Genomic DNA, 56,549 nt, shown 5'->3' with positions numbered 1-56,549 from the left:
GCCGCCGCCACAGAAGCGGCGATGCGCGGCGAGGTCGACTTCGCGGAGAGCCTGCGCAGCCGGGTGTCGGCGCTGAAGGGTGTGCCGCTCGAGGCGTTCACGCGGGTACGGGCGCGCGTGGAGCCGACGACCGGCGCGGCCGAGTTCATCGGCGGAGTGCACGCCCGCGGCGGCGTCGTGGGCGTCGTCTCCGGCGGATTCCATGAAGTGCTGGACCACATCGCACCCCCGCTCGGAGTGGACCGCTGGCGCGCGAATCGCCTCGGCGCGTCAGACGGTGCGCTCACGGGCGTCGTCGACGGCGACATCGTGGACGCCGACGGCAAGGCCGCCACGCTCCAGGAATGGGCGCTGTCGCTCGACCTGCCGCTGTCGCGAACCATCGCCGTCGGAGACGGCGCCAACGACCTGCGCATGATGAGAGTGGCCGGGCTCGGCGTCGCGTTCAACGCGAAACCCGCCGTGCGCGACCAGGCCAATCTGGTCGTGGAGCCGGTGGATCTGCGAGAGATCCTTCCCCTTCTTCCTCGCTGATCCCCCGCGGCTGCGGGACTGCACTCCGCGGTCCAGGGCGACTCCCCACCTCGCCCTGTCGGTGACCTGAGCTAGCGTGACGCCATGAACATCATCCTGGTTCCCGGTCTGTGGCTCGACGCAGCGTCATGGGACGACGTCGCCGCCCGACTCCGCGCCGCGGGGCATGACACGCACGCCGTCACACTTCCCGGCCTCGGCGAACCCGCCGAGGCCTCGAGCGAGGTCGGCATCGCGGACTGGGTGGATGCCGTCGTTGCCGTCATCGACCGACTCGGCGAACCCGTCGTCGTCGTGGGCCACAGCGGCGGTGGCAACGTCGCGTGGGGCGCCGCGGATCAGCGCCCCGACCTCATCGCACGGGTGATTCTGGTGGATACCATTCCCCCTCTCCCGGGCGGAGTCATCTGGGAGTTCCCCGTCGTCGACGGCGTCGTACCGTTCCCGGGCTGGGACGCGTTCGAGGAGACCGAGATCCACGACCTTTCGGACGCGGTGCGCGCGACGGTTGCACAAAAGGCGCTGTCGGTCCCCGCACGCGTGCCCACCGACCCGATCGCCCTGAGCGACCCCCGGCGCCACCGCATCCCGACAACGATCCTCATGGGCACCGCCAGCGCCGATGAGATGAGCGGGTACCTCGAGAGCCAGCCGGCGTGGGCGGCGGAACTCGTCGCCATCGACCAGCTGTCGATCGTCGAGATCGCCTCGGGCCACTGGCCCCAGTTCTCGATCCCCCGCGAACTCGCTGACCGGATCGTGTCAGCGATTCGGGAGCACTGACAGGGGTCAGTGCCCCATGCCGAGTCCGCCGTCGACCGGGATCACGGCTCCCGAGATGTAGGCGGCATCGTCCGACGCCAGCCACGTGACCACTCCCGCGACCTCGTCGGGTGTGGCGAAACGCCCCGCGGGGATCGTCGCCTTGTACTGAGCCTGCGTCTCTTCCGGCAGTTCGGCCGTCATGTCTGTCTCAATGAACCCCGGAGCCACGACATTCGCCGTGATCGCGCGGCCGCCGAGCTCGCGAGTGAGCGACCGGGCGAACCCGACGAGCCCGCTCTTGGAAGACGCGTAGTTGATCTGACCGGGCGAGCCATACAGGCCGACGACGCTGGAGATCAGGATGACGCGACCCCACTTGGCGCGCAGCATGCCCTTGGCGGCGCGCTTGACGACGCGGAAGGCGCCACCGAGGTTTGTGGCCACCACGTCGTCGAAGTCGTCCTCGGTCATCCGCAGCAGCAGGGTGTCCTTCGTGATCCCGGCGTTCGCGACGACGATCGTCACGGGGCCGAGCTCACGTTCGACCTCCGTGAAGGCGGCGTCGACGGCCGCGGCATCCGTCACATCGGCCCGTACCGTCAGCGTGCCCTCCGGACCCTCCCCGGATCGCGCGGTCACGGCGACCCGGTATCCCGCAGCGACGAACCGCTCGGCAATGGCGCGGCCGATACCGCGGTTGCCTCCGGTGACGAGAACGACGTGATCGGTGGACATACGGCATCTCCTGTCGTCGGTGCGACCCGCGATCGGGCGGGACCGCCCCAGACTACCGTCCACGTTGACACACCATGGGGCTCCTGGAACGCTGGTGACAGCACGAAACATCGTGCGGATGCGTGTCAGAAAGGCCGAATCGTGAGCGACCCGAACACCCCCGCGAACCCCGACGAGCAGCCGGCACACGCGGCCCCGACACCGCCCGCCGCGGATCCGGGCGCACCCGCCTCCTACCCGCCGCCGGTCCCCCCGGCACCTCCCGCCTACGGCACTCCCGCCGCGCCGCCCGCCTACAGCGCAGCTCCCGCGTACGCTGCATACCCCCAGGGGCCGAAGACGAACACCCTCGCGATCGTGTCGCTGGTCTCCTCGCTCGTGGGCGTGTTCGTTATCCCGGTCATCGGTCAGATCGTCGGCATCATCACCGGCCACATGTCGCTCAGCCAGATCAAGCGCACGGGCGAGAACGGTCGCGGTCTCGGACTCGCGGGCGTCATCATCGGCTGGGTCACCCTCGGACTCGCGATCATCGGTGTCATCGCCCTGATCGCCTGGTTCGGCGTGATCTTCGCGAACGCCAGCGAGTTGACCGTCCGCACGTCCTGACACGCACGCCACAAAGGCCGCCCCGACGGATCCCGTCGGGGCGGTGCGGCGTACTCTGGAAGGACCGTGAAAACTCCCACCAGACCGCAGCCGGCGACGTCGCTACCGAGGGCGCCGAAGGAAGACGCGGGCAAGCGTTCGACGACGTACCTGATCATGATGGGCATCCGTCTCGTGTGCTTCGCCCTCGTCTTGTTCGTGACGCCCTACAGCTGGTACACCTGGGTCTTCGCCGCCATGGCGATCTTTCTGCCCTACCTTGCCGTCGTCGTCGCCAACGTCAGCGCGAACATGACCGCACCGACGGCCCTGGGGCCCGAGCGCATGATCGAGGCTCCCCGAGCGGAACCCGTCCCTCGTGCCGCTGCGCCCGCCACGCGGATCATTCGGATCGACGAGAGCCCGCAGGAGCCCTCACGTGACCGCTGAGGCGCCGTGCTCACGGGCCGGATGCCGGGAATCGGCGCGGTGGAGCATCCGATGGCGCAATCCCCGTATCCATACCGGTGACCGCAGCAAGACGTGGCTCGCGTGCGATGACCACGTCGACTACCTCCGCGAGTTCCTGGCGGCGCGCTCCTTCCCGCTCACGGTGGACGCCTTCGCGACGGAACCATCGTGAGTCGCCGACAGGCACCCGCCGCGGTGCGATGGACGGCGTATGTCGGCGTGGCAGTCCTGTTCGCGATCGCGTGTGGGTTTCTCGCGAACTGGCAGTTCGAACGCAACACCGAGCGGTCGAGGCAGCTTGCGTTGATCGCGGCGAACTACGACGCCGAACCGGCTCCGCTCAACGAGCTCGTGCCGATGACGGGTGATCTCCCGATCGACAGCGAGTGGCATCCGGTCGACCTGGTGGGCACCTATCTCACCGACGACACCGTCCTGGTGCGCAACCGCCCCCACGGCGGCACTGCAGCCTTCGAAGTTCTCGTGCCCTTCCAGACCCAGGATGGGCGCATTCTGCTCATCAATCGAGGGTGGGTCCCACCGGCGGAGAACAGCTCCCCCAGCGCCGTTCCCGCGCCGCCAGGCGGCACGGTGGAAGTCACCGCCCGTCTGCGCCCGGGCGAATCCCTCCCCCGTTCGGGACGCACTGATGCGCCCGAGGGCCAAGTGCCGACGATCCACCTTCCGCTGATCGCCGATGCTCTCGGGGGCGATCCCTCCGTCATCACGAGCGCGTACGGGATCATGGTCTCCGAGACACCCGCCCCGGCGTCGGTGCCCAATGCGCTGGCCTCCCCCTCCGAAGACCCCGGCCCGCACCTGTCGTATGCGATTCAGTGGATTCTGTTCGCTGTGATGGGGTTCTTGTTCATCGGGTACGTCATCCGCACCGAGCTCCACCACCGCCGCGAGGACGCGGAGGATTCTCCGCGACCGCTGCGCACGCAGCGTCGCGTCGACCGCGATATGGCCGAGGAGGACGAGATCCTCGACCGGCTCCCCAGCTGATCCTCTCGGAACCGGGTTCAGGCCAGCGTGATGAGGTCGATGTAGTCGCGACCCCAGATGTCTTCGACGCCATCCGGCAGGATGAGCACGCGCTCCGGATTGAGGGCTTCGACGGCTCCCTCATCGTGGGAGACGAGCACCACCGCCCCCTCGTAGTGCGCGAGCGCGCCGAGGATCTCGTCCCGTGATGCCGGATCGAGGTTGTTCGTCGGCTCGTCGAGCAGAAGCACGTTGGCGCTGGAGACGACGAGCGTGGCGAGCGAAAGACGGGTCTTCTCGCCACCCGAGAGCACGCCCGCGGGCTTGAGGACGTCATCGCCGGTGAACAGGAACGACCCGAGCACCTTGCGGGCCTCGGTCGCCGTGATGTCGGGTGCTGCCGACATCATGTTGTCCAGGACCGAGCGCGTGACGTCGAGGTTCTCGTGCTCCTGCGCGTAGTAGCCGATCTTCAGGCCGTGCCCCGGCTCGACCTGTCCGGTGTCGGGTCGGTCGACGCCCGCGAGGATCCGCAGCAGGGTCGTCTTGCCGGCGCCGTTGAGGCCGAGCACGACCACCTTCGATCCGCGGTCGATGGCGAGGTCGACATCCGTGAAGATCTCCAGCGACCCGTACGACTTCGACAGGTTGGATGCCATCAGCGGTGTCTTGCCGCATGCCGCCGGCTTCGGGAACCGGAGCTTGGCGACGCGGTCGTCTTGTCGGACCTCGTCGAGCCCCGACAGCAGCTTCTCGGCGCGAGCGAGCATCTGGTGCGCGGCAGCCGCCTTCGTTGCCTTCGCGCCGAACTTTGCCGCCTGCTGCTGCAGGGCGGTCGCCTTCTTCTCCGCGTTGGCGCGCTCCTTCTTGCGGCGCTCCTCATCGGCGACGCGCTGGCGGAGGTAGTTCTTCCACGTCATGTTGTAGATGTCGATGACCTGGCGGTTCGCATCGAGGTAGAAGACGCGGTTGACGGTTTCGCCGACCAGTTCGACATCGTGGGAGATGACGATGAGTCCGCCCTTGTAGGTACCCAGGAAGTCGCGGAGCCAGACGACACTGTCAGCATCCAAGTGGTTCGTCGGCTCGTCGAGGATCATCGTCTGCGCATCGGAGAACAGAATGCGGGCGAGCTCGATCCGTCGACGCTGACCGCCCGAAAGGGTGCTGAGCGGCTGGTCGAGGATGCGATCGGGCAGCGCCAGATTGTGGGCGATCGAGGCGGCCTCCGCCTCGGCGGCATATCCGCCGAGCGCTTCGAACCGCTCGGTCAGCGAGCCGTAGCGGCGCATGGCCCGTGCTGCCACGTCCGGGTCGTCGTCGGCCATCGCCAGGCTCGCCTCGTGCATCCCGATCGCAAGCTGCCCCAGCCCCCGGGCATCCAGGATGCGGGTGCGCGCGAGATCCTCGGGGTTTCCCGATCGCGGGTCCTGCGGGAGGTAGCCGAGCTCCCCGCTTCGATCCACGCGCCCCGCGGCCGGCAGCAGATCGCCCGCGAGCACCTTCGTCAGCGTCGTCTTACCGGCGCCGTTGCGTCCCACGAGACCGACCTTGTCGCCGGGACCGACCCGAAACGACACGTCCGACATGAGCACACGGGCGCCCACCCGGATTTCGAGGTCGTGCACGGCGAGCACAGCAATAGTCCGTTTCGTTGAGTGAGAAGGGTACAAGGGCGGCAGATAGCCAGCCCCCTAGTATAGGTCGCAATACGTTCGCCGCCTGGATCCGACGACCAAGGAGCACCATGACGACTGCTGCAGCGCCGACGCCGAGAATCCGAGTTCTCGCCGATGTCATTGCTCGTCCAACCTCGCGCACCCGCGCGCTGGCGATCGACACCGGACTGGTCCTGGCCGGCGTTGCCGTCGTGGCGCTGCTCGCCAAGGTCTCGTTCTTCATCGGCCCCATCCCGATCACGGGTCAGACCCTTGGCGTCATCCTCGTCGGGGCCGCTCTGGGCTCAGCCCGGGGCGCGGCCGCCATGACGACCTACATGTTCGTCGGCCTCTTGGGGCTCCCGGTCTTCGCCGGACCCATCGCCGGTCCCGCCTACCTGCTTGCGCCGTCCTTCGGCTTCATCCTGGGTTTCATTCCGGCGGCGTTCGTCGCGGGCTGGTTCGCCGAGCGCGCGTGGGACCGCAAGCCCCTCCTCGCGTTCGCGGGATTCGTGACCGCGAGCATCATCCCCTTCCTGATCGGCGTCCCGTACATGGCGTTCATCCTCTCGAGCGTCATGGGTCAGCAGATTTCGCCGGAAGGCGTTCTGGATGCCGGGCTGTGGCCCTTCATCGTCCCCGGCCTCATCAAGGCGGGCTTCGCCGCGCTGCTCATCCCCGGGGCTTGGGCGCTGGTGCGGCGGATCGACGCCGCCAAGAAGGGCTGAGCCTCAGCGCGCGATCGCGCCCATTCGCTCGACCGCGTCGCGGAGCACCTCGGGAGAGCATCCGAAGTTCAGTCGCACGAACCCTCGCCCCTGCTCACCGAACGCCGGCCCGTGGTGGAGGGCGACCCGCGCCTGAGCAAGGATCCGCTCGGCGGGGTCATCGCCCCATGCAAGCTCGGAGAGGTCGATCCACGCAAGGTACCCGGCATCCGGAATGGCGTAGCGCGCCCCCGGAAGGTGCTCCGCGAGGAGGTCGGCGAGCAGACGGCGGTTCTCGTCCAGCGCGGCGAGGAGGGCGTCCAGCCACGGATCGCTCTCGGGGGCGAACGCTGCGATACCCGCCAGCGAACCGAAGTGACCCGTGCGCCACTCGACCTCTTGGGGAAGACCCTGCACGACGCGGCGGGTCTGGTCGGCAGCGGTCAGCATCAGCGCGCACTTGAGGCCTGCGAGGTTGAACGCCTTGCTCGCGCTGGCGACGGCGTATCCGACGGATGCCGCGGTCGGCGAGGCAGTCAGGAACGGGGTGAACCGCGCCGGCGCATGAACGAGCGGAGCATGGATCTCGTCGCTGACGACGATCGCGCCGAAGCGCGCCGCGAGATCCGCAAGGTCCGCGAGCACGTCGCGGGAATGGACCGTACCGGTCGGGTTGTGCGGGTTGCACAGGAGCACGGCTCGCGCGCCGCGAGCGAGCGCGCCCTCGATGCCGGGGAGATCGAGCGTGTACCCGGCGTCCGCGATGAGCGGCACGGTCTCGACCACTCCCCCGACCTCGGGGATGAGGTCGTAGAACGGCGGGTACACCGGCGGCGTGATGACGACACGATCACCGGGCGTGATCGTCGCCCGCAGGATCTCGACGAGTCCCATGACCACGTCCCCGGTGGACCGGATGTGCGCGGGATCGACATCCCATCCGTAGCGTCGGCGAGCAAAGCTCGCGTACGCATCACGGATACCGGAGTCCGGCGGGGTGTAGCCCGTGTCGCCGATCTCGATCGCCTCGCCCAGCCGTCGGGTGATGGCCGGTGCAAGCGGGAAGTCCGTTTCCGCGACGAACAGCGGCAGCACATCCGCCGGATACGCACGCCACTTCGTGCTCGTCCGTTCACGCAGTCGTTCGATCGGCAACGCCTGGAGAGGGCTCACGCTCATCCTTCGAGCCTAGCGCCGCGCCTCCGTCACGCCCTGCACGTCGACAACTCCTCAAGATCGCCCGCGAGTTATCCGCATCCCACGAACGGAGCGGAGCGGTGGTGCCGGCCGCGGGGCTGGCACCGGGCCTGGCGGGAGCAGGCGGAGCCCGCGAGGGCATGTCCCCGCGGCCGGCACCACCGCGCAGCGTCACCCCGCGGCCGGAAGCCGAAGCTTCGTGTGCCGAGGCAGACCGCTGCGTCAGCGGACGTCAGATGGCGAAGCCAAGGGCGCGCATCATGTCCCGCCCGTCGTCGGTGATCCGCTCGGGACCCCACGGCGGCATCCAGACCCAGTTGATGCGGAACCGCTCCACGACGTCGTCGAGCGCCTGTGCGGTCTGCTCTTCGAGCACGTCGGTAAGCGGACAGCCGGCCGAGGTCAGCGTCATGTGGATGACGAGGGCGTCGTTTTCGTCATCCCAACTGAGGTCGTAGATCAGACCCAGGTCGACGACGTTGATCCCGAGTTCGGGATCCATGACGTCTTTGAGAGCCTCGGTGACCTCGTCGAACTTCTCAGGGCTGAGAGTCGCGGTCATGTCTCGATCCTATGCATCGGATCCGGCAGCGGGCTCGAGGTAGCGGTCATATCCTTCGGATTCGAGCCGGTCCGCAAGCTCGGGACCCCCCTCCTCGACGATGCGGCCGCCGACCACGACGTGCACGAAATCGGGGTGGATGTAGCGGAGGATGCGGGTGTAGTGCGTGATCAGCAGCACGCCCATGTCCGTCTCGGCCTTAGCGCGGTTGACACCTTCGGAGACGACCTTGAGAGCGTCGACGTCCAGGCCCGAATCGGTCTCGTCGAGCACGGCGATCTTCGGCTTCAGCAACTCGAGCTGCAGGATCTCGTGGCGCTTCTTCTCCCCGCCGGAGAAGCCTTCATTGACGTTGCGCTGCGCGAACTTCTCGTCCATGCGCAGATCCGCCATCGCTTTCTTGACGTCCTTGGTCCAGGTGCGGATCGAGGGCGCCTGCCCGTCGATCGCCGACTTGGCCGTGCGGAGGAAGTTCGTGACGGTGACACCCGGGATCTCGACCGGATACTGCATCGCAAGGAACAGGCCCGCGCGGGCACGTTCGTCCACCGACATCTCCAGGACGTCTTCGCCGTCGAGAGTGATCGAGCCGCTCGTGACGGTGTACTTGGGGTGACCGGCGATCGTGTACGCAAGGGTCGACTTGCCGGAGCCGTTGGGCCCCATGATCGCGTGGGTCTGCCCCGTGCGGATCGTGAGGGTCATTCCGTTGAGGATCTCGGTCTCGCCGGCATCCGTGTTGACCGTGACGTGCAGGTCGCGGATCTCGAGAACAGCCATGGGGTTCCTTTTCAGTGGATGTCTGTGGTGACGGCCTTGGTGACGGCGGGGTCGATGAGGACGTCATCGCCCTCGATCGTGACCTCGTACACCGGCACCGGCTCGTACGCGGGAAGGTTCAGGGGGCGACCGGTCAGCAACGAGAACGCCGAGCCGTGAGCCCAGCACTCGAGCGTGTCGCCTTCGACGAAGCCATCGGACAGCGAAATGTCGCCGTGCGTGCACGTGTCACCGATCGCGTGCACGTCGCCATTGGAGTCCTTCACGACGGCGATCGGGATGCCGTCGATCACGACGCGCTTGGCAGCATCCTGTTCGAGCTCGCTCAGCGAGCACACGCGAGTGGCGCTCACGCAGCCGCCTCCTGTTCGAGTTCGGCGGTGACCGCCGCGGTCAGTTCTGCCTCGAGCTCGGGGATGCCCAGGCGTTGGATGATGTCGCTGAGGAAGCCGATCACGACGAGTCTGCGGGCTTCGTCCTCGGGGATTCCGCGCGCCTGCAGGTAGAACAGCTGCTCGTCGTCGAAACGGCCCGTCGCGCTGGCGTGGCCGGCACCCTGGATGTCGCCGGTTTCGATCTCCAGGTTGGGGATCGAGTCCGCGCGGGCGCCATCGGTGAGCACGAGGTTGCGGTTGGCTTCGTAGGAGTCCGTTCCGACGGCGTCACGTCCGATCAGAACGTCGCCGACCCAGACGCTGCGCGCGCTCGAGCCCTGCAGGGCGCCCTTGTAGAGCACGTCGGCTGTCGTCTGCGCACCGCGGTGATGCACGAACACCTGGCTCTCCAGGTGCTGACCGGCGTCAGCGAACGACAGGCCGTAGACCTTGCCCTCCGAGCCGGCGCCGGCGAGGTCGACAGAAGGGTTGACCCGCACGACGGCGCCGCCGAGGCTCACCACGGTGTGGCGGAGGGTGGCATCACGTTCCACGACAGCCTGGTGGGAGGCGACGTGGACCGCGTCATCGTCCCATCGCTGGAGCGAGACGACTGTCAGGTTCGCGCCGTCGCGGACGATGATCTCGACGTTCTGAGCGAACTGCGCCGAGCCTTCGTGCCGCAGGACGATCGTCGCTCGCGAATGGGACGCGGCCTCGATCACCACGTGAGAGTGGGCACGCAACGAGGCACCTGCCCCCGTGAAGACGACTTCGACCGTCTCGTCGAGTTCCGCATCCGCCGGGACCTTGAGGTACAGCGCCTGCGCCGAGCGCTGCCAGGCGATCGCGCTCGGCAGGTCCTCGGGGACGAATGCCTCCCCGCGCGGCGCGTCTGCGATGCCCAGCCCCGACGCAGCGAGCGGCCCGGTGATGGTGATCCCCACGGCCCCCTCGTCGCCGGGCTCGTCCGCGAACAGCGGCGCGATCCGCGCGATCGGGCTGTGCTTCCAGTTGACCTCGCGCCCCGTCGGGGCGCCGAACTCGGCGGGGTCATACGACCGCGGACGTTCCGAACGGGTCTGAACGGGGACGACGCCCCATCCCCCGTCGGTGTGCGCGGTGGATCCGGGCACCGTCGCCGGCGCCTGTGTTGTTGTCGTCATCTCAGCCGACGCTGCCTTCCATGCTCATCTCGATGAGCTTGTTCAGCTCCAGCGCGTACTCCATCGGCAGTTCACGTGCGATCGGCTCGATGAATCCGCGCACGATCATGGCCATCGCCTCGTCTTCGGGAAGGCCGCGCGACTGCAGATAGAAGAGCTGCTCCTCGCTGACCCGCGAGACCGTGGCTTCGTGCCCCAGCTGCACATCGTCGACTCGGATGTCGATCGCGGGGTAGGTGTCGGACCGCGAGATCGTGTCGACCAACAGCGCATCACAGCGCACGGTGTTGGCCGAGTGATGCGCATTCGGATCGACGCGGACCTCTCCCCGGTAGCCGGCACGTCCGCCGCCACGGGCGATCGACTTCGACACGATCGAGGATGTCGTATACGGCGCCATGTGGATCATCTTCGCGCCGGCATCCTGGTGCTGCCCGGGACCGGCGAAGGCGACCGAGAGCGTCTCACCCTTCGCGTGCTCCCCCATGAGGAACACGGAGGGGTATTTCATCGTGACCTTGGAACCGATGTTCCCGTCGATCCACTCCATGGTGGCACCCTCGTGCGCGACCGCCCGCTTGGTGACCAGGTTGTAGACGTTGTTCGACCAGTTCTGGATCGTCGTGTAGCGCACGCGCGCGTTCTTCTTCACGATGATCTCGACGACGGCCGAGTGCAGCGAGTCGCTCTTGTAGATCGGAGCCGTGCAGCCCTCGATGTAGTGGACGTAGGAGCCCTCATCGGCGATGATCAGCGTCCGCTCGAACTGGCCCATGTTCTCGGTGTTGATCCGGAAGTAGGCCTGCAGCGGAATCTCGACGTGCACGCCCGGTGGGACGTAGACGAACGAACCTCCCGACCACACGGCGGTGTTCAGGGCCGCGAACTTGTTGTCACCGGCGGGGATGACGGTGCCGAAGTACTCCTCGAAAAACTCGGGGTGCTCACGCAGCGCGGTGTCGGTGTCCATGAAGATGACACCCTGCGCCTCGAGGTCCTCACGGATCTGGTGGTAGACGACCTCGGACTCATACTGCGCCGCGACGCCGGCGACCAGGCGCTGGCGCTCCGCCTCGGGGATGCCGAGACGCTCGTAGGTGTTCCGGATCTCTTCGGGAAGGTCTTCCCAGGTCTGCGCCTGCTTCTCGGTGGAGCGCACGAAGTACTTGATGTTGTCGAAATCGATCGCGCTGAGGTCAGCACCCCACGTGGGCATGGGTTTGCGGCCGAACAGCTGCAGGCCCTTGAGCCGGGTCTTCAGCATCCACTCGGGCTCGGACTTGAGCGACGAGATCCCCCGGACCACGTCCTCGTTGATTCCGCGCTGGGCCACCGCGCCGGCGGCGTCGGTGTCGTGCCAGCCGAACTCGTAGACTCCCAGGCTTTCGAGTTCGGGACGCTCGATCAGCACATCGGACATCGGTATTCTCCTTCGCGGCCATTGCGGTGTCATCCGCACCGACATCCGTCGCCCCCGGCGGAGCACCGGAGGGGATGTCGCTTACGGGCCCTTTCACGTCTTCGGCGAATTCTCGCGCCTAGACTGGTGATGATCCTGCGGCTTTTCTCCGCGGAATCAGACCCTTTGAGTCTACAGGCATCGACCCGGCCCCGGGCCGAGAGCGCCACGCCCCACCGGGCGACCCCAGGAGTGAACAGCGTGTCCGCACCGTCCCCGACCCCCGCCCCCATCTCCGTGCTCGGGAGGTTCTGGGCGTGGCTTCCCGACCGCGTCGATCGGCGCGTCCGCGTCGCGGCGTGGCTCTCGTTCCTCGCCGAAGTGCTGATCATCGGCACCGGCGGTGCGGTACGACTGACCGCGTCCGGCCTGGGATGCCCAACCTGGCCCACCTGCACGGCGGATTCTCTCGTGTCCACCCCAGAGATGGGGATCCACGGAATCATCGAGTTCGGCAACCGAACCCTGACCGGACTCGTCGGCATCCTCGCGCTCATCGTGCTGGTCTTCGTGGTGCGTATGCGGCGCGAGCGCCGTGACCTCTTCGCCCTGGCCGTCGTGGTCGTGCTCGGCGTGATCGCCCAGGCGATCGTCGGCGGCATCACGGTCCTGACTGGTCTGAACCCGTTCATCGTCGGATTCCACTACGTCGCGTCGGTGGTGCTGGTCGCGGTGTGTGCCGCATTCCTGGTGCTCATGCGCACACCGGGCGGACCGCGCGTTCGAGTCGTGACGCGGGCGCACGCGCTGTGGGTACACGCCGCCACGGTCGTGCTCGCCATCACCATCGGTTTCGGCATCCTGACCACGGGCGCCGGTCCCCACTCGGGCGACGCGGATGCCGGACGCAACGGCTTCGATGCCGAGCTGCTCGAGCACATCCATGCGTGGCCGTCCTACGCCCTCTTCGCGATGACGCTCGTGCTCCTCGTGTTCGCGTACCGGCGGCGCCAGGAATTGCCGCGTGTCATGGCGTGGACGCAGGCCGTTCTCGGTGTCGAGGTGCTTCAGATCGCCGTGGGACTCTTCCAAGCACGCAACGGCCTGCCACCGCTCGCGGTGGGGATCCATATGGTACTGGCGGCTCTGCTCGCGGCGGCGATGACGGCTCTCGTGCTCAATCTGCGTCAGTCGGTCGCCTCGGCGGCGCTCCCCGCGGAATCCGTCGGCGCACAGGCGATCCATAGCTGACGCATCGACAGCGCAGGCACCGAGGGACCAGACTTGTCGGGCCGACCACGTCGGATCGACACATCCCATCCCCTCGCAGGAGTACCTCTATGACTAACCGCCTCGCCCGAAGCCTCCCCTTCTGGGTGCTCGTCCTCGCGTCCCTCGCAAGCATCGGCCTCGGGCTGTGGATCGTGCTCAGCAAGATCGCCGAAATGAGCGCGACACTGTCCGACGAAACGGCGACCTACGAGCAGGTGTACGTCAACCCGGCCTGGATCGGATTCGGCGGCGTGTTCGTCGGCGCCGGTATCGTCGGCCTGCTGCTCGTGCTGACCCTCGCGGCCCTACGCTCCGCGCTCCCGGATCCGGTGGCCGCCGCAACTGTCGTGGACGAGGCCGTCGTTGTCGAAGCGGCGCCCAGCACTCATGACGCACCAGTGTTCGAGGACGCCGATGTCGAGACCTCGACGACGGATGCCGCCCCTCCCGCTGCTGCCGCCGAGGCGGCCTCGGCGACGGATGCACCCGCATCGGACACACCCGAACAGCGCTGAGCGCCAGCGTCTGATCCGCGAGGACGCAGCCTCGCGCCGAGCACCCCGGTGTCTCGTGCGCGAGGCTGCGTCTTTGCGCCGGCGGTTCTGGTTGACGGCAGCGGCCACGCCGCGTCACCTCAGGGGGGGCCAGGACGTCAGGGAGGCCAGGACATCGCCCGAGGCGGCGGCCACCGCCCTAGAAGGGCAGCAGCGGGTCGACCGCGATGGCGACGAACAGGAGCGTCAGGTAAGTGATGGATGCGTGGAAGACGCGCATCGGCCGCGGCTCGGTGCCCCGCACGGCGCGGGAATAGAGGACATGCGATTCGTAGATGAACCAACCGCCGAACACCAGCGCTGACGCCGTGTAGACCAGACCCATCGACGCCACGGGAATCAACAGGAGCGAGGTCACCACCGTCGCCCATGCGTAGAGGATCACCTGCAGGCCGACCTGGGAACCGGACCGAGTGGCGCCGAGCATCGGGACATCGACTTCGTCGTACTGGTCGCGGTACTTCATCGACAGCGGCCAGTAGTGCGGCGGCGTCCACAGGAACACGAGCAAGAACAGGATGAGCGCCGGCCAGGCGAGGGACCCGGTGACGGCGCTCCAGCCGATCAGCACGGGGAAGCAGCCGGCGATTCCGCCCCAGACGATGTTCTGCTCGGTGCGGCGCTTGAGGATCATCGTGTAGATGACGACGTAGAAGAAGATGGCACCCGCCGACAGCGCTGCTGCGAGCCAGTTGGTGGTCACGCCCAACCACAGGGTCGAGCCGACCGCGAGAGTCCACGCGAAGATCAACGCGCCGCGGGGCGACACCTCCCCCGTCACGAGGGGGCGGTTCTCGGTGCGCTGCATGTGCGCATCGATGTCACGGTCCAGATACATGTTGAACGCTGCCGCCGACCCTGCGCTGGCCGATCCGCCGATCACGGTGGCAACGACCAGCCACAGCGGCGGAAAACCCTGCTGGGCGAGGATCATGACGGGCACCGTCGTGACCAGCAGCAGCTCCAGCACGCGCGGCTTGGTCAGGGCGACATAGGCGCGGATCGTGCGGCCGAACGATGCGGGTGCGATCGGCGCACGCGTCGTCGTGGAAATGTCCATTGCCCTCACTATCGGCCGTCACACCGGGAGTCTCCAGTCTATGGCATCGCCGTGGAGAGCGTCGTCCGAGGCCTGCCCCCGACGCGCCACGCGCGCGTCGAAACACGGCCCCCCCGAACGAAGCGGAATCGCTATGCTGAGACCACACGCGCGCTCTGCGCCGGCTGCTCTTCCCGTGGTGACGCGGTCTGCGGACCGGTGGTCTCAGGGCGCACCCCCTCTCGAACGGAAGGCAATCCGGTGACGGAACTGCGTTGGGAAGAGATCGACAAGCGCGCGGTGGACACCGTGCGCGTTCTTGCGGCGGATGCCGTGGAGAAGGTCGGCAACGGTCACCCCGGGACGGCGATGAGCCTCGCCCCCGCGGCCTATCTGCTGTATCAGCGGGTCATGAAGCACGACCCGGCCGACACGCATTGGCCCGGACGCGACCGCTTCATCCTGTCGTGCGGCCACTCCTCGCTCACGCAGTACATCCAGCTGTACCTGGGCGGATTCGGTCTCGAGCTCGATGACCTCAAGAGCCTGCGCACCTGGGGATCGCTGACCCCCGGTCACCCCGAGTACGGACACACGAAGGGCGTGGAGATCACGACGGGCCCGCTCGGCCAGGGGCTCGCCTCGTCCGTCGGTTTCGCCTACGCCGCTCGCTACGAGCGGGGTCTCTTCGATCCCGAGGCAGCCGAGGGTGAGTCGCCGTTCGATCACTTCATCTACGTCATCGCCTCCGACGGCGACATCGAAGAAGGCGTCACCAGCGAGGCGTCGTCGCTGGCCGGCCACCAGAAGCTCGGCAACCTCGTCGTGATCTACGACTCGAACCAGATCTCGATCGAGGACGACACGAACGTCGCTCTCACCGAGGACGTTGCGCGCCGCTACGAGGCCTACGACTGGCACGTGCAGACCGTCGACTGGAAGAAGACCGGCGAGTACGTCGAGGACGTCCACGCGCTCTACGACGCCATCGAGAAGGCCAAGGGCGTCACCGACAAGCCCTCGCTCATCATCCTCAAGACGATCATCGGCTGGCCCTCCCCCGGCAAGCAGAACAGTGGGAAGATCCACGGCGCCGCCCTCGGTGGCGAGGAACTCGCCGCGACCAAGAAGGTTCTCGGCTGGGATCCCGACAAGACGTTCGAGGTGCCCGACGACGTCATCGCCCACACCCGATCGCTCGTGGAGCGGGGTGAGGCCGAGAAGGCTGCCTGGCAGGAGAAGTTCGACGCGTGGGCCCAGGCCAACCCCGAGCGCAAGGCGCTGTGGGATCGGCTGCAGGCACGCGAGCTGCCGGCGGACATCGCCGACGCGCTTCCGACGTTCGAGGCGGGCAAGGATGTTTCCACCCGCGCAGCATCCGGTCAGGTCATCAACGCGCTGGCCGCCCGGCTCCCCGAGCTGTGGGGCGGGTCGGCTGATCTCGCCGAGTCGAACCTCACCACCATCAAGGGTGCTGCGTCGTTCATTCCCGAGGAGTGGTCCACGCACGAGTGGAGCGGCTCGCCGTATGGTCGCGTGCTGCACTTCGGTATCCGCGAGCACGCGATGGGATCGATCCTCAACGGCATCGTGCTGCACGGACCCACCCGCCCCTTCGGTGGCACCTTCCTGATCTTCAGCGACTACATGCGTCCCCCCGTGCGCCTGGCCGCACTGATGAACATTCCGACGCTGTTCGTGTGGACGCACGATTCGGTCGCGCTCGGTGAGGACGGCCCGACTCACCAGCCGATCGAGCAGCTTGCGGCTCTGCGTGCCATCCCGAACTTCGCCGTGGTCCGGCCCGCTGACGCGAACGAGACCGCGGCGGTCTGGCTCGAGCTCGTGCGTCGACACGAGGGACCGGCGGGGATCGCGCTCACACGTCAGAACGTCCCCACGTTCCCGCGCGGCACCGGCGAAGCGTCGGGCGACGAGTTCGCCTCGGCCGACCTCGCAGCCAAGGGTGCGTACGTGCTGGCTGAGTCGCCGACGGGCACGGTCGACGTGATCCTGATCGCGAGCGGGTCCGAGGTGCAGCTGGCCGTGGCCGCTCGTGAGCAGCTCGCCGAGAAGGGCATCGGTGCTCGCGTGGTCTCGGCGCCCTCTCTCGAGTGGTTCGCCGAGCAGGACGAGGCCTACCGCGAGAGCGTGCTGCCGGCATCCGTGAAGGCTCGCGTGTCTGTCGAGGCAGGGCTCGCGATGCCGTGGCGCGACATCGTCGGCGACGCCGGACGGTCGGTGTCGATCGAGCACTTCGGCGCCTCCGCCGACTACAAGACTCTGTTCCAGAAGTTCGGAATCACGACCGACGCGGTCGTGAACGCCGCCCACGAGACGATCGCCGCCGCGGGCGCCTGAGCCGCGGGGCACACGAAGGAGAAGCCATGACCACCCCTACTGAGAAGCTCGTCGCCGAGGGCGTCAGCATCTGGCTCGACGATCTGTCGCGGGAGCGCATCAGCTCCGGCAACCTCGCCGCGCTCATCGTCGACCGCAACGTCACGGGCGTGACCACGAACCCGACGATCTTCGCCGGGGCCCTTGCGAAGGGCACCGCCTACGACCAGACCATCCGTGACCTGAAGTCGCAGGGAGCCGACACCGAGACGTCGATCTTCGCGATCACGACGACCGACGTGCGCGACGCCGCCGACATCTTCCGTCCCGTCTACGACGCCACCGGCGGTGTGGACGGCCGCGTGTCGATCGAGGTCTCCCCCGAGCTCGCCCACGACACCGAGGCGACGATCGCGCAGGCCAAGGAGCTGTGGAAGACCGTCGACCGGCCGAACACGCTCATCAAGATCCCCGCGACCAAGGCCGGTCTGCCGGCGATCACCGAAGTGATCGGGTCGGGGATCTCGGTCAACGTCACGCTCATCTTCAGCCTCGAGCGCTACGCCGCGGTCATCGACGCGTACCTCACGGGCATCGAGCAGGCCAAGGCCGCCGGTCACGACATCAGCACCATCCACTCGGTCGCGTCGTTCTTCGTTTCGCGCGTCGACACCGAAGTGGACAAGCGGCTGTCGGCGATCGGCTCGGATGCCGCGACGGCGCTGAAGTCCCGCGCGGGCATCGCCAATGCGCGTCTGGCCTTCGAGCTGTTCGAGAAGGAGTTCGCGACCGACCGCGCGAAGGCGCTCGTCGCTGCCGGCGCCACCGTGCAGCGCCCCCTGTGGGCCTCCACCGGTGTCAAGGACCCGTCGCTTCCCGACACGCTCTACGTCACCGAGCTCGTCGCACGCGGCACGGTCAACACGATGCCCGAGAAGACCCTCGAGGCGACGTTCGACCACGCCGATGTCACCGGTGACACCGTCACCGGCAACTACGCCGACGCGCACGCCGTGTTCGACGGTCTCGCATCGGTGGGCATCGACTTCGCCGACGTGACGCAGGTTCTCGAGGACGAGGGTGTGGAGAAGTTCATCACCTCGTGGCACGAGTTGCAGGCGACCGTCACCACGGCCCTCGACAACGCGAACGTCTGAGCCGGAGATGGCGTTCGACATCCACCTGACAGGACACGTCAAGTCGGTCGTCGAGGCGACCCTGCCGAGCCTGACCGGCGACCTCGTGGCGTCGGGCGTGACCGCGGGTGACAGTTCGCTGTGGGGACCGGATGCCGAGCCCGAAGCCTCGCGACGTCTCGGGTGGCTGGACGCAGTAACGGTCTCGCGACCGCTCATTCCGCAGATCCTCGCGCTGCGCGACGAGCTCCTCGCGCAGGGTCTGACGCGCGTCGTGCTCGCGGGGATGGGGGGTTCCTCGCTCGCCCCCGAGGTCATCGCGCAGACGGCGGGTGTTCCGCTGGTCATCCTCGATTCGACGGCGCCGGGACAGGTGCTCGCCGCGCTCGACGGCGATCCCGAGGCCGGTGGGCTTGAGCGCACCGTCCTCGTCGTGTCGTCGAAGTCGGGATCGACGGTGGAGACCGACTCTGTCAAGCGCGCCTTCGAGGCTGCGTTCCGGGATCTCGGCATCGACCCGGCCGAGCGCATCATCGTCGTCACCGATCCCGGTTCGCCGCTGGACGAGTCGGCGAGAGCGGACGGATACCGTGTGTTCAACGCAGACCCCAACGTCGGCGGGCGCTACTCCGCGCTCACCGCGTTCGGCCTGGTTCCGGCCGGGCTGGCAGGCGCGGACATCGAGGAGCTCCTCGCGGAGGCCGACGCCACGCTGCTCGAGGTCGCGATCGACAGCCCGGAAAACCCGGCGCTCGTGCTGGCGGCAGCCATCGCGGGGGGAGATCCGCGTCGCGACAAGCTCGGCCTCATCAGCGACGGCACGCACATCGTCGGCCTTCCCGACTGGATCGAGCAACTGATCGCCGAGTCGACCGGCAAGGACGGGACCGGCATCCTTCCCGTCGTGATGCTGCCGGTCTCGCCCGAGCTCGAAAGCGCGCCCGCCGACCTCCAGGTCCTGCGCCTGGTCGACGAGGCGAACGAGTTCCACCTGTTCGAGCACCATCAGGGTGAGATTCTGGTGAGCGGGTCGCTCGGCGCGCAGTTCGTCGTATGGGAATACGCGACGGCGATCGCGGGGCGGATGCTCGGCATCAACCCGTTCGATCAGCCCGATGTCGAATCCGCGAAGGCGGCAACGCGCGGCCTGCTCGAGCGGCAGCCGGAGCCGACGCCGCCGGCCTTCGTGGTCGACGGCGTCGAGGTACGGGTCACGGATGCCGCTCTCGCGGCCTCCGGCACCATCGCGGGCGTGATGGACGCACTGTGGGCGCTCCTCCCCGACGACGGATATGTCTCGGTGCAGGCGTACGTCGACCGCCTCTCGATTCCGCAGCTCCAGGGGCTGCGCGAGTTGGTCGCCGCCGACTCCGGACGTCCGACGACGTTCGGGTGGGGGCCGCGCTTCCTCCACTCGACCGGCCAGTACCACAAGGGTGGACCCGCCAACGGCGTCTTCCTGCAGATCGTGGAACGCACCGACGTGGACGTCGAGATCCCCGGCCGACCGTTCACCTTCGGTCAGCTGATCGCCGCGCAGGCCGCCGGCGACGCCGAGGTTCTCGCCGCGAAGGGACGTCCCGTGGTCACGCTGACCCTGACCGACCCTCAGGTCGAGGTCCTTTCCCTGTTCGAAGCGGCCCAGTAAGGCATCCCACCCGATGACAGTAGAGATCACTCGCGGGCACAATCCGCTGCGCGACCCCGAAGATGCACGCCTGAATCGGATCGCCGGCCCCAGCGCCCTCGTGATCTTCGGCGTGACCGGCGACCTCTCCCGCAAGAAGCTCATGCCGGCGGTCTACGACCTGGCCAACCGCGGCCTGCTGCCCCCGGGCTTCGGCTTGGTCGGGTTCGCGCGGCGTGACTGGGAGGACCAGGACTTCGCGCAGGTCGTGCACGACGCGGTCCGCCAGCACGCCCGCACCGCCTTCCGCGAGGAGACATGGCAGCAGCTGCTGCAGGGCATCCGTTTCGTGTCCGGTGAGTTCGGTGACGACGAGGCGTTCGCACGCCTGCGCGCGACCGTCGAGCGCCTGGACCAGGAGCGCGGCACGATGGGCAATCACGCCTTCTACCTGTCGATTCCGCCCAAGGACTTCCCTGTCGTTGCCCGGCAGTTGCGCACCTCGGGGCTCGTCGACGACACCGCCGATCAGCCGGAGCGGTGGCGGCGCGTCGTCATCGAGAAGCCGTTCGGACACGACCTCGCGTCAGCGCGGGAACTCAACGACGCACTGCGCTCGACCTTCCCCGCCGACTCGATCTTCCGGATCGATCACTATCTCGGCAAAGAGACCGTCCAGAACATCCTCGCGCTCCGGTTCGCGAACGAACTGTTCGAGCCGATTTGGAACCGCAACTACGTCGACCACGTGCAGATCACGATGGCCGAAGACATCGGTGTGGGCGGCCGCGCCGGATACTACGACGGGATCGGTGCGGCCAGGGACGTCATCCAGAACCACCTGCTGCAGCTTCTCGCGCTGACAGCGATGGAGGAACCGATCAGCTTCGATGCGAGCCACCTGCGGGCCGAGAAGGAGAAGGTGCTCGCGGCCGTCACACTCCCCGAGGACCTCTCGCTCGCCACCGCACGCGGGCAGTATGCGGGTGGATGGCAAGGCGGCGAGCATGTGACCGGCTTCCTCGACGAGGACGGGATGAAGCCCGACTCGACCACCGAGACGTATGCCGCATTGAAGCTCGAGATCAACACCCGCCGCTGGGCCGGCGTCCCGTTCTACCTGCGCACGGGCAAACGACTCGGACGCCGCGTCACCGAGATCGCCGTGGTCTTCAAACGTGCGCCCGAACACCTGTTCACGCGCTCGCAGACCTCGGGCCTGGGCGAGAACGCCCTCGTCATCCGCGTCCAGCCCGACGAGGGTGTCACCATCCGCTTCGGTTCCAAGGTGCCGGGCGCGAGCACCCACGTGCGTGACGTCACGATGGACTTCGGGTACGGTCACGCGTTCACCGAGGCGAGCCCGGAAGCCTACGAGCGGCTCATCCTCGACGTGTTGCTGGGCGACCCGCCGCTGTTCCCCCGCCACGAAGAGGTCGAATTGTCGTGGAAGATCCTCGACCCGGTCGAGGAGTTCTGGGCGCAGCAGGGCGGACCCCTGGACCAGTACGAACCGGGGTCGTGGGGACCGAAGTCGGCCGATCAACTCCTTGCCCGCGACGGACGCACCTGGAGGCGGCCATGATCGTCGATCTTCCCGACACGACAGTCAGCAAGATTTCGCGTGCGCTCATCGATGTGCGCGAAGAGGGCGGCGCCGTTGCGCTCGGGCGGGTGCTCACGCTCATCATCGTGACCGCCAACGGCGGCACCGAGGACGGCATCGACGCGGCCAATGACGCCTCCCGAGAGCATCCGATGCGCGTCATCAGCCTCCGGCTCGATCCGAGCGGCGAACCCCGACTGGATGCCGAGATCCGTGTCGGCGGCGATGCCGGTGCCAGTGAAGTCGTCGTGCTGCGCGCCTACGGGGATGCGACCTCCAACGTCGAGAGTCTGGTGACGGGCCTGCTCCTGCCGGATGCCCCTGTCGTGGTGTGGTGGCCGGACAACCCTCCCGCGACACCGTCGCACTCCCCGCTCGGTCGGATCGCGCAGCGCCGCATCACAGACGCCTCGACCGTCCCGTTCGAAGCCACCCGCGTCGCCCACCTCGGCGACTGCTACTCCCCCGGTGACACCGACCTCGCCTGGACGCGGCTTACGCACTGGCGAGAGCAGCTCGCGGCAGTGCTCGACCAGCCGCCCTACGAGCCCGTCACGGCAGTCGAGGTCCGCGGCGCCGCCAGTTCACCGTCCACCGCACTGCTGGCGGCCTGGCTCCGTCTGACGCTCGGCGTTCCGGTTGACTGGCGCTACCTCTCGCCGCAGGAGTGGAGCGACGGCATCAAGTCCGTTCGGCTCACACGAGCCAGCGGAGACATCGTGCTGGAACGGTCATCCGCGGCCATCGCCCGGTTGTCGCAACCTGGACAGCCGCAGCACGATCTGGTCCTGCCGCGCCGCACACTGCGAGAGTGCCTCGCCGAGGAGCTTCGCCGGCTCGACGCAGACCTCTTGTATGGGCGAGTCATCACGGAAGGCTGGGCGTTGTTGGACCCGGCAACGTCCCAGGAGACCGATGGCTGAGATCACGAACGAAAAGCGGGTGCTCATCAGCCCCGACCGGACCGCACTGGCAGACTATGTGGCGGACCGATTCCTGCGACGCATTGAGAAGCAGGTGGATGAGCCCGCGGTTCACGTCTCGCTCACCGGCGGCACGATGGGTGTCGCGGTCCTCGCGGCCGCTGCCACGAACCCCCGCCTCGCGGGCCTGCGCTGGGACAACGTGCACTTCTGGTGGAGCGACGAGCGCTTCGTCCCCCGGCACGATGACGAACGCAACGAGAAGCAGGCTCGAGAAGCACTGCTCGATCAGCTCCACATCCCGGCTGGGAACATCCACAGCGTTGCGGCGAGCGACGAAGGCATCGGCCTCGATGAGGCAGCACGTGTGTACGCCGACGAACTTGCGCGTTTCGCCCAGCCCGGTGGGCCGGCGTGGCCGTCATTCGACATGTGCTTTCTGGGGGTCGGACCGGACGCTCACATCGCCTCCCTGTTTCCCGACCACCCCGAGATCCGCGACACGGAACACGCCGTGCTCCCGGTACGGAACTCGCCGAAACCGCCGCCGGAGCGCGTGACCTTCACGCGTCCCGTGATCAACGGGTCCCAGCGCGTGTGGCTCGTGATGTCGGGGCCCGACAAGGCAGCGGCGCTCGGGCTGGCACTTGCCGGAGCGAACTACACCAGTGTTCCCGCCGGCGGGGCAAAGGGCCGGCGGCGCACGGTGTTCTTCGTGGACCGCGAGGCCGCCGAGCAGGTTCCGCCGGAACTCATCGACCAGGAGTACTGACCGCCCGTCGCGGCAGCGTCAGCCCAGGACTAGAGGCCGCGGCGCTCGCGAAGCGACTTCAGCGCATCCTCCAGGAGCGCATCGGCTTCCTCTTCCGTGCGACGCTCCTTCACGTACGCGAGGTGCGTCTTATAGGGCTCGGTCTTGGCCATCTGCGGAGGATTGTCCTTGTCGCGGCCGGCGGGAAGACCGGAATGCGGGGAATCGATCGTCTCCGGGATCTCCTCGTCGGGGATCCCCGCGGCGAAGTAGCGAACCGTCTCGTTGCCCAATGCGTCCCAGTACGAGACCGCGATGCGGTCGGCGTGGTAGCCGTGGTCCTGTTCACCCATCGGGCCGGCACCCACGCGGGTGCCTCGGATTGCGTTTCCGCCGGTTGCCATCAGATCACCTGGAACTTCGTAATGAGGCCGAGGCCCACGATGGTGACGAACCACACCAGGGCCAGGACGATCGTGAATCGGTTGAGGTTGCGCTCTGCGAGCCCCGAGGAGCCCAGTGCGGAGGTCATCCCGCCACCGAACATGTCGGACAGGCCGCCGCCGCGCCCCTTATGAAGCAGGATGAGCAGGGTGAGCAGAAGGCTCGTGAGCCCCAGGATGACCTGCAGGACCAGTTCGAGAATCGCCAAGACGTGAGACCTTTCGTCGCGACGATGTCTCGCCGCACAATCGTCCAGTATACGGAAACGGTGGCGCTCGTTTCGGCTCGGCGCCGCGCGCGCCTCGCTCAACGACCGAGAACGACACCACGTCTCGGTCGTTGAGCGAGCGCAGCGAGACGACCGCCGGTCGTTGAGCGAGCGCAGCGAGACGAAACGCCGTCAGACGCCGACGTGCTTCTGGTATCGGATGATCGCCGCGAACTCATCCACGATGAGACTCGCACCGCCGACCAGTGCGCCGTCAACGTCCGGCTCGCGCATGAAGCTCGCGATGTTCGCCGCCTTGACCGACCCGCCGTAGAGCACGCGGGTCCGTGCGGCGGCATCCTCACCGAGTGCGTCCCCGACGACGGCGCGGAGCTTGGCGCAGACCTCCTGCGCCTGCTCCGGTGTCGCAGCCTGGCCGGATCCGATCGCCCAGACAGGCTCGTAGGCGACCACGATGTCGGCATCCGCCGGCACGTCCGCAAGCGCGGTCTGCAGCTGTCCCACGGGCACGGCGCTGGCGCCGTACTTCTCGAGATCCTCCGCGGTCTCCCCGACGCAGATCACCGGCACGAGCCCGTGTCGCAACGCAGCCTGCACCTTGCTGGCCACGACCTCGTCGCTCTCCTGGTGGTACTCGCGCCGCTCCGAGTGCCCGATGATGACGTATCGCGCGTCGAGCTTGGCGAGGAAGGCGCCCGAGATGTCGCCCGTGTACGCACCCGAGTCCTTCGGCGACAGGTCCTGCGCGCCGAGGGCGAACGGGATCTTGTCGGCATCCAGGAGCGTCTGGACGGTACGCAGATCGGTGAAGGGCGGGAACACCGCGACCTCCACCGAGCCGTCCTCGTGCTTGGCGTCCTTGAGCGTCCAGTGCAGCTTCTGGACGAACGCGACAGCCTGCAGGTGGTCGAGGTTCATCTTCCAGTTGCCGGCGATGAGCGGTGTTCTCACTGTTCCCATCCGAGGACCTCCAGTCCGGGGAGCTTCTTGCCCTCGAGGAACTCGAGGCTCGCACCGCCGCCGGTCGAGATGTGACCGAAGGCGTCGTCGGCGAACCCGAGCTGGCGCACGGCGGCGGCGGAGTCCCCGCCGCCGACGACGCTCAGTCCGTCCACCTCGGTCAGCGCCTGAGCGACAGCCTTGGTCCCCGCGGCGAACGCGGGCATCTCGAACACGCCCATCGGCCCGTTCCAGAAGACCGTCTTGCTTCCGCGGATCGCCTCGGCGAAGATGCGGGCGGTGTCAGGGCCGATGTCCAGGCCCATGCCGGTCGCGCCGAACGGCGTCTCCTCGAGAGCGTCAGCCGGAGCCACGACGTGTTCGGCGTCGGCACTGAACGAGGCAGCCATGACGGCATCCACCGGCAGCACGAGCTCGACTCCACGCTCGTGGGCTGTCGTCATGTAGCGGGTGACGGTGTCGATCTGGTCCTCTTCGAGGAGGCTCTTGCCGACCTGGTAGCCCTTGGCCTTCAGGAAGGTGAAGAGCATGCCGCCGCCGACGAGGATGCGGTCCACGCGCGGCAGGAGGTGCTCGATGACGCCGAGCTTGTCGCTGACCTTGGAGCCGCCGAGCACGACCGTGTAGGGCCGCTCGGGCTTCTCGGTCAGGCGGTCGAGGACGTCGACCTCCTTCTCGATCAGGAAGCCCGCCGCGGACGGCAGGATCTCGGCGAGGTCGTACACGCTCGCCTGCTTGCGGTGCACGACACCGAAGCCATCCGAGACCAGAGCGTCGCCGAGAGCTGCGAGTTCGCGGGCGAACGCGCCGCGGACCTCGGCATCCTTCGCCGTCTCGCCCGGGTTGAAGCGGAGGTTCTCGATCACCGCGACGTCGCCGTCCTCGAGGGCGGCCACGGCGTCGTGCGCCGAATCGCCGACGGTGTCGCGGGCGAACGCGACCGGCTTGCCGAGCAGCTCCGACAGGCGCTGAGCCACGGGCTCGAGGCTGTACTTCGGGTCGGGTGCCCCATCGGGGCGTCCCAGGTGCGAGCACACCACGAGGCGCGCTCCCTGGTTGATGAGGGCGTTGAGCGTGGGAACGGAGGCCCGCACGCGGCCATCGTCCGTGATGACCCCGTCCCGCAAGGGGACGTTGAGGTCACAACGGGCGATGACGCGCTTGCCGGCCAGCGACCCCAGCGAATCGAGGGTGCGCAGAGCCATGTCTGTCTACCGGATGCCGGCGCTCAGAGCTTGCTGGCGACGAGCTCGGTGAGGTCGACGAGGCGGTTGGAGTAGCCCCACTCGTTGTCGTACCAGGCCGAGACCTTCACGAGGTTGCCGCTGACATTGGTCTGACCGGCGTCGAAGATCGACGAGTGCGGGTCGTGGACGATGTCGGTCGACACGATCGCGTCGGTGTTGTACTTCAGGTATCCCGCGAGGGCGCCGTCGGCCGCAGCCTTCTCGTACGCCGCGTTGATGGTCTCCTTGGTCAGACCCTCGGTCGGCGTGATGATCGTGAGGTCGACGATCGAGCCGGTGGGGACCGGCACGCGGTACGACGAGCCGCTGAGCTTGCCGTTGAGCTCGGGCAGCACGAGGCCGATGGCCTTGGCGGCACCGGTGGCGGCCGGAACGATGTTCAGCGCGGCGGCGCGAGCACGGTGCAGGTCGCCGTGGGGGCCGTCCTGCAGGTTCTGGTCTGCCGTGTAGGCGTGAGCGGTCATCATGAAGCCGCGCTCGATGCCGAAGTTGTCGTTGAAGACCTTCGCGAGAGGCGCGAGGCAGTTCGTGGTGCACGACGCGTTCGAGATGACGTGCATCGTGGCCGGGTCGTAGTCCCCGTCGTTGACACCCATGACGAACGTGCCGTCGACGTCGGTGCCGGGAGCCGAGATGAGAACCTTCTTCGCGCCGCCGGCGATGTGCTTGCTGGCGTCGGCGGCCTTGGTGAACCGACCGGTCGACTCGATGACGATGTCGACGCCCAGCTCGCCCCAGGGGAGGTTCGCGGGGTCGCGCTCCTCGAAGACCTTGATGCTCTTGCCGCCGACGGTGATCGAGTCCTCGGTGTACGACACCTCTTCGGACAGGCGCCCGCCCACCGAGTCGTACTTCAGGAGGTGAGCGAGGGTCTTGTTGTCGGTGAGGTCGTTCACCGCCACGATGTCGAGGTCCGCGCCCTGCTCAAGCGCTGCGCGGAGGTAGTTACGTCCGATACGGCCGAAGCCGTTGATACCGATCTTGACAGACACGGTGTCTCCCTGATTCTCATCGCGCCAAAGCGCCGGGGGTCAGCTCCGGATCGACGACCCGGAGAGGGGTGTCATTTGTGGTGTGTTCCAGCAGACATATGAGGGTGCCGGAGCCCCCGAGTCGGCGAGGGCTCCGCGGCATCCTCACCTGATCATGACCCTAGCAGCAGACCCGCCGTCTTCTCACGGGCCGTGACAAAGCGGTCCTGGACGTTCTGCCAGTTGACGATGTTCCAGAAGGCCTTGACGTAGTCGGCGCGGACGTTCTGATAGTCCAGGTAGTAGGCGTGCTCCCAGACGTCGAGCATGAGCAGCGGGACACTCGCGGCAGCGAGCTGACCCTGCTGGTCGAAGATCTGCTGGATGATCAGGCGCTGCCCGATCGAGTCCCAGAACAGCGCCGCCCAGCCCGAGCCCTGCACGCCGAGCGCCGCTGCGGTGAAGTGCTTCTGGAAGCCGTCGAAGGACCCGAAGTACTCGTCGATCGCTGCGGCGAGCTCACCGGTGGGCTTGTCGCCGCCGTCGGGCGACATGTTGGTCCAGAAGATCGAGTGGTTGGTGTGGCCGCCGAGGTTGAACGAGAGGTCCTTCTCGAGCTTGTTCACGTTCGCGAGGTTGCCGGTCTCCCGCGCCTCGGCGAGCTGCTCGAGAGCCGTGTTGGCGCCCGTCACGTACGCCTGGTGGTGCTTGTCGTGGTGAAGCTGCATGATCGTGGCGCTGATGTGCGGCTCGAGCGCAGCGTAGTCGTAGGGGAGGTCGGGAAGGGTGTAGGTGGCCATTCGCTCTTTTCTTCCTGTCGTCGCGGCGCCAGGGAAGCCCCGGCGTCGCTGGGGGTGACTGCTTGTCATCCTAGTGAGCCTGGGGCTGTCTCCGGCGGGTCTTGCGCGAGAGCGAACTACCGGTTAACGGTCGGCGCGATGGCAGCCGGGAGGCGGCGCGTCAGTCCAGCGCACTCGCGGGCACCGCGGATTCGGTGCCGGGAATTCCTTCCGCAGCGGCTTTCTTGTCGGCCATCGCGAGCAGACGACGGATGCGGCCCGCAACGGCATCCTTCGTGAGGGGCGGGTCGGCGTGATGCCCGAGTTCGTCCAGGCTCGCGTCCCGGTGGGCAAGGCGCAGGTCGCCGGCCTCGCGGAGGTGGTCGGGGATGTCATCGCCGAGGATCTCGAGGGCCCGTTCGACGCGTGCGCACGCCGCGACGGCGGCCTGCGCTGAGCGACGCAGGTTGGCGTCGTCGAAGTTCACGAGGCGATTGACCCCCGCGCGTACTTCACGACGTTGACGCATCTCATCCCAGTGCGCGGCGACCTGCCGCGCACCCATCACCGAGAGCGCTGCTCGGATCGCGTCCCCCTCGCGGACGACCACGCGGGGCGCTCCGCGCACTTCTCGGGCTTTCGCCCCGACGCCGAGGCGGTGGGCAGCACCCACGAGAGCCATCGCTGCTTCGGAAGACGGGCACAGGACGTCAAGAGAGGCCGATCTGCCGGGGTCGCTGAGAGCTCCGGCACCGAGGAACGCGCCGCGCCACACCGCCGCCAGATCACCGCGGGAGCCGGTCGTGAGCTTGTTGGGCAGTCCGCGCACGGGCCGGCGCCGCTGGTCGAGCAGACCGGTCTGACGAGCCAGCGTCTCGCCTCCGTCGATGACGCGCACCGCGAACAGAGCGCCGGCGCGGGAGCCGGAGCCCTGTGTCTGGACGATCTCGGGACGCACCCCGTAGATCTCCACGAGCTCGCGCCCCACCCGACGCGCGAGGGCTTCGGAGTCCACCTCCGCCTCGACGGCGACACGGTTCGCGATGGAGTGCAGTCCGCCCGCGAACCGGAGCAGTGATGTCAACTCGGCGACCCGGGCGCTGGGAAGCGGATCCCGAACCGCGATGAGCTCTGCTTTGACATCGGCCGTCAGCGACACGGGGCTCCTTTCAGGGGTGCCGGCAGGGCCGGCGGATGACGATCTAGCCTACTCGGGCGCATCGCGGGAATTCTCCCGCGCGGACCGATCCCGGGCGCTATTCGCGGCCGAGGTCGCGGTGCTTGACGCGCACGGCGACGCCCGTCTCACCCTCGAGCCGCCGAGCGAGTTCCTGGGCGACGACGACGGATCGGTGTTTGCCGCCCGTGCAGCCGACCGCGACGACCGAGTGGCGCTTGTTCTCGCGCTGGTAGCCCTGCAGCACCGGGCGCAGCGCCGTGGCGTACGCTTCCACGAACTCCCCGGCTCCGGGCTGCGCGAGCACGTACTGGCGCACCTGCGGATCCTGACCGGTGAAGGCCCGCAGCGCGGGATCCCAGTAGGGGTTGGGCAGAAAACGCATGTCGGCGACCATGTCGGCATCCGTCGGCAGACCGTACTTGAAGCCGAAGCTCATGATCGTGAGCATGTGGCGGGCGGCGCCTTCGTCGGAGAACAGCTCGAAGATGCGCGTCGCGAGCTGATGAACGTTCAGGGAGGTCGTATCCACGACGATGTCCGCGCGCTCACGGATCTCGGACAGACGCTCGCGTTCGATGCGGATGCCGTCGATGATCGTGCCCTCGCCCTGCAGCGGATGCGGCCGGCGAACGGCTTCGAAGCGCCGCACGAGGACGTCGTCCGACGCATCGAGGAACACGATGCGCACATGCCTCCGGGAGCGCAGCTCCCCCACCTCGGCGGGAAGCGCTGCGAACAGGTCCCGGCCACGCACATCGACCACCGCGGCGACCTTCGGCAGAGCGGACGCCGCGATCTCCGAGAGCTCCAGGAGGGGCTTGAGCATCTGCGGGGGCAGGTTGTCGACGACGTACCAGCCGAGGTCCTCGAGGGCGTTCGCCGCTGTCGAGCGCCCGGCGCCGGACATCCCCGTGAGGATGAGCACGTCGCTGGTCGCGGCTGTCGTCTCGTCCATCGGGACCCCTCGTCCTCGGGTGGCGCGGTCTGCGGGCACGTCGGGCGCTGTGCTCGTCGGGCACGGGGCCGCCCGCGCGCACTGACAGCCTATCGACTCGCCAGGCGCGCGTGGATCGTCGCGGCGAGCTTGGGACCGATGCCGGGCAACTCCTGGATCTGCTCGGCTGTCGCGTTCTTGAGGGCGGTGACAGAACCGAAGTGGCGCAGGAGTGCACGGATGCGGGCCTCTCCCAGCCCCGGGATCTCCGCGAGAACGGTCTGGATGTCGCGCTTGCGCTTTCCCCGCTGCTTGGTGATCGCGAAGCGGTGCGCTTCGTCACGAAGCCGCTGCAGCAGATACAGCGCTTCGCTCGTGCGCGGCAAGATCACGGGGTAGTCCTCGCCGGGCAGCCACACCTCCTCGAGGCGTTTCGCGATGCCGCACAGCGCGATCTGCGGATGCCCCGCATCGGCCAGAGCGCGCGCCGCGGCGGCCACCTGCGGCTTGCCGCCATCGACCACGAGCAGCTGAGGGCGATACGCGAAGCGCGGCCGGGAGCGCGCCGTCACGACGGTGCCGTCGGCGGTCGGGTCGGTGCTGACCGGGTCGAGTGCCCCCTCCGGTACGTGCGCGGTGGTTGTGGCTTGGGCGTCTGCGGCTTCCGCGGTGCGTGGGGCGTCGGCGACGGCATCCGTCTCCGCGGCATTCCGGTCATCGTCGATGTACGCGAGCCGGCGGGTGAGCACCTGGTAGAGCGAGTCGGTGTCGTCGGTCGTCTCCGGGATGCCGAACGTGCGGTACTGGTCTTTGCGCGGCAGTCCGTCTTCGAACACCACCATCGAGGCAACCACGTTCGTTCCGCTGAGGTGTGACACGTCGTAGCACTCGATCCGCAGGGGTGCCTCGTCGAGGCCAAGCGCTTCCTGCAGATCGGTCAGGGCCTGTGTGCGCGCGACGTAGTCGCTCGTGCGCCGCGTCTTGTGCAGCAGCAGCGCCTGCTGCGCGTTGAGGGCCGCGTTCTTCATGAGATCGGCCTTCGCCCCGCGCTGTGCGACCTGGATCGTCACGTTGGTGCCGCGCTTGTCCCGTAGCCACGCTTCCAACTCGGCGGCGTCTTCGGGCATCGCCGGCACGAGGACCTGCTTGGGAATCTCGGTCGCGGCGGCATCCCCGTACGTGCGCTGCAGGATCTGGTCGACGAGGTCTCCCCCGGTGATGTCGAGTTCCTTCTCGATCGTGGTGGCCCGCACGCCTCGCACACGTCCGCCGCGGATGACGAAATGCTGCACCGCGGCGGCCAGTTCGTCTTCCGCGATGCCGAACAGGTCGGCATCCGTATCGGCGGGAAGCACGAGCGCGCTCTTGTTGAGCACCGCCTCGATCGCCTGCAGCCGGTCGCGGTACACCGCGGCGGATTCGTAGTCCATCGCCGCGGATGCCTCGCGCATCCGGGCCGTCAACTGCTTCGTGAAGCGCTGGTCGCCGCCGGACATAAAGGCGACGAAGTCCTCCACGATCGCTCGGTGCTCGTCGATCGTGACCTTCATCGAACACGGTCCGCCGCATCGGCCGATCTGACCGGGGAAGCAGGGCCTGCCGGTGGCCATCGCCCGCTTGTACGACGAGTCGCTGCACGTGCGAATCGGGAAGACCTTGATCATGAGGTCGATGACCTCGTGCACCGCCCAGACCTTGGGGTAGGGCCCGAAGTACTTGGCGCCGCGGATTCGGTGGTTGCGGGTCACCATGACCCGAGGAGCCTCGTCGGCGAGCGTGATCGCCATGTACGGATAGGACTTGTCGTCCTTGTAGCGCACGTTGAACGGCGGCGAGTACTCCTGGATCCACATGTACTCGAGCTGCAGGGCCTCGACGTCGCTGCCGACGACCGTCCACTCGACCCCGGTGGCGGTGGTCACCATCCGTCTGGTGCGCTCGTGCAGGGTGTGCAACGGCGCGAAGTAGTTCGACAGGCGGGCCCGCAGGTTCTTCGCCTTGCCGACGTACAGGATGCGACCGGCGTCGTCGCGGAACCGGTAGACGCCCGGGTTGGTCGGGATCTCCCCCGGCTGGGGCCGGTACGCGAGCTGGGGGTGGGTGGCGCGAGCCACGCTCAGCCCGCCTTGCGGGCCGCCGGCGCGTCGTGGGCGTCGAAGAGTTCGGCCAGGAAGTGTCCGGTGTAGCTCTCCCGCACCTGCGCCACCTGCTCGGGCGTGCCGGTGGCGACGATCTCGCCACCTCCGGAGCCCCCCTCCGGCCCGAGGTCGATGATCCAGTCGGCGGACTTGATGACGTCGAGGTTGTGCTCGATGACGATCACGGTGTTGCCCTTGTCGACGAGGCCGTTCAACACCTCCAGCAGCCGTCGGACGTCCTCGAAGTGCAGGCCCGTCGTCGGCTCGTCGAGCACGTAGATGCTGCGCCCGTTGCTGCGCCGCTGCAGCTCGGTCGCGAGCTTGACGCGCTGCGCCTCGCCGCCCGAGAGGGTCGTCGCGGACTGCCCGAGCCGTACGTAGCCGAGTCCGACGTCCACGAGGGTCTGCAGATAGCGGTGGATCGCCTGGATCGGCTCGAAGAACACCGCCGCCTCAGCGATCGGCATCTCGAGCACCTCGGCGATGTTCTTGCCCTTGTAGTGCACGCTCAAGGTGTCACGGTTATACCGCTTGCCATGGCACACCTCGCAGTCGACGTACACGTCGGGCAGGAAGTTCATCTCGATCTTGATCGTGCCGTCGCCCGAGCATGCCTCGCAGCGCCCGCCCTTGACGTTGAAACTGAACCGCCCGGGTTGGTAGCCACGGGCTTTGGCCTCGGGTGTCTCACTGAAGAGGGTACGGATGCGGTCGAACACGCCCGTGTAGGTCGCGGGGTTCGAGCGGGGCGTGCGGCCGATCGGCGCCTGGTCGACGTGCACGACCTTGTCGAGGTTGTCGAGGCCCGTGACCCGCGTGTGCTTGCCGGGAACGGTGCGCGCCCCGTTGAGGCGGGCCGCAAGCACCTGGTAGAGGATGTCGTTGACCAGTGAGGACTTGCCCGAGCCGCTCACGCCCGTGACAGCGGTCAGCACCCCGAGGGGGAACTGTGCCGAGACCTGCTTGAGGTTGTTCTCGCGCGCGCCGACGACCTCCAGCATCCGTTTCTTGTCGATGGCGCGACGGGCGGCGGGGATCGGGATACTGCGGCGCCCGGCCAGGTAGTCCCCCGTGATGGATGCCGGGTCGGCGAGGAGGTCGGCGAGCGGCCCCGAGTGCACGACGTGTCCACCGTCGACGCCGGCGCGCGGGCCGATGTCGACGATCCAGTCGGCGGCGTGGATCGTCTCTTCGTCATGCTCGACGACGATCAGGGTGTTGCCGAGGCCCTTGAGCTTGAGGAGCGTCTCGATGAGGCGACGGTTGTCGCGCTGGTGCAGCCCAATCGAGGGCTCGTCGAGCACGTAGAGCACGCCCGTGAGCCCCGAGCCGATCTGGGTCGCCAGACGGATGCGCTGGGCCTCGCCGCCGGAGAGCGAACCCGCCGACCGACTCAGGTTGAGGTAGTTCAGGCCGACCTGGATGAGGAACTCGAGGCGCGCGCGGATCTCGCGCAGCACGGCAGCCGCGATCATCGCCTCGCGATCGGTCAGCTCGAGCTTCGCGAAGTACTCCTGGGCTTCGGCGAGGCTCAGGCGCGAGGCGTCCGCGATCGACCGCCCGTGGACGAGCACCGCGAGCACCTCGGGCTTGAGGCGGTCGCCGTTGCACGCGGGACACGGAACCTCGCGCAGGTACTCGGCCCAGCGCTGACGCTGCGTGTCGGACTCGGCCTGTACGTACTGGCGCTCGATGTAGGGCACGACACCCTCGAAACCGGACGTGTAGCGCATCTCGCGCCCGTACCGGTTCTTCCACTTGACGTTGACCTTGAAGTTCTCGCCGTGCAGGACGGCGTTCTGCACTTCGGCCGGCAGTTCGCGCCAGGGGGTGTCCAGCGAGAAGCCGAGGTCATCCGCCAGGCCCTCGAGCAGCCGCTCGAAGTACTGGAACAGGCCCTTGCCCTGCGTGGTCCACGGGATCAGCACGCCCTCGCGGATCGACAGGTCGGGGTCGCCGAGCATGAGCTCGACATCCACCGACATCCGGGTGCCCAGGCCCGAACAGGTGGGACAGGCGCCGAAGGGCGCGTTGAACGAGAACGTGCGCGGCTCGATCTCGGTCAGCTGCAGCGGATGCCCGTTGGGGCACGAGAGCTTCTCGCTGAACGATTGCCAGGCATCCTCGCCCTCTTCGTCGACGAAGTTGACCTGCATGATGCCACCGGCAAGCCCGAGTGCGGTCTCGACGGAGTCGGTGATGCGGCCGAGGATGTCGGGGCTTGCGACGAGGCGGTCGACGACGACCGCGATGTCGTGCTTGTAGCTTTTCTTCAGCGTCGGGGGTTCGGCGAGCTGGATGAGCTCGCCGTCGACGACGGCGCGGGCGTACCCCTTGGCCGACAGCTCCTTGAAGAGGTCGACGAACTCGCCCTTCTTCTGGGTGACGACCGGGGCGACGATCTGGTACCGGGTGCGCTCGGGCAGCTCCATGAGCTGGTCGGCGATCTGCTGCACCGTCTGACGCTGGATCTGCGCGCCGCACTCGGGACAATGGGGAACGCCGATGCGCGCCCACAGCAGACGCATGTAGTCGTGGATCTCGGTGATCGTCCCCACCGTCGATCGCGGATTGCGGTTCGTCGACTTCTGGTCGATCGAGACGGCAGGGCTCAGCCCCTCGATGAAATCGACATCCGGCCGGTCGACCTGCCCCAGGAACTGGCGCGCATACGAGCTCAGCGACTCGATGTAGCGGCGCTGGCCTTCGGCGAAGATGGTGTCGAACGCGAGGCTCGACTTGCCCGACCCCGACAGGCCGGTGAAGACCACGAGCGAGTCGCGCGGGATGTCGAGATCGACATCCTTGAGGTTGTGGACGCGGGCGCCGCGGACACTCAGAGTTCCGCTGCTATGGGCAGGCGTAGACACAGGGACGATGGGCACCCGACAAGTGTAGGTGCGCCCTCCGACATCGGATCCGGGCTTCGCTCTGAGCATCCGTCGGTGCATCCGCGGCGCTCCTCCCCCGGTCATTGAGCTCCTCCCCCGGTCGTAGAGCTCCTCCCCCGGTCGTTGAGCGAGCGAAGCGAGTCGAAACGACCGCCCCCGCGCCGAGCACACCGCTCCTCCCCCGGTCGTTGAGCGAGCGAAGCGAGTCGAAACGACCGCCCCGCGCCGAGGAAGCGAACCGCGCACGCCTAGTGTGCCGACATGCCATACGTCTACATCCTGGAGTGCGCCGACCACACCTTGTACGTCGGAAGTACCCGCGACATCACCGTGCGGTTCGCGCAGCACGCGTCGGGGCATGGCGCGGAGTACACGAAGCGTCGCCTGCCTGTCCGCCTCGTCTGGTCGGAGGAGTTCGAGCGGGTCGAGGAAGCATTCGCCTGGGAGAAGCGCATCCGGGGATGGTCACATGACAAGCGAGGGGCACTGATCTCGGGAGGACTCGAGGCAGTACGTGGATGGAGCCGACGGCACCGTTCACAGCGCTCAGGGTGAGCGCTTCGACTCGCTGCGCTCGCTCAACGACCGAATGAACGGATGCGTTTCGACTCGCTGCGCCCGCTCAACGAACGAAAGCGGGACGCGGTTCCGAGCTCAGGGGCAGTGCATCAGGGGTTTGTCGCCCGAACGGTCGAACTCGTGGCGGTTCATGGGCTGGCGGCACAGCGGACAGGCCCGCTCCGCGCGCTCCTCGGCGGTGGGACCGGGCTCGAGGGGGCTGACGGCGGGCGGGCCGGCGACGCGGATGAGGTTGGTGTTGAACCACGTGTACCACCCACCGGCTTCGCGTACCCGCTCACGCAGCGGCCGCTTCTCTTCGCCATTCTTTCGCGTCACGATAATTAGTGTACTAACCAATCGATAGGATGTCTCCATGACGGATGACGAGGATCTGCTGAAGCTCGAGAACCAGGTGTGCTTCGCGCTCGTGACCGCCGCGCGCAACGTCGTGTCGATCTACCGGCCGATTCTCGAGCCGCTCGGCCTGACGCATCCGCAGTACCTGGTGATGCTCGCACTGTGGGAGCAGTCCCCGCGCTCGCTCGGGGAGCTCGCGGATGAACTCGCGATGGAGCCCGCCACCCTCTCCCCGCTCGTCAAGCGCCTGGAGGCGCAGGGACGCGTCACGCGTGCGCGGCGGACGGATGACGAGCGCGTGCTCGACATCAGCCTGACTCCGACCGGGCGCGCGCTGCGGGAACAGGCGCTCGATGTCCCGCGCCAGATCATGGCCGTCACCGGTCTCGGAGCGGAACAGCTGGCCGAACTCCGCGACGGTCTGCAGCCCTTCACGGGCCGCGCCGCGCGCCTCGCCTGAGTCGAACCCCCGCATACTCCCCCGTGATCCGTGCCCGCGTGTGGACACAACGGCGCACGGATGCTGCGGCACTCCGCAAAAGCCTCCAGGGCTGCCGCGGGTCGGCGACTTCCTGCGCCGTTGCGCCCAGCGCACGAGCAGCGGACCCGACGGGTTCCCATCCTCGGCGGCGCGACGTCAGCCGATCGTGACGCGGCCTGCGTCATCGAGCGGCCAGCTCGGATTGTGGGCTACCTCCCACGGGTGGCCGTCGGGATCGATGAACACGCCCGAGAAACCACCCCAGGGGGTCGGCGCCGCCGGGCGGCCGATGCGCCCGCCGGCCGCCTCGGCTGCGGCGAGCACCGGGGCGACATCATCGGCCGACCGCACGTTGTAGGCGAGCGTGACACCGCCCCATCCGCCGGGGTCATCGACAGCGGAGTCCGCGGCCAACTCAGCGCGGCTCCACAGCGCGAAGGCGAGACCGTCCAGCTGGAAGAACGCGACGACCCCGGGTACGGATGCCGGATGCGACGTCCAGCCCATCGCGCGATAGAAGGCGATCGCACGCTCGAGGTCCGACACCCCGAGCGTGATCAGACTGAGTCTCTGCTGCATGTGCAGCACTCTCTCATGTCGTCTCGACTCGCTTCGCTCGCTCAACGAACGGACGGATGCGTCTCGACTCGCTTCGCTCGCTCAACGAACGGACGGATGCGTCCGCTCATGATCGGTCAGGCGTGGCCGGCGCGCTCCATCGCGCGAAGCTCCTTCTTGAGGTCTTGCACCTCGTCACGAAGCCGCGCGGCGAGCTCGAACTTCAACTCGGATGCCGCGGCGAGCATCTGGTCCGAGAGATCGGCGATCGTCGCCTCGAGCTGGTTCGCCCCCTCGGCAGCGATGCCCTCTCGCCGCAGGTTCGGCGTCGGGCTCTTGCCCTTGCCGCTCTTTGCAGCCGCGCCATCCCGACGGCTGAGCATCGCCTTCGTGTCGGCGCCCTCGCGGATCAGGGCATCCGTGATGTCGGCGATCTTCTTACGCAGCGGCTGCGGATCGATGCCGTGCTCGAGGTTGTACGCGATCTGCTTCTCGCGGCGCCGGTCGGTCTCGTCGATCGCCGCACGCATGGAGTCAGTAATGGTGTCGGCGTACATGTGCACCTCGCCCGACACGTTTCGCGCGGCGCGCCCGATCGTCTGAATCAGCGACGTCCCCGAGCGCAGGAAGCCCTCCTTGTCGGCATCCAGGATCGAGACAAGCGAGACTTCGGGCAGGTCAAGACCCTCCCGCAGCAGGTTGATACCGACCAGGACGTCGTACACGCCCGAGCGCAGTTCGCTGAGCAGCTCCACACGACGCAGGGTGTCGACATCCGAGTGCAGATACCGCACCCGCACGCCGTGCTCGCCGAGGAAGTCGGTCAGCTCCTCCGCCATCTTCTTGGTGAGCGTCGTGACGAGCACCCGCTCGTCACGTTCCACACGGATGCGGATCTCCTCGAGCAGATCGTCGATCTGCCCCTTCGACGGCTTGACGATGATCTGCGGGTCGACCAGACCGGTCGGGCGGATGATCTGCTCCACGACCCCGTCGGCGATACCCATCTCGTACCGGCCCGGTGTGGCGGACAGGTACACCGTCTGACCGACCCGATTCTTGAACTCGTCGAACCGAAGCGGACGGTTGTCGAGGGCCGACGGCAGTCGGAAGCCGTGATCGACGAGGGTGCGCTTGCGCGAGGCGTCCCCCTCGTACATGGCACCGATCTGCGGCACCGTCACGTGCGACTCGTCGATCACGAGCAGGAAGTCATCGGGGAAGAAGTCCAGCAGCGTGTGCGGCGGTTCCCCCGGCTCACGGCCGTCGAGGTGCCGCGAATAGTTCTCGATTCCCGAGCAGAAGCCCAGCTGCTGCAGCATCTCGAGGTCGAACGTCGTCCGCATCCGCAGCCGCTGAGCCTCGAGGAGCTTCTGCTGGGATTCGAGTTCCTTCAGCCGCAGCGCGAGCTCGTCCTCGATCGTGCCGATCGCGCGCTGCACGGTCTCCGTTCCGGCGACGTAGTGGGATGCCGGGAAGATCGGCACGGAATCCATCTTCTGGATCACATCGCCTGTCAACGGATGCAGCAGATACAGCGCCTCGATCTCGTCCCCGAACAGCTCGATACGGATGGCGTACTCCTCGTACACCGGGATGATCTCGATCGTGTCGCCGCGCACACGGAAGTTGCCGCGCGAGAAGTCGACATCGTTGCGGTTGTACTGCATCGCGATGAACTTGCGGATGAGGGCGTCGCGGTCGTACCGCTCCCCCACCTGCAGCGCGACCATCGCCCGCAGGTACTCTTCCGGCGCGCCGAGGCCGTAGATGCACGAAACCGTCGAGACCACGACGACGTCGCGACGCGACAGCAACGAGTTGGTCGTGGAGTGCCGCAGCCGTTCGACCTCGGCGTTGATCGACGAGTCCTTCTCGATGAAGGTGTCGGTCTGCGGGACGTACGCCTCGGGTTGGTAGTAGTCGTAGTAGGACACGAAATACTCGACGGCGTTGTGGGGCATGAGCTCGCGGAATTCGTTGGCGAGCTGCGCGGCGAGCGTCTTGTTGTGCGCCATCACGAGCGTCGGGCGCTGCACCTGTTCGATGAGCCACGCGGTGGTCGCCGACTTGCCGGTGCCGGTCGCGCCGAGCAGCACGACATCCGTCTCGCCGGCGTTGATGCGCGCCGCGAGCTCGGCGATCGCCTGCGGCTGGTCACCGGACGGCGCGTACTCGCTGACGACTTCGAACGGTCGGACGGATCGCGTGGTCTGCACCTTTCCAGGGTAGGCGGCCCCTCCGACATCGGGGCTGGCGTGGCGTTTCGTCTCGCTTCGCTCGCTCAACGAGCCGGACCGCTTCGCTCGCTCAACGAGCGGGACCGCTTCGGGCGTTTCGGTGGGCGCAGATGATGCCTACCCTGGAGGGGTGCTCGAGTTCTTCGTGGGATCCGGCCTCGCCGCAGCGGCGGGGCTGAACGCATGGATGCCGCTGCTGGTGCTCGGGCTTGCCAATCGCTTCTTCGACGCGATCGAGCTCCCGGCCGGGTGGGCATGGCTGTCCAGCGACATCGCCCTGTGGATCATCGGCGCTCTGCTCGTGCTCGAGATCATCGCCGACAAGGTGCCGGTGCTCGACTCCGTCAACGATGCCGTACAGACGGTCATCCGTCCCGCGTCCGGGGGAATCGCATTCGGCGCGGGAGCGAGCGCCGAGACCCTGCGTGTGGATGACCCGGGCGCGTTCTTCGCGGACCAGAACTGGGTGGCGATCGGCATCGGCGTCGCGATCGCGCTGGTCATCCACGTCGTGAAGGCCTCATTCCGCCCGCTGGCGAACGCCTCGACGGCCGGCGTCGCCGCCCCGATCGTCAGCACCGTCGAGGATGTCACGAGCCTCGCGCTGTCGGTGTTCGCGATCGTGATCCCGATCGTCGGATTCGTGCTGCTGGTCGGCGGGATCGTCGCGGCTGCCGTGATGATCCCGCGGTGGAAGCGTCAGCGCGACGTGCGGGCGGCGATCCGCAACGGCAACGCCTCCCAGAGCACGTCGACCTGATCGCGGGTCTGCGCGAGGGTCCCCGCGGTGTCGATCACGACGTCGGCGATCCCCAGGCGCGCCTCGTCGGGGACCTGCGACGCGATGCGGGATGCCGCCTCCTGGGCGCTCATCCCCCGCAACTCCCGAAGGCGTCGCTCGCGCACCTCGGCGGGCGCGTGGGCGACGACGATCAGCTCCCACGGGTCGTCGACGCGTGCCTCCACCAGCAACGGCACGTCGTAGACGACGACCGCGTCCGCATCGGCCGAGAAAGCCTGTCCGAAGCGGCGAGCGGACTCCTCGCGCACTGCCGGGTGCACGATCGCGTTGAGCGCGGCGAGCCGGTTGGGGTGACCGAACACGAGCGAGCCGAGCGCGGCACGGTTCAGTGAGCCATCGGCCGACAGGATGCCGTCGCCGAACTCCGCGACGATTCTCTGCAGCACCGGCGACCCGGGGCCCTGGACGTCCCGCACCACCTGGTCGGCGTCGACGATCACCGCGCCCAGCTCGGCCAGACGCTCCGCCACCGTGGACTTTCCCGCGGCGATGCCGCCGGTCAACGCGATGAGGGGCACGGTCAGTTCTCCGATCGAGTCGAGGCCGTCGGGTCGGAGGCGGCCGCGGCCGGGGGGCGGGAACGCGACGGCTCTGCCATCAGCACCGAGATGTCGCCGGTCTTCGCAGAGCGAGCGGATGCCGCCTCGGCCGCGTCGATGAGCTCACTGGTCTGGTATCCGAAGTCGTCCGTCACGGCGACACCGATCCCGACCACCGGCACGACGGCATCCGGAACGTTCCGGAGCGCCTCGAAGACGGCAGTGGCGAGTCGGGACGCCTGGCGACGGGCCTCCGCCGCATCCCAGGTCGTATCGCACACCCACAACAGCGTGGCCCCGTCGTCTCCGATGACCGCGAGGGGTTCCACCGTGCGTCGCACGGCGTCGCGCGCGGCGACGGCGACCTGTCGCCCCACCTCGTTCCCGAACGCTTTGGCGATGAACGGGAGATCGTCGATGCGCATCGCGACCAGGCCGATGCCGATGCCCTTCTCGGCCGCGCGTTCGAGCACGTCCGTCACCGTGGCACGAAACTGCGGCTCCGTGAGGATGCGATCGGTGCCGTCAGCGGCGACGAGATTGGTGTAGCCCCGCATCCCGGCCCGACCGGCCCGCAGGATGGAGGTGACGATCGCCGCCGTGATCACGAGCGCGATCGTGACGAAGCTCGCGGGGATCGTCGCGAACCACGTCTGGAACACGGGATCGTCGGGGCCGAGGATGAGGAACACGATCGCGCGCGCGGCCGTGTAGACGGCCTCGACGGCGAGCACGACGGCCAGGGCGATCGTCGTGCGGGTCCGCGCCAAACGTCCACGCGCGGTCTCCCACACGCCCAGCGAGGCGAGCACGGTCAGCACCGCGTACATCCACACGACACCTGCCCAATCGCCGCCATCGGGACCGGCGGCGGCCACCGCGACGAAGGCGATCGCCATGCCGGCGCCGACCGTGAGGTAGGCCCAGAGGGTGCGGTTGCCGTTGTAGCTTCGGCATCCGATCCAGATGAAGCCGGTCGCCGCGACGAACGCCGCGTTTCCCGCGGCGATCGCGACCCATCCCGCGCCCGCCGCCCACATCGCGTAGGCGATCGTGGTGAGGATGCCGGCGAGGAACGCGATCGACCAGTGGCGCCCCGAGACCTCGTCGCGGCGGATGAGCGTTTCGGAGATGTAGATCACGCCGACGATCACGACGACCGCGGCGGTCATCACGCTGACCGAGAAGAGGTCGAGGGTCACGCCGTCGCCTCCATGTCCGAGCGTCCCGCCGTCGTGATCGCCCCCGACATGTTGAGGGCGTGTTCCGGGTCGATCGGCGGCAGTGTCACGTCAACCTGGGCGGGGACGCGTACGAGGAACGCCGAACCGACACCCTGTTCGCTCCCCACGATGATCTCGCCCCCGTGCGCGCGCACGATGTCGCGGCAGATCGTGAGGCCGAGGCCGGTGCCACCGACGTCCGTGTGCGCCCGGAAGAACCGCCGGAACAGTCGGTTCTGGTCTTCTGCCGACAGGCCGATCCCGTCGTCGCGGACCAAGAGGTAGGAGGCGGTCTCGTCGCCGTACACCGCCAACTGGACCGAACCTCCTTCGCGACCGTACTTGATGGCGTTGCTGATCAGGTTGTCGGCGACCTGCCTCATCCGTGCCGGGTCGACGTACGCGTGAGTGGGTCGGACGTCGTCGGTGAAGATCGTGATCCGCCGTTCGTGCGCGGTCGGCTCCCACGCGGCGGCCGACTCGAGCACCAGTCGCTGAAGGTCGACGTTCTCCGGCGAGATCGTGACGTCCACGGTGGACTTGGACGATGACGTCGCCGAAAGGATGTCGGAGATGATCTGGATCATCCGTTCCGCGTTCTGCGTCGCGACCTCGAGGTCACCGCGGACCTTCGGGGGGATGCCGTCGGTCTCGAGCGCCAGATCGAGGTAACCGACGATCGCGGTGAGCGGCGCGCGGAGCTCGTGCGAGACGGATGCCACGACGTTGTCCCGCGCCAACAGCGCCGTCCGCTCCGCCGTCACGTCCCTCGAGATGACGACGACGCCGGCGTCTGCGCCTTGCGCATCGCGGAGGCGACGCGCTGTGACGCTCAGCGCGCGACGGGTCGTGTCCGGCGCCCCGAACCACACGATCTGGTTGTCGAACACTTCCCCCCGGCGCGCGCGGGCAAGCGGCATCCGTTCCGGGTCGAGCGGTGTCTTGCCGTCGGTGTCGTAGGCGGGCAGCTGGTGATGTCCGTCCGGGCCGACGAGAGCGTGCTGCATCCGCGCGTGGGCTTCGTTCGTGATCGTGACGCTGCCGTCGGCAGAGATGCGGATGACACCGAAATCGACGGAGTCGAGAACCTGCGTGACCAGCTGCTCCTGGTGCTGCGTGCGCTCCAGACTCTGTCCGAGCACGAGCGCCTGCTTGTCGAGGAGCTTGCGCTGCGCGGCGAATCGCCGAACGCTCACGAACGCCCCGGTCGAGACGGCGAGGACCACGACCGGCAGGAGCAGCAGCGCGAACGTGAACACCGACTCCTGACCCGCGGCGATGACCCACCAGTACGCGACCCAGATGAACAGGTTCGACGCGATGTAGCCGAGCAGCCCCAGCGAAGCCGACAGCCACATCACGGGGAACAGCCAGAGCAGCGCCAACCCCGACTGCGGGAACGCGATACGAATGAACAGGATCGCGACGATATCGAGCGCCGGGATGACCCCGATCGCCCACGCGGGCAGGCTGTTCCAGGGAATGAGGACCGTCGCAACGGTGAGGACGAAGATCATCCCCACGCCGACGAAGAAGATCGTGTAGTCCCCGGGCACGGCGGCGATGATCGCAAACGCGGTCACCGCCAGGACGACAACTGCCAGCATGAGCTGCTGGAGCATCGCGACTCGCGTCTGAAGCTGGTCGCGGTAGGGAGCGAGTTCTGAGACGAAAGAGCGCCACAGGTGATTGCGCCCTGTGAAACGTCGGTCACCTCCGCGTGACGAACCCGCCTGCCCCATACCTGAACGTTATCGCGCGGGCGGCCGACAGAGGTCCCGACCTCGCCGCGCGATCAGAAACCGAAGTCGCCGAAGTCCCCGAATCCGCCGTCGCCGAACCCGGGGTCTGCGGCGCCCGAGGCATCCGCCCACCCCGAATCGGCGCCCGCGTCGGTTCCGGCATCCGCGGGCGCGGCATCCGTGGCCCCATCCGTCGCTCCGGCATCCGCAGCGAACGCGGGAGCCATGAACGCCGACACCAGTGCCGATCCGATGACGTACCCCGCGACCGTGCCCAGCAGCGACGAGCCGACCATGGAACCGAAGGACGGCCCCTGGCGCTGGCCACCGAGCGTGCGTTCCATGGAGCCGGGGTTCATGTACTCGGCCCGGGTGGCTGCGCGCGCCATGTCGCCGGGGTCGGTCGATCGGGGCTGCTCGGATGCCGGCAGGGTCGTGGTCATCTCGGCCAGCACCTGCTGGCGCTGCTGCTCGGTGAGCTTCGAGAAGGCCTCGGCGTGCACCTGCTCGATCGTCTCGGGCGGCGCGGTGCGCAGCAGATAGCGGTATCGCTCGATGGCGAGTTCGTCTTCGCTCTGCGGCGGCGTCGTCGACGGGTAGCCCGCCGAGCGCGGCTGGTAGGCCTGCTGGCCATAGGGCTGCGGCGTGGTCTGGCGCGGGTTCTGGGGCTCGGTGCCGAAGAGTCGGTCAAGGAATCCCATGGTGTCCTCCGGGTGGTCGAGAGCGGGGACCCCTCACGCTATCCCTGTGAGCTTTGGGCCCGCTGAGAACCTCGGTCCGGCATGGCCGCCGCAACTCCTGGCCGGGCCGCCGCGAACTCCTGACCGGGCCGCCGCGAACTCCTCGCCGGGCCGCCGCGAACCTCGCAAGAAGTGACGTACTGCGCACTCGCGCGTCGCCATCCTGCGAGGTACGCACCAAACTGCGGAGTTGATGATGGAGGTTGTGCGTGACGCGGCTGGCGGAGAGCACCGGATGCCGTCACGAATCGAGAAGACGGATGTCGCGGCATCCGGATAGCGTGTGCTCATGCCTGCACCGACGCCGCACGCCGCTGACTCGCACGACATCATCCGGGTGCTCGGCGCCCGCGAGAACAACCTCAAGAATGTCAACGTCGACCTCCCCAAGCGCCGGCTCACGGTCTTCACGGGAGTGAGCGGTTCGGGCAAGAGCTCGCTCGTGTTCGGCACGATCGCCGCGGAGTCGTCGCGGATGATCAACGAGACGTATTCCACGTTCATCCAGGCCTTCATGAACACCCCGCCCCGTCCCGATGTCGACGTGCTCGAGGGGCTCACGACGGCGATCATCGTCGACCAGGAACGGATGGGAGCGAACGCCCGCTCCACGGTGGGGACGGCGACGGATGCCAACGCGCTGCTGCGGATCCTGTTCAGCCGCGTCGGGCAACCGCATGTCGGCGGCCCGCAGGCGTTCTCGTTCAACGTCGCCTCGGTCAGCGGCAAGGGAGCCGTCACGATGCAGACTGCCGACGGCAAGAAGGTCGAGCGGCGCAGTTTCACCGTCACCGGCGGGATGTGCCCGAACTGCGACGGCATGGGGCAGGTCAGCGACATCGATCTGGCACAGCTGTTCGACGAGACGAAGTCCCTCGCCGGCGGTGCGCTCACGGTGCCGGGCTACACGGCTGACGGCTGGTACGTGAAGATCTTCGGTGCCGTGGTGCCCATGGACGTGCCGATCCGGGATTTCACCGAGCAACAACGTCACGACTTCCTCTACGGCGAACCTCGCAAGGTGAAGCTCGAGAACATCAACATGACCTACGAGGGGCTGGTTCCGAAGATCCAGAAGTCGTTCCTCTCGAAGGATGTCGAGTCGATGCAGCCGCACATCCGCGCGTTCGTCGAGCGAGCTGTCGCGTTCCAGCCGTGCCCCGAGTGCGGGGGCACGCGGCTGAACGAGGGCGCCCGGTCGTCGAAGATCGACGGCAAGAGCATCGCGGATGCCTGTGCCATGCAGATCTCGGACCTCGCCGCCTGGGTCAAGAGCCTCGACGAGCCCAGCGCCGCTCCCCTGCTGGCCAGTCTCGGCGCACTGTTCGACTCATTCGTCGATATCGGCCTCGGCTACCTGTCCCTCGACCGGGCATCAGGGACGCTCTCGGGCGGCGAGGCCCAGCGTACGAAGATGATCCGCCACCTCGGGTCGGCGCTCACCGACGTCACGTACGTGTTCGACGAGCCGACCGTGGGGCTGCATCCGCACGACATCCAGCGGATGAACCGGCTGCTCGAGCAGTTGCGCGACAAGGGGAACACCGTGCTCGTGGTCGAGCACAAGCCCGAGACGATCGCGATCGCCGACCACGTCGTCGACCTCGGCCCCGGCGCCGGGACGAATGGCGGCGAGATCATGTTCGAGGGCACCGTCGAAGGACTCCGTGCCTCGGGCACGCTGACGGGCCGCCACCTCGACGACCGTGCACAGCTCAAGCCCGAGGTGCGGCAGCCGACCGGCGCGATCGAGGTGCGCGGCGCGCGCTCGCACAACCTGCAGGACGTGGATGTCGACATCCCGCTCGGGGTGCTCGTGGCCGTGACGGGGGTCGCGGGTTCGGGAAAGAGCTCGCTGATCCACGGGTCGGTCGCGGGCCGGGAGGGCGTGGTCGCGATCGACCAGAGCGCGATCAAGGGGTCGCGCCGGTCGAGCCCGGGCACGTACGCGGGGATGCTCGACCCGATCCGCAAGGCGTTCGCAAAGGCGAACGGGGTCAAGCCTGCCCTGTTCAGCGCGAACTCCGAGGGCGCGTGCCCGGCGTGCAACGGATCGGGGGTGATCGTCACGCAGCTCGGTCCCATGGAGCAGGTCGAGACACCGTGCGACGTCTGCGAGGGCAAGGGGTTCGACGAGGCGGTGCTCGAGTTCCGGTTGGGCGGACGGAACATCGTCGAGGTGCTCGACATGTCGGCATCCGAGGCGGCGGAGTTCTTCTCATCCGGCGAGGCGAAGGTGCCAGCTGCCGCGGCGATCTTGAACCGGATGGTGGATGTCGGACTGGGCTATGTCCGGATCGGCCAACCCCTGCCGACCCTGTCGGGCGGCGAGCGTCAGCGACTGAAGCTCGCCGTGCAGATGGGCGAGAAGGGCAGCGTGTACGTGCTCGACGAACCGACGACGGGCCTGCACCTGGCGGACGTCGAGAACCTGCTGGCGCTGCTCGACCGACTGGTCGACTCGGGAGTCTCGGTCATCGTGATCGAGCATCACCAGGCCGTCATGGCTCACGCGGATTGGATCATCGACCTCGGACCGGGCGCGGGCCACGACGGCGGTCGCGTCGTGTTCGAGGGCACGCCCGCCGATCTCGTCGCGGCCCGCTCGACGTTGACGGGTCAGCACCTCGCGGAGTACGTCGGCGCCTGACGCGCCCGCTCGCGCTACGCGGGCTCAGCAAGCGGCATCCGCGCCCTGCACGACGCCCCGTGCGCTGCAAGACGCCCCGCGCGAGAACCGGTGTGTCTCGACCGCGCCGAAGTTCGCAGAATCGCGCGAGCTTCGCAGCCTGGGCCGCGTGGGCTACGAGGTACGCGCGATCCTGCGGACTTCGCGCATCCGACCTCAGGCCTTGTCGGCGTCGGCCTTCTCGTAGGATGCGACGAGCTCGAGTTCGCGGGCCTTCTTCGGCAGGAAGAACCAGACGACCGCCGCACCGATCGCGATCGCGATGGCACCGACGGCGTATGCGGCGATCGCGCCGGTTTCGAGGGACTGCTGCGCGGCCTGAATGATCTGGTCCTTGTACTGCGGGTACTGGTCGGCCACGTGCAGAGCGGATGCGTAGGAGGCCTGGAGCGCGGCGGTGATCTGGTCGCTGATGCTCGACGCCTCGGAGGACTCGGCGATGAGCTTGCCGAACGCGTGCGCGAAGCCCGCGGCGAGGATCGCGCCGAGCACGCCCTGCATGATCGAGCCACCGAGGTCGCGCTGCAGGTCGGCGGTGGCCGAGGCCATTCCGACCCGGCGCACCGGGGTCGATTCCGTGATGGCCCGGGATGCCGGCGTCATCGCGAACCCGGCACCGATACCGATCACCAGGTAGCCGAGCGAGACGTACCAGAACGGGGTGGTCTCGTTCCAGAAGAGGGCGAGGATGAACCCGGCGAGCACGAAGCCGTATCCGAGCATCATCGTGAAGCGCGAACCTCGGGTGAGCACGAGCTTGGCCGACTGCGGGGCGACCAGCAGCAGGCCGATACCGGCGGGAACGATCGAGAGCGAGGCATCCAGCGTCGAGTAGCCGAGGATGTTCTGCTGGAACTGCTGCCCGACGAACATCGCCCCCATGAGCGAGCCGAACACGATGAGGCCGCCGGTGGCCGGTGCCCAGAACATCCGACGCCGCGCGACCTTCAGGTCGTAGAGGGGGCTTTGCGCGGTGAGCTGTCGCCACGCGAACAAGGCGACGAGAACCACCGCCGAGATCAGCAGGACGACGCCGAACGTGCGGGTGACGGGCACGAACACGGTCGAGAGCCCGAGCACGATCGACCCGATCATGAACACCGAGATCACACCGCCGAGGTGGTCGACCTTCTCCCGGTTCTCAGCCACGTGGGAGGGCACGAACAGCAGCACGAGGATGAACCCGGCGATCGCAAAGGGCACTGCCAGCAGGAACGCCGATCCCCACCAGAACCACAGCAGCAGGATGCCGGCAAGAACCGATCCGATGACCGTGGCGGTCGCGCTGACGGCCGACCACAGGGCGATCGCGAGCGTGCGCTGCTTTCCGGGGCCCCACAGCGCCGTGATCAGCGAGAGGGTCACGGGGTAGGCCATACCGGCGGCGATGCCGGTGAGGATGCGGGCGACCACGAGCATCTCGACGGATGCCGCGAATGCCGCGAAGAAGCTGATCACGATAGTCAGACCCAGTCCGATCACGAGCAGCTGCTTGCGTCCGTAGCGGTCGGCGACCGCGCCGAGGTACAGCACCGACATCGCCAGGCCGAGGGAGCATCCGACGGCGACGAGGTTCAGCGCGGTCTGTCCCGCCCCGAACGCGTCACCGATCGAGGGCAGGGCGATGTTCGCGGCCGCCAGGTTGATGTTGCACACCAGCGCCCCGAGGATCAGCGCGGTCAACACGAGCTTCGGTCGCGGCGGAGCCGCGGGGGCGGCGGGAACTGCGGATGCGGCAGCGGCGGTCACGCGATAACACTAGCGATCACGCGTCGCCGCGCGAGCACCGGCGACACTGAGCCCGCAAAGTCACGTGAGCGCCCCGGTACCCTCGAATCGGCGGGCCTCCTGTGGCGGAGGCCCGAGGACGGAGCCGACATGACCTCGACCGCGACACGAACCGCTGCGGTCATCGGTGTCGGGCTCCTTGCGGCGGTTCCCCTCGTGGTCGTCTCGCTGTCGCCGTGGGGTGACGTCGGGGGTGTGCTCATTCTGGCGACGCTTCCGGTGCTCGCGGTGGCAACTGCCGGCATGCGGGGCATGCTGCAGGCGTCGGCCGCAGCCGTCGCGGTGACCGCGGTGGCCGTGCTGCTCTCGGCGACCGGGCCGTTCCTGCCCTGGCTGGGCACGGCGCTCGTCGTGCTCCTCGCACTCGGCGCATCGCCGCTCGTGTCGACCGGACGCCAAAGCACGGGCGCGCTACTGGTGGTGCTCGCGGCGTATCTGATGGCGTCGCCGGATTCGGCATCCGCGCTGTTTCCGGGTCTCTCGCCGCTGGGGATCGCCGGCGTTCTGGCGGCTCTTGTGGCAGCGAGCACCGCCTGGGTCACCGGCGTGCTGTCGCTGGCGCTGCGGCGGGTCCGACTGCCGCGTTCGGAGGTGCCGGCGCCGACCCTGCCGTACACGGTGCTGCTGGCTGCTCTTGCGGGCCTGTTCACCTGGGTGAGCCTGATGTGGTTCGCGGGGACCAACGCGTGGTGGTCGGTGTTGACGGTCGCCGTCGTGCTGCAGCCGACGGGAGCGCGGATGCGCACGAAGCTGCTCGCCCGGGCCGGCGGCACTCTGCTCGGCGGGCTGATCGCGCTCGGGCTCGCGCTGTGGCTACCGGCGCCCGCGACCGCGGTCGTCGGCGCGATCGCGGCGCTGGCGACCCTCGTCATCAAGCTGATGGCGGCTCCGTACTGGCTCTATGCGTCAGTGCTGACGGTCACGATCGTGTTCACGACGTTCAGTCCGCAAAATGCCGTCACCGGCGACATCCTGCGGGTGGGTATCACGCTGGGCACGGCGCTGGTGAGCGCGGTTGCGGCGGTGATCGCCGCCCGGTTGTTCCGGATGCGCGCATCGACGTGACTGCCGCGAACCTCAGGCGACGAAGCGACGCCGGTCGTTGAGCGGCCGTACCGCCGCCGGTCGTTGAGCGAGCGAAGCGAGTCGAAACGCCGTACCGACGCCCGTGTCACACCGCAGCCGAGGCAAAACGCACGCGCGTGAGCTCTTCCGAGACTGCCCAGAGTCGGGCAGCATCCGCCTCGCTACGCAGGGGCTTCCACAGCGCCTGGCGTCCCGGGGCGCCGCCGACCTTGCCGAACCCCTGCGGGCCGAAGAACTCGCCACCCTCCCCGGTCGTCGCGGCCATGAGGGCGGGCAGAGCGGCGGACTCGGGCGTCCCGGCAATGCCCCAGGCCGACATCCGCCGGATGAGCCGGATCTCGCGCGTGTCATCGGCCCGCCCGATCTCGGGACGCACGGCCAGAAGACTCGTCGGCGCGACGCCCGGGTGCGAGATCGTGCTCGTGATCCCCCATCCGGATGCCGCGCTGCGGCGCTGCAACTCCAGACCGAACAGCCCGCAGCCGAGCTTGGACTGCCCGTACGCGCGCATGTCGTCGTATTCGCTCTCCCAGTTCAGGTCATCCCAGTTGATGCGCCCATTGCGCGCCGCGATGCTCGTCTGGGTCACAACGCGAGCACGGCCCGGCACGCAGCAACGGCAGCAGGTGCGCCGTCAGCGCGACGTGCGAGAGGTGGTTCGTGCCGAACTGCATCTCGAATCCGTCGGCGGTGACCTGCCGCGCGGGCGGCCGCATCACGCCGGCGTTGTTGATCAAGACGTGCACGGGCGCGCCCTCGTCGCGCAGGGACTCCCCGAGCGCGGCGACGGACTCCAGCGACGACAGGTCGAGGTCGCGCAGGCTCACGACGGCATCCGGATGGGCGGTGCGGATGCCGGCGATGGCGACTTCGCCCTTCGTGCGGTTGCGCACCGGCAGCACCACCTCGGCACCCGCTCCGGCGAGCGAACGGGCGATCACGAGACCGATCCCGTCGCTGCCGCCGGTGACGACGGCGCGGCGGCCGGTGAGGTCGGGCAGGGGCAGCTGGTAGGTGCGAGGCATGTCGCGACTCTTCTCTTCTCGGAGCGGGATGGATTCAGCATCCGTCGCCGCGCGAACCGTAGCCACGGCCTGACGATCCGAGGCTGCGGCATCCGATTCGCGAGAGGATGCCGTCATGATCGATCGAGCCGGACTCGCGCATTTTCTGCGCACCCGCCGCGAGGCATTGCAGCCCGAGGATGTCGGGCTCTTCCGGGGTGCTCGCCGGCGCACGAGCGGCTTGCGCCGCGAGGAGGTCGCGGCGCTGTGCCACATGTCGGCGGACTACTACTCGCGCCTCGAGCGCGAGAAGGGTCCGCAGCCGTCGGAGCAGATGGTCGCCGCAATCGCCCAGGGCCTGCACCTGTCGCTGGCCGAGCGCGACCACCTGTTCCGTCTCGCAGGGCACCGGCCGCCCGATCGGGGTGCGGGCGGCGAGCACGTGAGCCCCGGGATGCTGCGCATCCTCGACCGCCTCACCGACACGCCCGCCGAGATCGTCACCGAGCTGGGCGAGACCCTGCGCCAAAGCCCGCAGGGGGTCGCCCTCGTCGGGGATCTCACGCGCTTCACGGGCCCCTCCCGCAGCATCGGGTACCGCTGGTTCACCGACCCGGGCGCACGAGCCCTGCATCCGCCCGAGGATCACGAGTTCTACTCCCGCATGTACGCGTCGGGGCTGCGGGCCGTCGCCGCCCAGCGCGGACCGGACTCCAGCGCCGCACGGTATGTCGAGGCGCTGCTGGCCGAGAGCGCCGAGTTCCGCGAGTACTGGGACCGGCACGAGATCGGCATCCGTCCCCGCGAGATCAAGCGCTACGTGCATCCCGAGGTCGGGCTTCTCGAGCTCACCTGCCAGGTGCTGACGGATACCGAGGCATCCCACAGCCTGCTCGTCTACACCGCGGTTCCCGGCAGCGAGAGTGCCGAGAAGCTGCGGCTGCTCGCGGTGCTGGCCGCGGCAGTCGCGCCGTAGCCTGTTGGCGCGCGTCGCCAACTCCTCAAACCCGACCCCCGGCAGCCGCATTCGCCGCGACATGTGGCCCTGCAGCACGCGGAACTGAGGAGTTGGCCACGGCGCAGCCGGATCACTCCCCCGCGGCGTGCGGGTCGGTGGCGTTGATCGCGGCCACGACCTGCGGGTAGTCGCCGCGCGCCTCGCCGTAGCGCAGGAACCTCACGCGCTCGACGAGAATCTCGGATGCCTCGGGCTGGGTCTCGATGAGGCCCATCACCTCGTCGACGAAGTCCGCGAGCGGCAGCGCGTGAGGGTTCACGTCGTGCCCCGGCATGAGCGCGGTCTGCACGGCCGGCGGCACGAGCTCGACGACCGACACGGGCGTTCCGGCGAGCTGCAGCCGCAGCGTCTCGCTGAGCATGTGGATCGCCGCCTTCGACGCGTTGTAGCTGGGCGTCACCCGCAGGGGCGCGTGCGCAAGTCCCGACGAGACGGTCATGATCGTGGCATCCGGCCGGGTCTGCAGGTGCTCCACGAACGCGGCGATGAGCCGGATCGGGCCGAGAACGTTGGTCGTGATGATCTCTTCGGCGCTCGGCAGGATGCCCGCGCCGGTGCGCCAGTCCTCGGCGCGCATGATGCCCGCCATCGTGATGAGGACGTTCAGGTCGGGGTGGCGTTCGAGCACGGTACGGGCAGCGTCCTGGATGCTGGCGGCATCCGTCGTGTCGATCTGCACCGTGTCGATGCCGGGGTGCGCTCCGCGGATCTCGTCGAGCAGTGCGGCGCGCCGCCCGCCGACGATGACGGTGTTGCCGCGCTCGTGCAGGCGCAGGGCGAGGGCCAGGCCGATACCGCTGGTGGCGCCGGGGATGAAAACGGTGTTTCCGGTGATGTTCATGTCTCGAGCCTGCGGGCGGCGGCGAGGGCGCGACAGAGAGCGGATGTCCAGGGATCCGCGATCCCTGGAACGGATGCCGACAGCCGCGCAAACTGGCGGGATGGACCGTGACGCGCTCGCCGACTTCCTCGTGCATCACCGCTCCGCCCTCCAGCCGCAGGATCTCGGCCTGAGTGCTGGTCCGCGGCGGCGGGCGCCGGGGCTGCGGCGCGAAGAGGTCGCGCAGCTGGCGGCCATGTCGACCGACTACTACACGCGCCTCGAGCAGCGGCGCGGACCGCAGCCGAGCACGCAGATGCTCGAGGCGATCGCGCGGGCGCTGCGCCTGAACGCCGAGGAACGCGACTACCTCTTCCGCGTCGCCGGCCACAGCGCGCCCGACCGGGTCGCGAGCGACTTCGTCGCCCCGGGGCTGCTACGCGTCATGGACCGGCTCACCGACGTGCCGGCCTTCATCATCACGGCGCTCGACGAGACGCTCGTGCAGAATGTGCCGGGCCGCGCGCTGTTCGGCGACGCCTCAGCGTTCACCGGTCTCGAACGCAGCGGCATCTACCGCTGGTTCGCTCACCCCGAGACCGCCCGCACGGTCTATCCCGAGAGCGATCACGCCCGCCAGTCCCTCGCGCTGGTGTCGACGCTGCGGGCGGCATATGGCGCGATGGGACCGCGCTCGCGAGCCGGTGAGATCGCCCGCGCACTCGAGGCTCAGAGCCCCGAGTTCGCCGAGCTGTGGCAGTCGCAGCGGGTCGGGCGCCGGTTCGAAGACCACAAGGTCGTCATCCATCCCGAGATCGGTCCGATCGAGGTCGACTGCCAGGCGCTGTTCACCGAGGATGCCTCGCAGACCCTCGTCGTGCTGACTGCTCCCCCGGGCACGGACGCCGACAGTCGTCTGCGCCTGCTCGCCGTGCTCGGCACGCAGCAGTTCAGTGACGTCGAGCGCTGAACAAACTCACTCGTCGACGGACGTTTGTATCACCGAACGTCGGGGGCACGCCTGTTACGAGTTAGCGTCAGGATCTCGTCGGTGGCTGGTCCCGGGCCCGCTGCGCCACGTACGCGCAGCACCGCCCGCTGCCCGGGAGTCGGGTCGTCGCGATGGATGATCCGCAGAACTCCCCCGTCATCGATGACCTCTACCTCGTCGCCCGTGGCGAAGCCGTGTTTATGGCGCAGCTCGGCGGGGATGGTGACCTGCCCCTTGGCATTCAGCTTCATCTCGTTCCCCGTATTACACCGACGCTCGTCAGAGTAATACACCGTAGCCCCCAGAATCCCCCGCGATGGAGGCCGAAGCGGGACCAGTTCAGTCGACCACGTAGACGTTTTCGCTGATGACAGTCACCTCATCAGGAACCGATGAGCCGTCAGGCACGAGGTGGTACTCGACCCCATCCATCCCGCTGACCGCGACCTCACCTCCGCCGCCGCACCCGGTAACCCAGGACTCATCGTCCGGGTACACAACCAGACACACCTTCATTCCGCTCTCGGGGTCGATACGTGCGATCCACAGCCGCTTCCCGTCATGCTCGCCGACGTAGCGCGCATCACTGAGTTCGAACTCAGCGTTTCCTTCGTCGACGGCAGCGGGAATGGTGTCTGCTGCTGTCGGCGTTCGCTGAAAGACGCTGTATGGCTCAGACGGAGCTGAGCAGCCCGCCAGCCCGAGCACCCCAACGAACCCAACGGCCAGTACTGCGATCCCCCGATGCATGCGCCCAGTGTGGCACAGCGCCGCGGTCCCACAAACGCTGAAAGGCCGGGACCCCCGTAGGGATCCCGGCCTTTCGTTGCTGTGTGGTGCTACCGGCTGTGACGCGGGCGATGCCGGGTCTTAGCGGCCCGAGAGCTTCTCGCGCAGAGCGGCGAGAGCCTCGTCATCCGCGAGCGTGCCCACGGGGCTCTCGCTCGAGTACGAGCCGGAGCCCGACGCGGACGAACCGCTGTAGCTGTCGTCGGCTGCCTTGGCGGCCTCGGCCTCGGCGGCCTTGGCAACCGTGGCCTTGTGGGCTTCCCAGCGCGCCTGGGCAGCAGCGTATTCCTGCTCCCACTTCTCGCGCTGCTCGTCGAAGCCTTCCTTCCACTGGTTGGTCTCGGGGTCGAAGCCCTCGGGGTACTTGTACTCCCCGTTCTCGTCGTACTCCGTGACCATGCCGTAGAGGGCCGGGTCGAACTCGACACCGAAGGGGTCGATGGACTCGTTGGCCTGCTTGAGCGAGAGCGAGATGCGGCGACGCTCGAGGTCGATGTCGATGACCTTGACGAACACCTCTTCGCCGACCGAGACGACCTGCTCGGCGAGCTCGACGTGCTTGCCCGAGAGCTCCGAGATGTGCACGAGGCCCTCGATGCCGTCGGCGACGCGAACGAACGCACCGAACGGAACGAGCTTGGTGACCTTACCCGGTGCGATCTGGCCGATCGCGTGGGTGCGGGCGAACACCTGCCACGGGTCTTCCTGGGTGGCCTTGAGCGAGAGCGACACGCGCTCGCGATCGAGGTCGACCTCGAGGATCTCGACGGTGACTTCCTGGCCCACCTCGACGACCTCGGATGCGTGCTCGATGTGCTTCCACGAGAGCTCCGAGACGTGGACGAGACCGTCCACGCCACCGAGGTCGACGAACGCACCGAAGTTGACGATCGACGAGACGGTGCCCTTGCGGACCTGGCCCTTGTGCAGGTTGTTGAGGAAGTTCGAGCGCGACTCCGACTGGGTCTGCTCGAGCAGCGCACGACGCGAGAGCACGACGTTGTTGCGGTTCTTGTCGAGCTCGAGGATCTTCGCCTCGATCTCCTGGCCCAGGTAGGGGGTCAGGTCGCGGACGCGACGCAGCTCGATCAGCGATGCGGGGAGGAAGCCACGCAGGCCGATGTCGACGATGAGTCCACCCTTGACGACCTCGATCACGGAACCGGTGACAACACCGTCGTTCTCCTTGATCTTCTCGACGTCGCCCCAGGCACGCTCGTACTGGGCACGCTTCTTCGAGAGGATGAGGCGGCCTTCCTTGTCCTCCTTCTGGAGAACCAGCGCCTCGACCTGGTCGCCGACGTTGACAACCTCGTTGGGGTCGACGTCGTGCTTGATGGAAAGTTCACGGGAGGGGATGACGCCCTCGGTCTTGTATCCGACGTCGAGGAGCACCTCGTCGCGGTCGATCTTGACGACGGTGCCCTCGATGAGCGAGCCGTCGTTGAAGTCCTTGCCCTTGAGGGTCTCTTCGACCGCGGCCAGGAAGTCCTCAGCAGATCCGATGTCGTTGATCGCAACCTGCTTGGTGGCCGGGGCGGTCGTTGCAGTAGTCATGTAGTGGGTTGTCCTTGGATGGTGTTGTAGTCGGGGCCAGGTGCTTTTTCCGCTCGTTGACCGAGCGAAGCGAGTCGAAACGCGCCTCTCGGTCGTTGAGCGAGCAAAGCGAGCCGAAACGCACTTCACTCAAACGGATGCCGCACCAAGGCCAGGTGGATTGGGTTATGCGATGTCACTCCCCCGCGTTACCGCGGGCAGGCATGCAGAACGAAGCCCACGAGTGACACTTCAGCGTATCAGAGATGGAGCATGAACTCGGTTCAAGCAACATCCCCCTGAGCCGAAGGCCGCGCGCAACTGCTACCCGCCAAGACGGTCATGAGGGAATCGGCAGCTTCGACGCCATCAGCCAAAGTCACCCGCGCGCGCAGCGTGCGAGATCAGCGAAAGATCCGATCGGGCTGGGCAGGCCTCGCGGTAGAGGCGATTCAAGGCGGTCTCGTGCAACTGCAATCGCGCTCTTCAGGCTTCTGTCCATTGCGCCGACGTCATCGAGTTCTGGATACGTGACCCCACCAGCATCTACGGCGCGTTCAGCAGCACGCAGCCAAGCTCGAGTATTGGGATCTGGGATCCCGAACGCGCGGGAAATGACAGAAAGCGCAGCCATCCCCTTT

General features: G+C 67.8%; 55 protein-coding genes (1 of these 55 running past the window's edge). 22 read left to right on the top strand and 33 right to left on the bottom strand.

Going from position 1 to position 56,549, the window contains the following annotated elements:
• Both serB and ACSGC5_RS13315 read left to right on the top strand, forming a co-directional pair.
• Positions 1-534, top strand: partial view of a phosphoserine phosphatase SerB gene (gene serB / locus ACSGC5_RS13320; protein ID WP_434971103.1) — the 3' portion only. 102 nt of this gene lie to the left of the window's left edge; the window shows 534 of its 636 coding nt (coding positions 103-636); its start codon lies beyond the left edge, outside the window; it ends in the stop codon at positions 532-534.
• A gap of 84 nt (positions 535-618) precedes the next feature.
• The gene (locus ACSGC5_RS13315) at positions 619-1,317 is read left to right on the top strand and encodes an alpha/beta fold hydrolase (RefSeq protein ID WP_434971084.1); all 699 of its coding nucleotides are present in this window, start codon (positions 619-621) and stop codon (positions 1,315-1,317) included.
• A 6-nt stretch (positions 1,318-1,323) separates the two neighbouring features.
• Here the strand turns inward: ACSGC5_RS13315 and fabG are convergent, their stop codons facing one another.
• Positions 1,324-2,034, bottom strand: a complete 711-nt coding sequence (gene fabG, locus ACSGC5_RS13310; protein WP_434971083.1) for a 3-oxoacyl-ACP reductase FabG — start codon at positions 2,032-2,034, stop codon at positions 1,324-1,326.
• A gap of 141 nt (positions 2,035-2,175) precedes the next feature.
• On the opposite strand from fabG, the gene ACSGC5_RS13305 reads away from it, so the two are divergent.
• From ACSGC5_RS13305 to ACSGC5_RS13290, 4 genes are all read left to right on the top strand, one after another.
• Positions 2,176-2,643: a DUF4190 domain-containing protein gene (locus ACSGC5_RS13305; protein WP_434971082.1), complete on the top strand. Its 468-nt coding sequence runs from the start codon at positions 2,176-2,178 to the stop codon at positions 2,641-2,643.
• A gap of 66 nt (positions 2,644-2,709) precedes the next feature.
• Complete coding sequence (locus ACSGC5_RS13300; RefSeq protein WP_434971081.1) at positions 2,710-3,072, top strand: DUF3099 domain-containing protein; 363 nt, start codon at positions 2,710-2,712, stop codon at positions 3,070-3,072.
• Positions 3,062-3,265 (top strand): hypothetical protein, encoded by a 204-nt coding sequence (locus ACSGC5_RS13295; RefSeq protein ID WP_434971080.1) that lies wholly within the window; start codon positions 3,062-3,064, stop codon positions 3,263-3,265. Before ACSGC5_RS13300 ends, ACSGC5_RS13295 begins: the two co-directional genes overlap by 11 nt.
• Complete coding sequence (locus ACSGC5_RS13290) at positions 3,262-4,101, top strand: SURF1 family cytochrome oxidase biogenesis protein (protein ID WP_434971079.1); 840 nt, start codon at positions 3,262-3,264, stop codon at positions 4,099-4,101. Before ACSGC5_RS13295 ends, ACSGC5_RS13290 begins: the two co-directional genes overlap by 4 nt.
• A 17-nt stretch (positions 4,102-4,118) precedes the next feature.
• On the opposite strand, the gene ACSGC5_RS13285 is transcribed toward ACSGC5_RS13290, so the two are convergent.
• On the bottom strand, positions 4,119-5,717 hold the full coding sequence (locus ACSGC5_RS13285; RefSeq protein ID WP_434971078.1) for an ABC-F family ATP-binding cassette domain-containing protein: 1,599 nt from the start codon (positions 5,715-5,717) through the stop codon (positions 4,119-4,121).
• A 110-nt stretch (positions 5,718-5,827) separates the two neighbouring features.
• Between ACSGC5_RS13285 and ACSGC5_RS13280 the strand changes: the two genes are divergently transcribed.
• A complete protein-coding gene (locus ACSGC5_RS13280) occupies positions 5,828-6,466 on the top strand; it encodes a biotin transporter BioY (RefSeq protein ID WP_434971077.1) in 639 nt (212 codons plus the stop codon).
• Positions 6,467-6,469: 3 nt separating this feature from the next.
• On the opposite strand, the gene ACSGC5_RS13275 is transcribed toward ACSGC5_RS13280, so the two are convergent.
• The 6 genes from ACSGC5_RS13275 to sufB all read right to left on the bottom strand — a co-directional run bounded on the left by ACSGC5_RS13275 (position 6,470) and on the right by sufB (position 11,944).
• Positions 6,470-7,624, bottom strand: a complete 1,155-nt coding sequence (locus ACSGC5_RS13275) for a MalY/PatB family protein (protein WP_434971076.1) — start codon at positions 7,622-7,624, stop codon at positions 6,470-6,472.
• A gap of 250 nt (positions 7,625-7,874) precedes the next feature.
• Positions 7,875-8,204 carry a metal-sulfur cluster assembly factor gene (locus tag ACSGC5_RS13270; protein WP_195693758.1) on the bottom strand — a complete coding sequence of 110 codons (330 nt, stop codon included), beginning with the start codon at positions 8,202-8,204 and terminating at the stop codon, positions 7,875-7,877.
• Positions 8,205-8,213: 9 nt separating this feature from the next.
• Positions 8,214-8,984: a Fe-S cluster assembly ATPase SufC gene (gene sufC, locus ACSGC5_RS13265; RefSeq protein WP_434971075.1), complete on the bottom strand. Its 771-nt coding sequence runs from the start codon at positions 8,982-8,984 to the stop codon at positions 8,214-8,216.
• A gap of 11 nt (positions 8,985-8,995) precedes the next feature.
• On the bottom strand, positions 8,996-9,337 hold the full coding sequence (locus ACSGC5_RS13260) for a non-heme iron oxygenase ferredoxin subunit (protein ID WP_434971074.1): 342 nt from the start codon (positions 9,335-9,337) through the stop codon (positions 8,996-8,998).
• The gene (gene sufD / locus ACSGC5_RS13255) at positions 9,334-10,524 is read right to left on the bottom strand and encodes a Fe-S cluster assembly protein SufD (RefSeq protein WP_434971073.1); all 1,191 of its coding nucleotides are present in this window, start codon (positions 10,522-10,524) and stop codon (positions 9,334-9,336) included. Before sufD ends, ACSGC5_RS13260 begins: the two co-directional genes overlap by 4 nt.
• 1 nt (position 10,525) lies before the next feature.
• Positions 10,526-11,944, bottom strand: coding sequence for a Fe-S cluster assembly protein SufB (sufB, locus tag ACSGC5_RS13250; protein ID WP_434971072.1), 1,419 nt, complete (start codon positions 11,942-11,944; stop codon positions 10,526-10,528).
• Positions 11,945-12,184: 240 nt separating this feature from the next.
• Between sufB and ACSGC5_RS13245 the strand changes: the two genes are divergently transcribed.
• Positions 12,185-13,174: a COX15/CtaA family protein gene (locus ACSGC5_RS13245; RefSeq protein WP_434971071.1), complete on the top strand. Its 990-nt coding sequence runs from the start codon at positions 12,185-12,187 to the stop codon at positions 13,172-13,174.
• An 89-nt stretch (positions 13,175-13,263) separates the two neighbouring features.
• The gene (locus ACSGC5_RS13240; protein ID WP_434971070.1) at positions 13,264-13,710 is read left to right on the top strand and encodes a hypothetical protein; all 447 of its coding nucleotides are present in this window, start codon (positions 13,264-13,266) and stop codon (positions 13,708-13,710) included.
• A 178-nt stretch (positions 13,711-13,888) separates the two neighbouring features.
• On the opposite strand, the gene ACSGC5_RS13235 is transcribed toward ACSGC5_RS13240, so the two are convergent.
• Entirely contained in the window at positions 13,889-14,809 is a 921-nt protein-coding gene (locus tag ACSGC5_RS13235; RefSeq protein ID WP_434971069.1) for a heme o synthase, read from the bottom strand.
• A 240-nt stretch (positions 14,810-15,049) separates the two neighbouring features.
• Here ACSGC5_RS13235 and tkt point away from each other — a divergent pair, with 240 nt between their 5' ends.
• From tkt to pgl, 6 genes are read left to right on the top strand one after another with little or no spacing between them, the layout of a single operon-like run.
• On the top strand, positions 15,050-17,149 hold the full coding sequence (gene tkt / locus ACSGC5_RS13230) for a transketolase (RefSeq protein WP_434971068.1): 2,100 nt from the start codon (positions 15,050-15,052) through the stop codon (positions 17,147-17,149).
• A gap of 26 nt (positions 17,150-17,175) precedes the next feature.
• Complete coding sequence (tal, locus tag ACSGC5_RS13225) at positions 17,176-18,285, top strand: transaldolase (RefSeq protein WP_434971067.1); 1,110 nt, start codon at positions 17,176-17,178, stop codon at positions 18,283-18,285.
• Between the two features lie 7 nt (positions 18,286-18,292).
• A complete protein-coding gene (locus tag ACSGC5_RS13220) occupies positions 18,293-19,912 on the top strand; it encodes a glucose-6-phosphate isomerase (RefSeq protein WP_434971066.1) in 1,620 nt (539 codons plus the stop codon).
• A gap of 13 nt (positions 19,913-19,925) precedes the next feature.
• Positions 19,926-21,476 (top strand): glucose-6-phosphate dehydrogenase, encoded by a 1,551-nt coding sequence (zwf, locus tag ACSGC5_RS13215; protein ID WP_434971065.1) that lies wholly within the window; start codon positions 19,926-19,928, stop codon positions 21,474-21,476.
• Positions 21,473-22,420 carry a glucose-6-phosphate dehydrogenase assembly protein OpcA gene (locus ACSGC5_RS13210; protein WP_434971064.1) on the top strand — a complete coding sequence of 316 codons (948 nt, stop codon included), beginning with the start codon at positions 21,473-21,475 and terminating at the stop codon, positions 22,418-22,420. The genes zwf and ACSGC5_RS13210 overlap by 4 nt, the downstream gene beginning before the upstream one ends.
• Positions 22,413-23,192 (top strand): 6-phosphogluconolactonase, encoded by a 780-nt coding sequence (pgl, locus tag ACSGC5_RS13205; protein WP_434971063.1) that lies wholly within the window; start codon positions 22,413-22,415, stop codon positions 23,190-23,192. Before ACSGC5_RS13210 ends, pgl begins: the two co-directional genes overlap by 8 nt.
• 29 nt (positions 23,193-23,221) lie before the next feature.
• Here pgl and ACSGC5_RS13200 read toward each other — a convergent pair whose 3' ends face one another.
• The 10 genes from ACSGC5_RS13200 to uvrA all read right to left on the bottom strand — a co-directional run bounded on the left by ACSGC5_RS13200 (position 23,222) and on the right by uvrA (position 34,938).
• Positions 23,222-23,575 carry an RNA polymerase-binding protein RbpA gene (locus tag ACSGC5_RS13200; protein ID WP_434971062.1) on the bottom strand — a complete coding sequence of 118 codons (354 nt, stop codon included), beginning with the start codon at positions 23,573-23,575 and terminating at the stop codon, positions 23,222-23,224.
• Entirely contained in the window at positions 23,575-23,823 is a 249-nt protein-coding gene (gene secG, locus ACSGC5_RS13195; RefSeq protein ID WP_434971061.1) for a preprotein translocase subunit SecG, read from the bottom strand. Before secG ends, ACSGC5_RS13200 begins: the two co-directional genes overlap by 1 nt.
• A gap of 192 nt (positions 23,824-24,015) precedes the next feature.
• A complete protein-coding gene (gene tpiA, locus ACSGC5_RS13190; RefSeq protein WP_434971060.1) occupies positions 24,016-24,804 on the bottom strand; it encodes a triose-phosphate isomerase in 789 nt (262 codons plus the stop codon).
• Positions 24,792-26,009, bottom strand: a complete 1,218-nt coding sequence (locus tag ACSGC5_RS13185) for a phosphoglycerate kinase (RefSeq protein ID WP_434971059.1) — start codon at positions 26,007-26,009, stop codon at positions 24,792-24,794. Before ACSGC5_RS13185 ends, tpiA begins: the two co-directional genes overlap by 13 nt.
• 23 nt (positions 26,010-26,032) lie before the next feature.
• Complete coding sequence (gap, locus tag ACSGC5_RS13180; protein ID WP_434971058.1) at positions 26,033-27,043, bottom strand: type I glyceraldehyde-3-phosphate dehydrogenase; 1,011 nt, start codon at positions 27,041-27,043, stop codon at positions 26,033-26,035.
• 152 nt (positions 27,044-27,195) lie between these two features.
• Entirely contained in the window at positions 27,196-27,822 is a 627-nt protein-coding gene (locus ACSGC5_RS13175; protein WP_434971057.1) for a superoxide dismutase, read from the bottom strand.
• A gap of 160 nt (positions 27,823-27,982) precedes the next feature.
• Positions 27,983-28,960, bottom strand: coding sequence for a DNA-binding protein WhiA (gene whiA / locus ACSGC5_RS13170; RefSeq protein ID WP_434971056.1), 978 nt, complete (start codon positions 28,958-28,960; stop codon positions 27,983-27,985).
• Positions 28,961-29,057: 97 nt separating this feature from the next.
• A complete protein-coding gene (rapZ, locus tag ACSGC5_RS13165; RefSeq protein ID WP_434971055.1) occupies positions 29,058-29,936 on the bottom strand; it encodes an RNase adapter RapZ in 879 nt (292 codons plus the stop codon).
• Between the two features lie 89 nt (positions 29,937-30,025).
• Positions 30,026-32,029, bottom strand: coding sequence for an excinuclease ABC subunit UvrC (gene uvrC, locus ACSGC5_RS13160; protein ID WP_434971054.1), 2,004 nt, complete (start codon positions 32,027-32,029; stop codon positions 30,026-30,028).
• 2 nt (positions 32,030-32,031) lie between these two features.
• Positions 32,032-34,938, bottom strand: coding sequence for an excinuclease ABC subunit UvrA (uvrA, locus tag ACSGC5_RS13155; protein ID WP_434971053.1), 2,907 nt, complete (start codon positions 34,936-34,938; stop codon positions 32,032-32,034).
• A 267-nt stretch (positions 34,939-35,205) separates the two neighbouring features.
• Here uvrA and ACSGC5_RS13150 point away from each other — a divergent pair, with 267 nt between their 5' ends.
• Positions 35,206-35,499: a GIY-YIG nuclease family protein gene (locus ACSGC5_RS13150; RefSeq protein ID WP_434971052.1), complete on the top strand. Its 294-nt coding sequence runs from the start codon at positions 35,206-35,208 to the stop codon at positions 35,497-35,499.
• 99 nt (positions 35,500-35,598) lie between these two features.
• Here the strand turns inward: ACSGC5_RS13150 and ACSGC5_RS13145 are convergent, their stop codons facing one another.
• A complete protein-coding gene (locus ACSGC5_RS13145) occupies positions 35,599-35,844 on the bottom strand; it encodes a hypothetical protein (protein WP_434971102.1) in 246 nt (81 codons plus the stop codon).
• A 34-nt stretch (positions 35,845-35,878) separates the two neighbouring features.
• Here ACSGC5_RS13145 and ACSGC5_RS13140 point away from each other — a divergent pair, with 34 nt between their 5' ends.
• On the top strand, positions 35,879-36,322 hold the full coding sequence (locus ACSGC5_RS13140; protein ID WP_434971051.1) for a MarR family winged helix-turn-helix transcriptional regulator: 444 nt from the start codon (positions 35,879-35,881) through the stop codon (positions 36,320-36,322).
• Between the two features lie 177 nt (positions 36,323-36,499).
• Here the strand turns inward: ACSGC5_RS13140 and ACSGC5_RS13135 are convergent, their stop codons facing one another.
• Both ACSGC5_RS13135 and uvrB read right to left on the bottom strand, forming a co-directional pair.
• Positions 36,500-36,922, bottom strand: coding sequence for a VOC family protein (locus tag ACSGC5_RS13135; protein ID WP_434971050.1), 423 nt, complete (start codon positions 36,920-36,922; stop codon positions 36,500-36,502).
• Positions 36,923-37,038: 116 nt separating this feature from the next.
• Positions 37,039-39,120 (bottom strand): excinuclease ABC subunit UvrB, encoded by a 2,082-nt coding sequence (uvrB, locus tag ACSGC5_RS13130; protein ID WP_434971049.1) that lies wholly within the window; start codon positions 39,118-39,120, stop codon positions 37,039-37,041.
• A 151-nt stretch (positions 39,121-39,271) separates the two neighbouring features.
• Here uvrB and ACSGC5_RS13125 point away from each other — a divergent pair, with 151 nt between their 5' ends.
• Positions 39,272-39,901 carry a DUF4126 domain-containing protein gene (locus tag ACSGC5_RS13125; RefSeq protein WP_434971048.1) on the top strand — a complete coding sequence of 210 codons (630 nt, stop codon included), beginning with the start codon at positions 39,272-39,274 and terminating at the stop codon, positions 39,899-39,901.
• Here the strand turns inward: ACSGC5_RS13125 and coaE are convergent.
• The 4 genes from coaE to ACSGC5_RS13105 form a co-directional block, all read right to left on the bottom strand.
• On the bottom strand, positions 39,841-40,461 hold the full coding sequence (coaE, locus tag ACSGC5_RS13120; RefSeq protein ID WP_434971047.1) for a dephospho-CoA kinase: 621 nt from the start codon (positions 40,459-40,461) through the stop codon (positions 39,841-39,843). The genes ACSGC5_RS13125 and coaE overlap by 61 nt on opposite strands.
• A gap of 2 nt (positions 40,462-40,463) precedes the next feature.
• Positions 40,464-41,684: a hypothetical protein gene (locus tag ACSGC5_RS13115; protein ID WP_434971046.1), complete on the bottom strand. Its 1,221-nt coding sequence runs from the start codon at positions 41,682-41,684 to the stop codon at positions 40,464-40,466.
• Positions 41,681-43,327: a sensor histidine kinase gene (locus ACSGC5_RS13110; protein ID WP_434971045.1), complete on the bottom strand. Its 1,647-nt coding sequence runs from the start codon at positions 43,325-43,327 to the stop codon at positions 41,681-41,683. The genes ACSGC5_RS13115 and ACSGC5_RS13110 overlap by 4 nt, the downstream gene beginning before the upstream one ends.
• Positions 43,328-43,500: 173 nt before the next feature.
• Entirely contained in the window at positions 43,501-44,148 is a 648-nt protein-coding gene (locus tag ACSGC5_RS13105; protein ID WP_434971044.1) for a hypothetical protein, read from the bottom strand.
• A gap of 328 nt (positions 44,149-44,476) precedes the next feature.
• Here ACSGC5_RS13105 and ACSGC5_RS13100 point away from each other — a divergent pair, with 328 nt between their 5' ends.
• Complete coding sequence (locus ACSGC5_RS13100) at positions 44,477-46,837, top strand: ATP-binding cassette domain-containing protein (RefSeq protein WP_434971043.1); 2,361 nt, start codon at positions 44,477-44,479, stop codon at positions 46,835-46,837.
• 195 nt (positions 46,838-47,032) lie between these two features.
• Here the strand turns inward: ACSGC5_RS13100 and ACSGC5_RS13095 are convergent, their stop codons facing one another.
• Entirely contained in the window at positions 47,033-48,625 is a 1,593-nt protein-coding gene (locus ACSGC5_RS13095; RefSeq protein WP_434971042.1) for an MFS transporter, read from the bottom strand.
• Positions 48,626-48,754: 129 nt separating this feature from the next.
• On the opposite strand from ACSGC5_RS13095, the gene ACSGC5_RS13090 reads away from it, so the two are divergent.
• Positions 48,755-49,729: an FUSC family protein gene (locus ACSGC5_RS13090; protein WP_434971041.1), complete on the top strand. Its 975-nt coding sequence runs from the start codon at positions 48,755-48,757 to the stop codon at positions 49,727-49,729.
• A gap of 106 nt (positions 49,730-49,835) precedes the next feature.
• On the opposite strand, the gene ACSGC5_RS13085 is transcribed toward ACSGC5_RS13090, so the two are convergent.
• Together ACSGC5_RS13085 and ACSGC5_RS13080 are read right to left on the bottom strand one after the other, a co-directional pair.
• Positions 49,836-50,339, bottom strand: a complete 504-nt coding sequence (locus tag ACSGC5_RS13085; protein WP_434971040.1) for a hypothetical protein — start codon at positions 50,337-50,339, stop codon at positions 49,836-49,838.
• On the bottom strand, positions 50,290-50,775 hold the full coding sequence (locus ACSGC5_RS13080; protein WP_434971039.1) for an SDR family NAD(P)-dependent oxidoreductase: 486 nt from the start codon (positions 50,773-50,775) through the stop codon (positions 50,290-50,292). Before ACSGC5_RS13080 ends, ACSGC5_RS13085 begins: the two co-directional genes overlap by 50 nt.
• 115 nt (positions 50,776-50,890) lie before the next feature.
• Here ACSGC5_RS13080 and ACSGC5_RS13075 point away from each other — a divergent pair, with 115 nt between their 5' ends.
• The gene (locus ACSGC5_RS13075; protein ID WP_434971038.1) at positions 50,891-51,730 is read left to right on the top strand and encodes a helix-turn-helix transcriptional regulator; all 840 of its coding nucleotides are present in this window, start codon (positions 50,891-50,893) and stop codon (positions 51,728-51,730) included.
• A 112-nt stretch (positions 51,731-51,842) separates the two neighbouring features.
• Here ACSGC5_RS13075 and ACSGC5_RS13070 read toward each other — a convergent pair whose 3' ends face one another.
• Positions 51,843-52,613: an SDR family oxidoreductase gene (locus tag ACSGC5_RS13070; RefSeq protein ID WP_434971037.1), complete on the bottom strand. Its 771-nt coding sequence runs from the start codon at positions 52,611-52,613 to the stop codon at positions 51,843-51,845.
• A gap of 100 nt (positions 52,614-52,713) precedes the next feature.
• Between ACSGC5_RS13070 and ACSGC5_RS13065 the strand changes: the two genes are divergently transcribed.
• Complete coding sequence (locus ACSGC5_RS13065; protein WP_434971036.1) at positions 52,714-53,562, top strand: helix-turn-helix transcriptional regulator; 849 nt, start codon at positions 52,714-52,716, stop codon at positions 53,560-53,562.
• A 29-nt stretch (positions 53,563-53,591) separates the two neighbouring features.
• Here ACSGC5_RS13065 and ACSGC5_RS13060 read toward each other — a convergent pair whose 3' ends face one another.
• The 3 genes from ACSGC5_RS13060 to rpsA all read right to left on the bottom strand — a co-directional run bounded on the left by ACSGC5_RS13060 (position 53,592) and on the right by rpsA (position 55,929).
• A complete protein-coding gene (locus ACSGC5_RS13060; protein WP_434971035.1) occupies positions 53,592-53,834 on the bottom strand; it encodes an AbrB/MazE/SpoVT family DNA-binding domain-containing protein in 243 nt (80 codons plus the stop codon).
• A gap of 88 nt (positions 53,835-53,922) precedes the next feature.
• Positions 53,923-54,333 carry a hypothetical protein gene (locus ACSGC5_RS13055; RefSeq protein ID WP_434971034.1) on the bottom strand — a complete coding sequence of 137 codons (411 nt, stop codon included), beginning with the start codon at positions 54,331-54,333 and terminating at the stop codon, positions 53,923-53,925.
• A 120-nt stretch (positions 54,334-54,453) separates the two neighbouring features.
• A complete protein-coding gene (rpsA, locus tag ACSGC5_RS13050; protein WP_434971033.1) occupies positions 54,454-55,929 on the bottom strand; it encodes a 30S ribosomal protein S1 in 1,476 nt (491 codons plus the stop codon).
• Positions 55,930-56,549: the final 620 nt, after the last annotated feature.

This window comes from Microbacterium sp. bgisy207 (genome assembly GCF_965345035.1).
In the GTDB taxonomy this organism is placed as follows: Bacteria; Actinomycetota; Actinomycetes; order Actinomycetales; family Microbacteriaceae; genus Microbacterium.
This window is presented reverse-complemented; position numbering and strand designations above follow the sequence as displayed.

Coding starts and splice junctions, on each gene's coding strand:
- ACSGC5_RS13315 (WP_434971084.1), top strand. CDS start 619: ATGAACATCATCCTGGTTCCCGGTCTGTGGCTCGACGCAGCGTCATGG.
- fabG (WP_434971083.1), bottom strand. CDS start 2,034: ATGTCCACCGATCACGTCGTTCTCGTCACCGGAGGCAACCGCGGTATC.
- ACSGC5_RS13280 (WP_434971077.1), top strand. CDS start 5,828: ATGACGACTGCTGCAGCGCCGACGCCGAGAATCCGAGTTCTCGCCGAT.
- ACSGC5_RS13275 (WP_434971076.1), bottom strand. CDS start 7,624: ATGAGCGTGAGCCCTCTCCAGGCGTTGCCGATCGAACGACTGCGTGAA.
- ACSGC5_RS13270 (WP_195693758.1), bottom strand. CDS start 8,204: ATGACCGCGACTCTCAGCCCTGAGAAGTTCGACGAGGTCACCGAGGCT.
- sufC (WP_434971075.1), bottom strand. CDS start 8,984: ATGGCTGTTCTCGAGATCCGCGACCTGCACGTCACGGTCAACACGGAT.
- sufD (WP_434971073.1), bottom strand. CDS start 10,524: ATGACGACAACAACACAGGCGCCGGCGACGGTGCCCGGATCCACCGCG.
- sufB (WP_434971072.1), bottom strand. CDS start 11,944: ATGTCCGATGTGCTGATCGAGCGTCCCGAACTCGAAAGCCTGGGAGTC.
- ACSGC5_RS13240 (WP_434971070.1), top strand. CDS start 13,264: ATGACTAACCGCCTCGCCCGAAGCCTCCCCTTCTGGGTGCTCGTCCTC.
- ACSGC5_RS13235 (WP_434971069.1), bottom strand. CDS start 14,809: ATGGACATTTCCACGACGACGCGTGCGCCGATCGCACCCGCATCGTTC.
- tal (WP_434971067.1), top strand. CDS start 17,176: ATGACCACCCCTACTGAGAAGCTCGTCGCCGAGGGCGTCAGCATCTGG.
- ACSGC5_RS13220 (WP_434971066.1), top strand. CDS start 18,293: ATGGCGTTCGACATCCACCTGACAGGACACGTCAAGTCGGTCGTCGAG.
- zwf (WP_434971065.1), top strand. CDS start 19,926: ATGACAGTAGAGATCACTCGCGGGCACAATCCGCTGCGCGACCCCGAA.
- ACSGC5_RS13210 (WP_434971064.1), top strand. CDS start 21,473: ATGATCGTCGATCTTCCCGACACGACAGTCAGCAAGATTTCGCGTGCG.
- pgl (WP_434971063.1), top strand. CDS start 22,413: ATGGCTGAGATCACGAACGAAAAGCGGGTGCTCATCAGCCCCGACCGG.
- ACSGC5_RS13200 (WP_434971062.1), bottom strand. CDS start 23,575: ATGGCAACCGGCGGAAACGCAATCCGAGGCACCCGCGTGGGTGCCGGC.
- tpiA (WP_434971060.1), bottom strand. CDS start 24,804: ATGGGAACAGTGAGAACACCGCTCATCGCCGGCAACTGGAAGATGAAC.
- ACSGC5_RS13185 (WP_434971059.1), bottom strand. CDS start 26,009: ATGGCTCTGCGCACCCTCGATTCGCTGGGGTCGCTGGCCGGCAAGCGC.
- ACSGC5_RS13175 (WP_434971057.1), bottom strand. CDS start 27,822: ATGGCCACCTACACCCTTCCCGACCTCCCCTACGACTACGCTGCGCTC.
- rapZ (WP_434971055.1), bottom strand. CDS start 29,936: ATGGACGAGACGACAGCCGCGACCAGCGACGTGCTCATCCTCACGGGG.
- ACSGC5_RS13150 (WP_434971052.1), top strand. CDS start 35,206: ATGCCATACGTCTACATCCTGGAGTGCGCCGACCACACCTTGTACGTC.
- ACSGC5_RS13140 (WP_434971051.1), top strand. CDS start 35,879: ATGACGGATGACGAGGATCTGCTGAAGCTCGAGAACCAGGTGTGCTTC.
- ACSGC5_RS13135 (WP_434971050.1), bottom strand. CDS start 36,922: ATGCAGCAGAGACTCAGTCTGATCACGCTCGGGGTGTCGGACCTCGAG.
- ACSGC5_RS13110 (WP_434971045.1), bottom strand. CDS start 43,327: ATGCTCCAGCAGCTCATGCTGGCAGTTGTCGTCCTGGCGGTGACCGCG.
- ACSGC5_RS13105 (WP_434971044.1), bottom strand. CDS start 44,148: ATGGGATTCCTTGACCGACTCTTCGGCACCGAGCCCCAGAACCCGCGC.
- ACSGC5_RS13100 (WP_434971043.1), top strand. CDS start 44,477: ATGCCTGCACCGACGCCGCACGCCGCTGACTCGCACGACATCATCCGG.
- ACSGC5_RS13090 (WP_434971041.1), top strand. CDS start 48,755: ATGACCTCGACCGCGACACGAACCGCTGCGGTCATCGGTGTCGGGCTC.
- ACSGC5_RS13080 (WP_434971039.1), bottom strand. CDS start 50,775: ATGCCTCGCACCTACCAGCTGCCCCTGCCCGACCTCACCGGCCGCCGC.
- ACSGC5_RS13075 (WP_434971038.1), top strand. CDS start 50,891: ATGATCGATCGAGCCGGACTCGCGCATTTTCTGCGCACCCGCCGCGAG.
- ACSGC5_RS13070 (WP_434971037.1), bottom strand. CDS start 52,613: ATGAACATCACCGGAAACACCGTTTTCATCCCCGGCGCCACCAGCGGT.
- ACSGC5_RS13065 (WP_434971036.1), top strand. CDS start 52,714: ATGGACCGTGACGCGCTCGCCGACTTCCTCGTGCATCACCGCTCCGCC.
- ACSGC5_RS13060 (WP_434971035.1), bottom strand. CDS start 53,834: ATGAAGCTGAATGCCAAGGGGCAGGTCACCATCCCCGCCGAGCTGCGC.
- ACSGC5_RS13055 (WP_434971034.1), bottom strand. CDS start 54,333: ATGCATCGGGGGATCGCAGTACTGGCCGTTGGGTTCGTTGGGGTGCTC.
- rpsA (WP_434971033.1), bottom strand. CDS start 55,929: ATGACTACTGCAACGACCGCCCCGGCCACCAAGCAGGTTGCGATCAAC.